Origin of the sequence: Methylobacterium sp. UNC300MFChir4.1, assembly GCF_900110155.1 — a bacterium.
In the GTDB taxonomy this organism is placed as follows: Bacteria; Pseudomonadota; Alphaproteobacteria; order Rhizobiales; family Beijerinckiaceae; genus Methylobacterium.
Genome location: NZ_FOCS01000032.1, coordinates 1 through 47,292 on the forward strand (window position 1 = coordinate 1; position 47,292 = coordinate 47,292).

Consider the following 47,292-nt stretch of genomic DNA (forward strand, 5'->3'; position numbering starts at 1 on the left):
GTCGCGCAGGTCTCGACCGCGGCGGCCGGCCTGCAGGCCACGGCCCGCGGCATGACGGAGACCGCGGCCGAGACCGCGGGGCAGTCGACCACCGTCGCGGCCGCGGCCGAGGAGGCGGCCAGCAACGTCGGCACCGTGGCGGCGGCGGCCGAGGAACTCGGCGCCTCCGTGCAGGAGATCGGCCGGCAGGTCGACGGCTCGGCCGGTCTCGCGCGGGCGGCGGTCGCGGAGGCCGACCGGACCGGCGCGCTGGTCCGGGACCTGAGCGAGGCCGTGGCGCGGATCGGCGACGTGGTCGGGCTGATCTCGACCATCGCGGGCCAGACCAACCTGCTGGCGCTCAACGCCACGATCGAGGCGGCGCGCGCGGGCGCGGCCGGCCGCGGCTTCGCGGTGGTGGCCACGGAGGTGAAGGCGCTGGCCGCGCAGACCGCCCGGGCCACGGAAGAGATCGCGGGCCAGATCGGGCGGGTGCAGGCCTCGACCGGGCAGGCCGTCGCGGCGATCGGGACGATCACGGCCCGGATCCGCGACATCGACGGCGTGGCGACCACGATCGCGGCGGCGGTGGAGCAGCAGGGCGCGGCGACCCGCGAGATCGTCCGCAACGTCGGCCAGGCGGCGCAGGGCGCGGCCGCGGTCACCGGCCACGTCGCCGGCGTCGCTGCGGCCTCCGGCGCGACCGAGGCGGCGGCGGGCGAGGTCCTGGGCGCGGCCGCCGCCCTGTCGGCCCAGGCCGCGCACCTGACCGAAGAGGTCGGCCGCTTCCTCGACGGCGTCCGGGCCGCCTGAGCGCGCCTCCAAGCGCGCGCCCAAGCGCGCCCTGGGGGCACCGCCGGCCGCCTCCCTGGCCTGGACGGGTCCGAGGCGATAGAAGGCCTCCCGACGGCCGGCGCGCACGGCGCCGGCTCCAGGGAGAAACCATGCCTCGCCTGTCCCCCCTCTTCGGAGCCGCGTTGATTGCCATGACCACAGCCGCCAATGCCGAGACCGTGACCACCCCGTCGGGCCTCAAGTATCAGGACGAGGTCGTCGGCACCGGGCCCGAGCCGAAGGCCGGCCAGACGGTCACCGTCCAGTACACCGGCTGGCTCGACGAGGGCGGCAAGAAGGGCAAGAAGTTCGACTCGTCCCGCGACCGCAACCAGCCCTTCAGCTTCCTCCTCGGCGCCGGCCAGGTGATCAAGGGCTGGGACGAGGGCGTCGCCACCATGAAGACCGGCGGCAAGCGCACCCTGATCATCCCGCCGCAGCTCGGCTACGGCGCCCGCGGCGCCGGCGGCGTGATCCCGCCGAACGCCACGCTGATCTTCGACGTCGAGCTCCTCGGCGCGAAGTAAGCGGCACGGCTGCGCGACGGCGGGAATTTCGAGACGATGCTGTTCGCGCAGCTGTCCGACGAGCTGTTCAAGCCGCTGGCCTCGCCGAGCCGCGGCTTCAACGCGGCCCTGCTCCTGCACCTGCACCGGCGCGTCCTCGGGGCCGAGCCGGTGCGCAAGGCCGAGCTCCTGGCCGAGATCGGCGACTTCGCCGCCGGCTGGAGCGACCCCGAGGTCAGCGGCGACGAGCCGATCTCGGCCGACCCGGCCGAGCGCCGCACGGCGCTCTACCGGCGCCTCCTCGACACCGGCTGGCTGATCGAGCGCCGCGAGCGCTACGTCCCGGTCGCGGAGTTCGACCCCGAGGCCCGCCTCCTCCTGGAGGAGCTGTCGCGGCTGGAACGGGGCGAGACCCGCTCCTACGGGGGCGCCGTCCTGGAGGTGCTGGGCGGCCTCGAGAGCGCCCTGTCGGACCCGGCGAACCGCTCCGAGGCGCTGTCCAACGCCGCGCGGGGCGCGGCCGCCTTCCTGTCCCACGTGCGCGGCCTCGCGGCCGGCATGCGCAAGGTCGAGGAGCGCATCCTGCGCGAGCCCGACCGCGCCAAGACCTTCCGGCTGTTCTTCGAGGATTTCGTCGAGCGCCACCTGATCAGCGACTACCGGACGCTGCACACCCGCTTCAACCCGTTCCGCTTCCGGGCCAGCGTGGTGCGCGAGGCCGGCCGGGCGCTGCGCGACGCCCTCACGGTCCGGGCTCTGGCCGAGGGCCTGATCCGCGAGGGGCGGAGCGCCGATCTCGACACGGCGCAGCGGGCCGTCCGGGCGGATCTCGCCCAGATCCTCGCGGTGTTCGAGGGCCTCGACAACCACCTCGACGCCGTCGACGCCGTGGTGGCGCGCCTGGAGCGCCGGATCGCCTCCGCGCTGCACGTGATGGACCGCCCGGACCCGAGCGGCGTCGAGCGCGTCGCCGCGATGCTGCGCGCCGTCGGCGGGTCGGAGATCGCCCCCGAGGTGCCGGGCGACGTCTCGCTGCTGCGGCCGCCGATCGGGCACGCGCATCTCCAGGCGCCGCGCGCCCGCAAGTCGGCCATCGACATGGAGCCGCTGCCCGACATCGAGGACGACCCCGTGGTCGACGCCTTCGCGGCCGCCAAGGCGGAGTTCCGCCGCCGCACCACCGTGACGCCCGAGAGCATGAGCGCCTTCGTGGAGGCCCGGCTCGGCAAGGCGGTGCGGCTGCGCGGGTCGCAGATCGTCATCGCGGGCGTCGACGACTTCATCGTGTTCCAGCGCCTGCGCGAGATCGACGTGCTGTTCGACGCCAAGCTCGGCGCGCGCTACGCCCTGACCCGGCTGCCCGAGCGGGTGGTCAACGGCTGGCTGGACTGCCCGGATTTCCTGCTGGAGCGCCGTCCCCGTGCTTGAGGGTTTCCGCGCGATCATCGACGGCGACGAGCCGCCGCCGCCCGGCGCCCGGGCGCCGGACGCCGAGGAGCTGTGCCGCGCCCTCCAGGTGCTGCTGAAGGGGCAGGTGATCTACGCCGAGACGCAGGGCATCGGCCGCTCCTACGAGCTCGCCCGGCACTACGCGCCGTTCTTCACCGACTACTTCGCCTGCCTCGGCTACGCGCTGACCGTGTCGCACCGCGACCAGATGGTCTCGCTGAGCCCGGCCGCCGACGCCCCGCGCCACGACATCGTCTCGGAGCGCCTGCGCAAGGACGAGACCCTGGTGCTGCTGGCGCTCCGGCTCCTCTACGAGGAGGGCCTGCGCGACCACCGGGCCGGAACGGACGGGATCGTCGACTGCACCACCGACGAGATCGTCGAGAAGATCCGCGCCGTGGCGCGCAACGAGCCCCCCGAGGAGGGCCGGCTCGCCGACATCCTGCGCCTCTACGCCAAGCGCGGCGGCCTGCGCCTCGGCGAGCGCGACCGGGTCGAGCGGGTCACGCCGCTGTCGCTCCTGCCGGGGCTGACGGTGCTGGCCTCCGACGCCTGGATGGAGCGCCTGCGGGCGTGGTCCGAGGCCGGCGAGGCCTGATTCCGCCGTCCGGTCGACCAGTTCGGCGCCGTCTTTGCGAGCGGAGCGAAGCAATCCAGCCGGCGCCACGATTGCCGGCGTCGCGCTGCCCTGGGTCACTTCGCTGCGCTCGCGATGACGGGGTGAGATACGTCAACCGCGACGTGCGGCCGAACCCACGTGACCGCGCTCAGGCCGCCCGGACCGTCGCCAGGAAGTGCTCGACCTCGCTGCCGAGATGGGCCGCCTGGCGGGCCATCTCGGAGGCCGAGGCCAGGACCTGCGCGGCGGCCGCGCCGGTTTCCTCGGCGGCGCCGGCAACGCCGCTGACATTGACGGTCACCGACTCGGTCCCGGTCGCGGCCTCGGCGACGTTGCGGACAATCTCCTGCGTGGCCGCACCCTGCTCCTCCACTGCCGCCGCGATGGAGTTGGCCATGCCGCTGATCTCGCGGATGCGGCCGGCGATGCCGTCGATGGCCTGGACGGCCTGGCCGGTCGAGCCCTGGATCTGCGCGATCTGGGCCGAGATCTCGGCCGTCGCCTTGGCGGTCTGGTCGGCCAGCGCCTTCACCTCGGTGGCGACGACCGCGAAGCCGCGGCCGGCGACGCCGGCCCGGGCCGCCTCGATCGTGGCGTTCAGCGCCAGCAGGTTGGTCTGGCTGGCGATCGCCGAGATCAGGTCGACCACTTCGCCGACCCGGCGCGCGCCGGTGCTCAGGGCCTGGACGAGGTCGGCCGTGGCGGCGGCCTCGCGGACGGCGGCCTGCGCCAGGTCCGCCGAGGAGCCGACCTGGCGGCCGATCTCGTTGACCGAGGAGCCGAGCTCCTCGGCCGCCGCCGCGACCGTGGTGACGTTGGAGGAGGCCTCCTCGGCGGCGGCCGCCGCGCTGGTCGACTGGCCGGCCGTCTGCGTCGCCGTCGCGGTGAGGCTCTGGGCCGTGGACTGGAGCTGCGTCGCCGCCGACGTCACCGATCCGACGATGCCGCCGATCGCGGATTCGAACCGGTCGGCGAGTTCGCGCGTCGCCTGCCGGCGCTGCGCCTCGGCGCCGGCACGGGCCTGCGCGGTCTCGGCCTCGAGGGCGCGGGCGTGCAGCAGGTTCTCCCGGAAGATCGCGACGGTCGCCGACATGGCGCCGATCTCATCCCGCCGCGCCGCGTAGGGGATCTCGGCCTGGGTGTCGCCGTCGGCGAGCCGCCGCATGGACAGCGTCATCCCGGAAAGCGGCCGCGACACGCCCGTGAAGGCGTACAGCATGGCGCCGAGCGCGATGACGAGACTGACGAGCAGGCTCACGACGGTCGTCCGGACCGCGTCGGCCTGGCTGTCGCGGGCCGCGCGTCCGGCCGCCTCGCCGTTCCGGATGTTCAGGTCGGCGAGGGCGCGGGTCGCGCTGGAGGCCGCGAGGTAGTTGGCGTTCATCGGCCCGCGGAAATAGGCGAGCGCCTGATCGTGCTGGTCGGCCGGGAAGGCGCGCAGACGGGTCCAGTCAGCCTGCTGCACCGCCAGCTTGGCGAGCAGGTCGTCGTAGATCCCCTGCTCCTCCTTCGACGCCACCAGGCCGCGGTACGCCTCGGCCTTCGCCTGGCGGTTCCGCATCATCTCGTCGGCGTTCTTCAGGCTGGTCTCGCGCTCGGCTTCGGTATCCGCCGTCACGTAGCGGAACTGCCACAGTCGCGAGCGCATCACGAGCGCGTTGATCGCCTGGGCCTCGTTGATCGACGGCACGGCGTTGTCGATCAGCTCCGCGAGCCGCTGGTCGACAGCCTGCATCTTGTAGAGGGTCACGCCGCCCTGAACGATCGCCGCCAGGAGCAGGAGGGCGAAGAGGCCGCTGAGTTTTGCTTTGAGACTGAGACGCATCGGTCGGTTCCGGTCGTGCAGGCGAGACCCGCAGGACATGAACAGTTTGTGCTAACAGGGTTATAACCTGAGGTAGGATCAGGCTTCACGGGTTCGCGTGTGTCGGCTTGCATACGCGGCCGAGTCCGGCCAACTGGGCCGCTCATTCCTCGCCACCGACCCGACCCACCGACACCGTGTACGTCCTCACCGACATCGCCATCTCGAACTGGTACCTGATCCGCCGCGAGCAGATCCGCCTGCGCGGCGCCGCGGCGCTGGTCGGGCCGACCGGCGCCGGGAAGTCGACGATCTTCGACGCGGTCGGCACGGTGCTGGCCGGCAACAACGCCAGCCGCCTCGCCCTCAACGCCTCGGCCTCCGGCCGCAGCGCCCGCACCGTGCGCGACTACTGCCTGGGCTGGATCAGCGACCCGGCGGAGGGCGGCCGCCCGACGCGGGAATCCTGCGAGACCGTGCTGGTGCTGGTCTTCGAGAACCCCGATTCCGGCCGCGTGGTCTCGGTCGGCCTCGCCCTGGCGGCCCGGGCCGCCGAGCCGAAGGAGACCGTGCTGTCGCGCTTCATCGCGGTCGGGCACCGGTTCGAGGTCTCCGACTACGCCCGCACCGCCCCCGGCGGCACCTACACGGCGCCCTGGAGCGAGATCGCCGCTGAGCTGCGCGCCCGCGCGTCGAGCTTCACCGAGTACCGCACCTCCGGCGAGCGCTTCACGGCCGACGTGCTGGCGACCCTGCGCGAGGGCGCGCCGGCGCCGGAGCCGCGTCACTTCCTGCGCAGCTTCGCCAACGCGGTGGCGTTCAAGCCGATCTTCGACACCAGCGCCTTCGTGCGCGCCTTCGTGCTCGAGCCGGAGCCCCTCGACGTCGAGCGCGTGCGCCACTCCATCGCCAACTGGCGCCGCCTCCGGGAGACAATCGCCGAGCTGGAGACCCGGCTCGGGCGCCTGCGGCGCCTGCGCGACCGCTACGAGGCCTGGGGCGAGGCGGTCCTCGCCGCCGCGACGCACGAGCTGCGGGCGGCCAGCGCCGATCTGCGCCGCCGCAGTCTCGACCTCATCGCCGTCCGGGGCCGCCTCCGCGAGGGCGCCGACACCCTGCGCATCGCCCGCGAGCGCGTCGCGGCGAGCCGCGGCTACGTCCGCGAGATCGACGGCGAGATCGCTGAGAAGAAGGCGCTGGCCGCCGCGGGCGCCGCCGAGGGCCGGCTCGCGGCCTCGACGCTCGGCCTGTCCATGCTGGAGCGCGACCGCAAGGAGCTGATCGGCCGGATCGGCGACCTCGTCGCCCTCGTCGGGCAGATGGCCAAGCTCCAGCCGGTCACCCCGATCCTGCGGCAGAGCTGCCCGCAGGCTGCCCGCCTCGCCGAGGCCTGCGCCCGGGCAGGCCTGCGCCGGGACGCCTCGCCCGAGGAGATCCTGCGCCCCGACGGCCCGCTGGCCGAGCTGGCCGACGGGCTGGCGCGCCTGCCCGACTTCGACGAGGCCCTGGAGCGGGCCGCCGAGGACGCGGCGCTCAAGGCCCGCGCGCAGGAGAGCGAGGCCGAGCGCACGGCCCCGCGCACCGGCGGCGGCCCGGCGGCGCGGCTGTCCTCCGACACGGTGGCGTTCCGCGGCGAGCTGGAGCGGCGCGGCATCGACGCGCTGCCGATCTGCGAATTGGCCGAGATCGTCGACCCGACCTGGGGGCCGGCGCTCGAAGGGCTGCTCGGGCGCGCCCGCGAGGCCCTGGTGGTCGCCCCGGACCGGCTGAGCGAGGCCCTGGGCGTGCTGCAATCGGGCCGCGACCGCTACAGCCGCTGCATCCTGGTCAAGACCACCGACACCGCCAAGCAGCGCGCCCGCCGCTACGACGACGGTCCGCTCACCGTGATCGAGACCAGCGACCCCCACGCCGAGGCGTTCCTCGGCGTGCGGCTCGGCGGCTACGACCTCGCCCGGGACGATGCCGAACTGGCGCGCCTGTCCCGGGCCGTGGCGCCCAGCGGCCGGACCACGGCCGGCATGGCCTACACGGTCACCCGCAGCGTCGACCTGCTGATGACCCGCGGCCATCGCGGGCCGACCGCCGACAGCCGCCGCGCCCACGAGATCGCCGTCGCGGAGGCGCGGCGCCTGCGCGGCGAGGCCGCGGTCCTGCGCGAGGCCGCCCGGACGGCCGCCGCGATCCGGGCCCGCGTCGCCCGGGGCCTCGACGCGGTGGAGGCCCTGCGGGCCGAGCTCGACGGGCTTGAGGGGCGGCGGCGCACGCTCCAGACCGAGCGGGAGGGCATCGAGAAGCGCGACACGGCCGGGCTCACCGCCGAGATCGCCGCGCTGACCACCGAGCGGGTCGGCTACCTGCGGGAATTGTCGGAGGAGCTGGAGCCGAAGCTCGACCGCCTGCTCGCCGACGAGGCGGCCCTGCGCGCCCGGATGGGGCCGGTGCGGGAGGCCGTCCGCGCCGCCCTGTCGGCCCGCCGCGCGGCCCTGCGCCAGCTGAGCGCGGGCGACGCGGCGCGGGTGCGCCTCGCCCGGGCCGAGCCCTTCGACCTCGGCGTGGTCGCCGAGGCGCGGCGGGCGCTCGCCGGCCTCGACGCCAAGGCGGCCGGGGCGCGGGTGAGCGCCGAGCGCGGCCTCGCGCGGGATTCCGCCGAGGCCGCCCGCTCGCACGGGCGCATCGCCGAGCGCGAGCTGGCGGAGGCCTGCGCCGCCTGGCGGGTGGAGAACCCGCTCGCCTCCGGGGACGCGCCGGCGATCGACGGCTTCGCCTGGGTCCGGCGGGAATACGAGGCGGTGGAGGGGCACGAGCTGCGCCGCTACCGGGCGCAGGCCGAGCGGGCCGAGTCCGAGATGCGCCGCCTGATGACCGAGGACCTGCTGACGCGCCTCGCCGACCGGTTCGAGCGGGTCCATGCCCGGCTCGCGGCCCTGAACGAGCGGCTCTCGGCCCGCAGCTTCACCGGCCAGACCTACGCGTTCGAGGCGGCGGTGGACCGCCGCTACGCCGCCGTCCACGCGCTGGCAACCGAGACCGCCCGCTCGCCCGAGGCCGCGCAGGCGCTGCTCGCCGGCGAGGCCGAGGGGCCGATGGCGGCCGCGCTCGAGGAGATCACCGCCCTGATCGCCGGCGCGGAGGACGCGGCGCGGCTCGCCGATTACCGCAACTACTTCGTGTACGAGATCGGCATGCGCGACCGGGCGGGCAACCGCACCACGATGTCGGCCCGGGCGCTGCGCGGCTCCGGCGGCGAGGCGCAGGCGCCGTTCTACGTGGCGATCGCCGCGTCGCTCGCCAGCGCCTACTATCCGGGGGACCGGCCGGGCGACGAGAATCCGGGGCTCGGCCTGTGCCTGCTCGACGAGGCGTTCTCGAAGCTCGACGTGCGCAACAGCCAGGCGCTGGTCGATCTCTACCGCGCCTGGGGGCTGCAGCTCCTGATCGCCGCCCCCGAGGACAAGCGCACGACGCTGACCGAGGTGATGGACACGATCGTGACGGTCTACAAGAGCCCGGATCTCACCTCGGTCCGGATCGAGGCCGAGCACCCGCTCGAGGCGGCCCGGCGGGCGCTGCACGCGATCAACCCCGACCAGGTCGGGATCGAGGGCTTCCGCCAGTCCGACGCGGCGGAGTGAGCCCGCGGGGTACCGGGGCGGGGCTTCGCGCCGCCGTCCCCGGTATCCCCGTTCTCCGGGTGGTCGGCCGTCAGTTCAGGCGACCGTCAGTTCGGGCGATCGTCAGTTCAGGTAGGTGCGGATCCAGTTCGGCGAGAGGATCTCGCCCTCTTCGGTGATGATCCAGGGCTGCTTGGCCGGGTCGGCCAGGGCGCCGGCGGCGGCCGCGATCGCCTCCCGCAGGGTCTGGTAGCGCTCGGGCTGCGCGAGCGGGGTGCTCGCCGGGGCCGTGCGCCAGATCGTCAGATCCGCGGGCCGTTCCAGAGCTTCGGTTTCCATGGGTACTCGTCCTTCCGAACCGTTTTGGACCGTTCAGACCGCCGCCGCCGGGCTCTGCCGAGGGGCTGCGGCGACCGAGTGTCTGAGCGTCAATGCAAGCATCTCTGCGGCAGCTTTGCGATCAATTCGGGCGGTTCTCGAAACCAGCACCCGGTGCCGAGGCACGAGTTCAGGCGGGGTTCGGTGTTTTATGTCCGTATTGAGCGCGACTGAGCTGCCCTGGACTTGTGAGAATTGTGGCTCCTGAATGATGACCATTCCGTTAGCCTGTTTGCGCCGGTCGCCGACGTGCGCCAGAACACGTCAGGGGCCTGTCGGCGGCGGCGCCTCTCTGTGTTGACGCCCCGATCCTGAACGCGCACTTAAGGCTCGGCCCGTCGGGGCCCGCCTACGCGCTTCTCTCGGAGTCACCCGTGCCGGATCGTACCGTGCGCATCGTCCTCGCCGCGGTCCTGGTCCTGCTGGCGCTCTACGTCGCCCAGCCCTACCTGCAGCCGCTGCTCTACGCGGCCGACACGCCCCGGGCGATCACGGCCCGCGGCGATCTGGCGCCGGCCGAGTCCTCGACGGTCGCGCTGTTCGAGCGCGCGAGCCCGTCCGTCGTTCACGTTTTCGCGCAGGGCGCCGCGCAGAACCGCGACCTGCTCGACCTCGACGACCAGGGCGGTGAGCAGGGCGGGACGCAGACCGGCACCGGCTTCGTGTGGGACGGCGCCGGCCACATCGTTACCAACACCCACGTCGTGCAGAACGCCGCGCGGAGTGGCGGCTCGGTCTCGGTCCGGATGAGCGACGGCGAGGTCGTGCCCGCCACCCTCGTCGGGATGGCGCCGTCCTACGACCTCGCGGTCCTGCAATTGGGGCGGGTGCGGACCATGCCGCCGCCGCTGGCGATCGGCACCTCGGCCGATCTCAAGGTCGGGCAGTCGGCCTTCGCCATCGGCAACCCGTTCGGCCTCGACCACACGCTGACCACCGGCGTCATCAGCGCCGTGCGCCGCCGCATGCCGACGAGCGAGGGCCGCGAAGTGTCCGGCGTCATCCAGACGGACGCGGCGATCAACCCGGGCAATTCCGGCGGCCCGCTCCTCGATTCCGCGGGCCGGCTGATCGGCGTCAACACCGCCATCGTGTCACCGTCCGGCGCCAGCGCCGGCATCGGCTTCGCGATCCCCGTCGACGTGGTGAACCGGATCGTGCCGGAACTGATCAAGGCCGGCCGCGTGCGCAATCCCGGCATCGGCATCATCGCCGCCCAGGAGGCGGCCACCGCGCGGCTCGGCATCGACGGCGTGGTCATCGTGCGGGTGCTGCCCGGCTCCCCGGCCGCGCAGGCCGGTCTGCGCGGCGTCGACCCGCAGACCGGCGACCTCGGCGACGTGATCGTCGAGGCCAACGATCGCCCGGTCCACCGCCTCGCGGACCTGACCGCGGCCATCGAGGAGGCCGGCCTCGGCGCCGGCGTGACCCTCAAGGTGGAGCGCGACGGCCGGATCCGGCAGGTCCGCGTCACCACCGCCGAGGTCGCGGAGAACCGGCGATGACGCGCGCGGCCCTCCTCCTGACCCTGATCCTCCTCGCCGCCGCCGCGCGGGCCGGCGAGGCGCCGACGCGCGCGCGCCTCTGCCCGGAGAACCTGCCCGAGGGCGTGCGCCTCCCGCCGCAGCCCGGCTGCGACGCGAGCGTGCGCCCGCCGACGCCGCGCCGGCCGGGCCACTTCGATCTCGGGGATGGGACGAGCATCCAGATCGGCGGGAGCGCGTCCGCCCTCTACGGCGTGCGGCGCTGAGCGATGGTGCTGTTCGCCGGCCTGCTCGCCTGCCTGACCCTGTGGTGGCTGTCGAAGAACTCGGGCGGCCTCGGCCGGAGGCTCCGCGGCGGTCTCCGGGCTGGCCTCGGTGCCGCCCTCGGGCGGGCGCGTCTGCCGACCTTCGGCGCCTTCGCGCTGCTGGCGGCCGGGTTCCTGCTCCTGCGCGGGAACTTCGTCCTCGCGGCACTGCTCGGGCTGAGCGGCGTCTGGATGATCGAGGGCCAGGCCGCCATGACCGCGCGGCTGCGCCGGCTGATCCGGCCGGGATCCGGCGAGCGCCCGCGCGACCCGGAGGACCGCCGCTTCCGCACGGTCCTGATCGACGCCCTCGTGCGCCCGGACGGCAGCCTGCGCACGGGCCGCGTCATCGCGGGGCCGGGCGCCGGCGCGTGGCTCGACAGCATGCCCACCGGGGCCGTGGTCGAGCTGCTGCGGCTCTGCCGGATCCGCGACGCCGCGGGTGCCGCCCTGCTAGAGCCGTATCTCGACCGCCGGGCGCCCGGATGGCGTGTAGACGCTGAGGGCGATCGCGACCCGCGGCCGCGCCGTCCGCCGCATCCAGGGGCGATGACGCAGGAGCAGGCGTACGAGATCCTGGGGCTTCAGCGCGGGGCGACCGCTGAGGAGATCCGGTCGGCCCACCGGTCTCTCATGAAGCGCGCCCACCCCGACCAGGGGGGCAGCGCCGAGGGCGCGGCGCGCGTCAACGCGGCCCGGGACAGGCTTCTGAACCGACATCGCTGAACTCCACGCGCGTTGTCAGAGAGTTACCGATCGTCGGCCGCGGACGAACTCGGTCGCGGCCGTTCCGTATCCGGCGCGCGGGCGCGCCGGTGGCTCGCGAAACGCGGCGCGCGGGCGCGCCGGCGGGTCTCGCGGGTCTCAGCTCCGCGTGGCGAAGCAGCTGAAGCCGCTGCGCTTCAGGGCCGAGCAGGCCTCCTGGGCGGAATCCTGCTCGGCGAAGCCCGAGAAGCGGGCGCGGAACAGCGTGGTGCCGCCGTGCTCGACCTTGACCGTGTAGGGCGCGGCCTTCGACAGGCTGCCGCCGACCTTGGCGCGCGCCTCCGAGAGCATCGTCCGGGCCTTGGACTCGTCGTCCATGGCGCCGAGCTGGATCACCCAGGCGGTCGGGACGACGCGGGCGCCGGAGACCGCCTTCGGCGGCTCGTCGCGCTCGAGGGAGGCCACCCGGGCCGTGGACTTGGACGCGCCCGGGAAGGGCGGCTGGGCGTTGCCGCCGCCGGCATAGGCCTGGGCCGCCTTCGGGATGCCCTGCGGGCCGGGCTTCCAGGTGCCGCCCGGCGTCGTCGTCTTGGCGGGGGACAGGTCGAGGGGCTCGCCGGTGGTGCCGGTCGTCTCGACGTCCTCGTCGTCCGCCGAGGCGACCTGCGTGCGGGTCCGCGAGACCGCGTCGGCGACGACCGCCGGGCGGGCGCGCTCGGCGACCTCGGTGACCGGAGCCGAGATCCGGGCGCCGGCATAGGCGCGCGGCAGGCTGGCGCGGACGAGGTCGGCCATGATCCGGTCACGGCTCGCGCCGGACTTGCCGCCCAGCACGATCGCCACGATCTGGCGCCCCTCGGACTTCGCCGCGGTCATCAGGTTGAAGCCGGAGTCCCGGGTGTAGCCGGTCTTGATCCCGTCGACGCCCTGGACGTTGCCCAGCAGGCGGTTGTGGTTGCCGATCACCCGGCCGCGGAACGCGAAGGACCGGGTCTGGAAGTACCGGTAGTAGTGGGGGAACCGGTCCTGGATCGCCCGCGCCAGCACGGTGAGGTCGCGCGCGGTGGTCAGCTGGTCCGGATCGGGCAGGCCCGAGGCGTTGGCGTAGTGCGTGCGGCTCATGCCGAGGGCGTGGGCCTTCGCGGTCATCATCTGGGCGAAGCGCTCCTCGGAGCCGGCGATGTTCTCGCCGATGGCGCAGGCCACGTCGTTCGCCGACTTCGTCACGATCGCCTTGATGGCGTCCTCGACCGAGATGGTCTGGCCGGGGCGCAGGCCGAGCTTGGACGGCGCCTGGGCGGCGGCGTGGGCCGAGATGGTCAGGTCGGAATCGAGGGCGAACTTGCCCCGCTCCATCTGCTCGAACAGCATGTAGAGCGTCATCACCTTGGTGATCGAGGCCGGGTGCCGCAGGGCGTCCTCGTTCACCGCGTGCAAGGTCTTGCCGCTCTTCACGTCCACGACCATCGCCGCGTAGGGCGGGTTGTAGCCGCCGCCGGCGCGGGCATGGTGGTGGTGCCGACCGCGCCGGGCGTCGGCCGGTGAGGCCATGGCCGTCAGGACGGCGGCGGCCAGGATCGCGGCCGGGAGCGCTGGAATCGTCCGGGAGCGGCCTACTACGCTACGCATCACGCCTGATTGCCTCGCGAGACCGGATCTGGCCGGTCGTATCCCCTGCAGAGCCTTCCGCCGATCACGTGGCCCCGCTGCATCAGTGGAGAGTTAGGCAAGTGCAGTTACAGGCCCGTTAATGCGATCGCGGCGAGTGCCGGATCGTGCCGGTCCGGCATCCGCTTACCGGCCGTTCCCGACCCGCTGTTGCCGGTCGGCCATGCCGTGCCGGTCGCGGCCGGCCGCACTTACAGGCCCGAGCTTGACGCTGGCTGTCGTGCCGCACACTCTCGCGGCGATCCGAAACTGTCGGTCGCGGATGGCGGGCCGGCTCGGCGGCGGACCGGAGATCGGCGATGCAGAGACCCCCTGCCCTCCCCCTGAGCCCGGTCGCCTCCGGCTTCGGGACGCCCCTGCGGCGGTTCGGGATCGCGAGCCGGGCGGCCCAGACCCTCGGCATCGAGTATCTCGACTCGGTCAAGAAGGCCCTCGACGATCTCGGGGCGACCTGGGGGGCGCTGGCGGCGGCCCGCAGCCCGACCGAGATCCTGGCGGTGCAGGCCGCGTACCTGCAGCGGGCCGGGGAGCGCGCCGCGGCCCGCTCGGCCGCCGCCGGCGACGCGATGCTGGGCCTGACCGGCGCGTTCCTGCGGCCGAAGGCGCTGGCGCCGGCCGCGGCCCGTCCCGGCCCGGCGCGCTAGCGGGTCGGCCATCATGCGCCGGGGACGCGCGGTGCAGGGCGGACAAGTGCGCACAGGCGTCTGGCGAAGTCGGCTCACCGTCTGTAGATTAAACGGCGTGGAGCTGAGCGCTGCTCCCGGCAGGCCAGGATCAGGATCGGCCGTGAGGGCCGGCGGCGCCCGCTCCGAGCAAGGGATCGGTTCGACGCACATGAGACAGGTCCCCATGCAGGGCACCGCGAGTTCGACGAGGGAACACCGGCCGGCGCGCATCGCGGTCACGGCATCCGGTTCGCGCGCCCCCGGGGGCGACGACCGCTCCAACACCGCGATCATCACGCGCACCAAGCCGCGGACCAAGCGGCCGAGCCTGTACCGGGTACTCCTTCTGAACGACGATTATACGCCGATGGAGTTCGTGGTCCTGGTGGTCGAGAGGTTCTTCAACAAGAGCCACGAGGACGCCTACCAGATCATGATGCACGTGCATCAGAATGGGGTCGGCGAGTGCGGGGTCTTCACCTACGAGGTGGCGGAGACCAAGGTGACGCAGGTCATGGACTTCGCGCGCAAACACCAACATCCTCTCCAGTGCGTTATGGAAAAGAAATAGGCGCCGCTCGCGGTAGGCACGAAGGACAGAGGCCAGCTTTGCCAAGCTTCTCACGCAGCCTAGAACAAGCCCTCCACCGCGCCCTGGCGCTCGCCGGGGAGCGCCGGCACGAATACGCGACGCTGGAGCATCTCCTGCTCGCCCTGGTGGATGACCAAGATGCGGCCGCGGTCATGCGCGCCTGCAACGTCGAGATCGACACGCTCAAGCGCAGCTTGGTCGACTACGTCGATACCGAGCTCTCCAACCTCACCGGCGATGGCCGGCAGGACGCCAAGCCCACGGCCGGGTTCCAGCGCGTGATCCAGCGCGCGGTGATCCACGTGCAGTCCTCTGGTCGCGAGGAGGTGACCGGCGCCAACGTGCTGGTGGCGATCTTCGCCGAGCGCGAGAGCCACGCCGCCTACTTCCTGCAGGAGCAGGACATGACCCGCTACGACGCGGTCAACTACATCAGCCACGGCATCGCCAAGCGGCCCGGCGCCTCCGAGGCGAAGCCCGTGCGCGGCGCCGACGAGGAGGGCGCGTCCGAGCGTCCGAGCGACGACGGCGATCCGCGCGGCGCCAAGAAGAAGGGCGACGCGCTCGACGCCTACTGCGTCAACCTCAACAAGAAGGCGCGCGACGGCAAGATCGACCCGCTGATCGGCCGCCATTCCGAGGTCGAGCGCACGATCCAGGTGCTCTGCCGCCGCCAGAAGAACAACCCGCTGCTCGTGGGCGATCCCGGCGTCGGCAAGACCGCGATCGCGGAGGGCCTAGCGCGCAAGATCATCCAGCACGAGGTGCCGGAGGTCCTGGCCGACGCGACCGTCTTCTCCCTCGACATGGGCACGCTGCTCGCCGGCACCCGCTACCGGGGCGACTTCGAGGAGCGCCTCAAGCAGGTGATGAAGGAGATCGAGGCGCACCCGAACGCGATCATGTTCATCGACGAGATCCACACGGTGATCGGCGCCGGCGCGACCTCGGGCGGGGCCATGGACGCGTCGAACCTGCTCAAGCCGGCGCTCGCCTCCGGCACGCTGCGCTGCATCGGCTCGACCACCTACAAGGAGTACCGCCAGTACTTCGAGAAGGATCGCGCCCTGGTGCGGCGCTTCCAGAAGATCGACGTCAACGAGCCGTCAATCCCCGACACGATCGAGATCGTGAAGGGCCTGCGGCCGTACTTCGAGGAGTTCCACAAGCTCAAGTACACGACCGAGGCCGTGAAGGCCGCGGTGGAGCTGTCGGCCCGCTACATCAACGACCGCAAGCTGCCCGACAAGGCGATCGACGTGATCGACGAGACCGGCGCCTCGCAGATGCTGGTGCCGGAGGCGCGCCGCAAGCGCACCATCGGCATCAAGGAGATCGAGGCGACCATCGCCACGATGGCCCGGATCCCGCCGAAGACCGTCTCCAAGGACGACGCGGTGGTGCTCCAGCACCTGACCGAGAACCTGAAGCGCGTGGTCTACGGCCAGCCGAACGCCATCGAGGCCCTGACCTCGGCGATCAAGCTGGCCCGGGCCGGCCTGCGCGACCCGGACAAGCCGATCGGCTCGTACCTGTTCGCGGGCCCGACCGGCGTCGGCAAGACCGAGGCCGCCAAGCAGCTCGCCGCCTCGCTCGGCGTCGAGATGCTGCGCTTCGACATGTCGGAGTACATGGAGCGCCACACGGTGAGCCGCCTGATCGGCGCGCCCCCCGGCTACGTGGGCTTCGACCAGGGCGGCCTGCTCACCGACGGGATCGACCAGCACCCGCACTGCGTGCTCCTCCTCGACGAGATCGAGAAGGCGCATCCGGACCTGTTCAATATCCTGCTGCAGGTGATGGACCACGGGAAGCTGACCGACCACAACGGCAAGCAGGTCGATTTCCGCAACGTCATCATCATCATGACGTCGAACGCGGGCGCCTCCGACCTGGCCAAGGCGGCCTACGGCTTCACGCAGTCGAAGCGCTCCGGCGACGACGTCGAGGCGATCAACCGGCTGTTCGCGCCGGAATTCCGCAACCGGCTCGACGCGATCATCTCGTTCGGCCACCTGCCGAAGGACGTGGTGGCGAAGGTGGTGGACAAGTTCGTCCTCCAGCTCGAGGCGCAGCTCGCCGACCGCAACGTCACGATCGAGCTCTCCGACGAGGCCCGGGACTGGCTGGTGGAGCACGGCTACGACGACGCGATGGGCGCGCGCCCGATGGCCCGGCTGATCCAGTCGACCATCAAGACGCCGCTCGCCGACGAGGTGCTGTTCGGCAAGCTCAAGGACGGCGGCGCGGTCCGCGTGGTCGTCCGCAAGCCGGAGGACGGCGAGGCCAAGGCCGGCGCCAAGGACAGCCTGGGCTTCGACTTCCCGGCGGGTCCCGTGACGCCCAAGCCCGAGAAGGACGTGACCAACGCCGCCAAGCGCCACAAGCGCGCCAAGCCCCGCACCGCGGCCCGGAAGAAGACGCCGAAGGACAACAAGGGCGGCGGCGGCAGCTCGGGCGGCGGCGTCCGGACCGTGCCGAAGGTGCCACTCGTGCGCGCCTAATGGTGTGCAGGCCGGCCGGCGGCCTTCCGGACTCGGGGGCCGCCGGTCTATGACCGCCGCGACGCGCATGCGCCGCGGCGAGGAGGCGCCCGATGACTGACAACCTGCACGAGGGACCTCTGTCCCCCGTCGCGCAGCCGGCGCCCCCCAAGAAGCTCACCCGGCGCGAGGAGCGGCGCCGGCGTCGCCAGCGGCGCCGCCGCGGCGAGGAGGTGCTGGCCTGGGTGCTCGTGCCGTTCATCTGCTTCGGGATCTACTGGGGCATCGCCGCCGGCTTCGACTTCTTCGGCACCTCGCCGGGCCAGGTCTGGGACCAGCTGATGCAGGTCAAGGCCATGATGGAGAAGCGTTCGGGTCCCCAGGGCGCGCGCGGCTAGCGCGCCGCCCCTGTCCGGACGCGGGAGGCGACGCCTCCGGAGACGGTTCCGAGCGGGCGCGCCCATGACACCGACCCGTCGATCGCTGCTCGCCGCCCCCCTCCTGGCGATGCCGGCCCTCCGGGCCCGCGCCGGCGGCGGATCCGTGGTCGTCGTCGGCGCCGGGGCCGCGGGGCTCGCGGCCGCCGCCCTCCTGCGGGCGGCCGGGCAGAGTTTCACCCTCGTCGAGGCCCGGGACCGGATCGGCGGCCGCGCCTTCACCGACCGGGCGCTCGGCGCCGCGTGCCGGTTCGACGCCGGCGCCGAGTACATCCACTGGGCCGAGCGCAATCCCTGGGCGCCCATCGCCCGGGCGGCCGGGGCGCACGTCGCCCGCGAGGACGGCTGGGCGCGCCGGCTCGTCGTCGACGGCCGTCCCGCCACCGCCGCCGAGGCGGCGCAGCGGCGCACCGGCTTCTCCGGCCTCGACGCGCTGCTCGCCCCGAAGGGCAGCGACCCGTCCCTGGCGGAGGCGGCCCAGGCCGGCGGTCCGGACGCCGCCCTGGCGGCGGCCGGCCTGAGCCGGCTCTCCCTCGGCGAGGATCCCGAGCGGGTCTCGGCCGTGGACTACGACCGGCTCTGGTCCGGCTCCGACCTCTGGATTGACGGCTACGGCGACCTCGTGGCGCGGCACTTCGCCGACCTGCCGGTCAGCCTCGGCTGCCCGGTGCGGGCGATCGACTGGTCGGGTCGCGGGGTCCGGGTCGAGACGGCGCGGGGCACGATCGCGGCCGCCGCCGCCATCGTCACGGTGCCGGTCGGCGTGCTGAAGGCCGGAGCCGTGGCGTTCGCGCCGGACCTGCCGGACGCCGCCCGGACGGCGCTCGACGGCCTGTCGATGGGCGCCTACACCAAGATCGGCCTGCGCCTCGACCCCGCGCGCCTCGACGGTGCCGACCTCGGCGACGCGGTCTCGGTGGCGACGGGCGGCCCGACGATCTACTTCGAGATGCAGCCCTTCGGCCGGTCCCTGGCGGTGGCCAATCTCGGCGGCGACCTCGCGCGCGACCTGTGCCGGGCCGGTGAGGCGGAGGCGGTGGCGCTCGCCACCGAGCGCCTGGTCGCGGTCCTCGGCGGCGGCGCCCGCAGCGCCGTCCAGGCCGGGCGCCTCGCCGGCTGGTGGACGGACCCGCACGCCCGGGGCTCCTACTCGATCGCCGCCCCCGGCCACGCGGAGGCCCGCGACCGCCTGCGCGCGCCGGTCGGCGGGCGCGTGTTCTTCGCCGGGGAGGCGCTGGCGGGCGGCGGCGCCATGACGGTGGGCGGGGCGACCCTCGACGGCGAGCGCGCGGCCCGGGCGGTGCTGAAGGCGCTCGGCGCCTGAGCTGCCCGTCTCGGCTATCCGTCTTGGCTATCCGTGTTGGCCATCCGTCTTGGCGGCCCGCTCAGGCGGTCGCGGCGCGGCTCGGCAGCGGTCGCGCGGGTGCCGCGACGGCGGCCCGGCGCCGGATCGCCGCCACCGCCAGGGGCTCGGCGCGGCCGCGCAGGGCGTGCGCCCCGAGATCCTCCGCCACGAGGTCGTCCGGCAGCGGGCCGAGCCGGGCGAGGAGGTCGGCCGAGACGAGGACGTCGACCCCCAAGGTCTTCGACAGGGCCTCCAGCCGGGCCGTCGTGTTCACGACGTCGCCGAAATACGCGATCTTGTGCCGCTCCAGCCCGATCTCGGCGGTCACGACCGGGCCGCAATGCAGCGCGGCGCGGAACTGCGGCACCTGCCCGAAGCGATCCCGCCAGCTCTCCGCCTCGGCGGCGAGGCGCTCCTGGAACGCGAAGACGCAGCGCAGGCAGGCGGCGTCGCGCAGGCCCCGCTCCATCGTCCAGGTCACCAGCGCGAGGTCGCCGACGTAGTCGTCGATGGAGCCGCGGGCGCGCGCCACCGGCAGCGCCAGGGCGTTGAACACCTGCCCGAGATAGGCCTGCGCCGCCCGGTCGCCGTGGCGGTCGGCGAAGCGCGTCGATCCGGTCACGTCGAGGAAGAGGAAGATCCGCTCCTCGCTGATCGGCCGGTGATAGCGCCCGATCAGCAGGTTGGCGAAGACGCCGGGGCCGATCAGGTCGCGGACCCGGAACACGAACACCACCAGGGCCGAGATGCCGAGCGCGTAGAGCAGGCCGGACTGCGACATCAGCATCGCGTTCCGCTCGCTGTACATGAAGCGGAACAGCTGGTTCAGCACCGTGCTGGCGACCGCGTTCCCGACCACGATCAGCGCGATGTAGAGCGCCACGGTGGCGAGCAGGAACAGCGGCGTCGCGAGGCCGCGGATGCGGTCGCGCAGGCGCGGCGCCAGCAGCTGGCGCTCGTAGAGCAGGATCGGCGTGCCGATGATCGCGCCGCGGATCGCCGTCCCGGTCAGCGGGGCGATCCCGAAGATCACCCCGTAGAGGAGCCCCGCCAGGGCCCCCAGGGCGGGCGCCACCAGCAGGAACCAGCGCGGGCCGAAGCGCATGGGTTCGCGTGCCCCGCCCGGCCCCGCTCAGTCCAGCCGGAGCGCGTGGACCGAGAACAGCTGGTCCGGGTCGGTCCAGACCGTCAGCCACGTCCAGCCCGCCCGCTCGGTCAGCGCCCGGAACGTGGCCGGCGTGTACTTGTAGCTGCTCTCGGTGTGGATCGTCTCGCCAGCCGCGAACGCGAAGGTGTCGGCGCCGACCCGCACCGCCTGGGCGTCGCGGGCGACGAGATGCATCTCGATCCGCGAGGCGTCGGTGTTGAACACCGCCCGGTGGCTGAACGCGCCGGGCTCGAAGCGGCCGGCGAGTTCCCGGTTGATCCGGGTCAGGAGGTTGAGGTTGAAGGCCGCCGTCACGCCCTGCGCGTCGTCGTAGGCGGTCTCCAGCACCGCCGGGTCCTTCACGAGGTCGACGCCGACGATCATGTGGGCGCCCGGCCCCAGGATCCGCCCGAACCGGCGCAGCAGCGCCTCGGCCTCGTGCGGGTCGAAGTTGCCGATGGTCGAGCCCGGGAAGAACCCGGCGCGCGGCAGGCCGTTCAGGCTGTCCGGCAGGTCGAAGTCGCGGGTGAAGTCGGCCACGACCGGCTCGACCCGCAGGTCCGGGAAGTCGCCCCGCAGGACCTCCGCCTGCCCGCGCAGGAACTCGCCGGAGACGTCCACCGGCACGTAGGCCGCGAGGGTGTCGAGGTGGCGCAGGAGACGGCGCAGCTTCACGGTCGAGCCGCTGCCGAACTCCACCAGCGCCGCGTGGGCCGGCAGCAGGGCGGCGATCTCGGGCCCGCAGGCGTCGAGGATGCCGATCTCGGTCCGGGTCGGGTAGTACTCCGGGAGCCGCGTAATCGCCTCGAACAGCGCGGACCCGGCCTCGTCGTAGAAGTATTTCGGCGACAGGGCCTTCTGGGGCTTGGACAGGCCCGCGCGGACGTCGTCGAGGAAGCTCAGCGGCGGCGCGTCCAGCGTGACCGGCGTCGCGTCGGCGAAGGTGGGCTTGATGGTCAAGGGCGGCTCCGGGGTGCGTCAGGCGGCGTCGGCGAGGCGCAGGCCGGTGAACTGCCAGCGCTGGTGCGGATAGAAGAAGTTGCGGTACGGCAGCCGGGCATGGCCCTCGGGGGTCGCCACCGACGAGCCCCGCAGCACGAACTGGTTGGCCATGAACTTGCCGTTGTACTCGCCGAGAGCCCCCGGGAGCGGCCGGTACCCCGGGTACGGGACGTAGGCGCTGCGGGTCCATTGCCAGACGAGGCCGAAGGCGTCCGGCAGGCCGCCGTCGCGGGCCGCGACCTCCCACTCGAACTCGGTCGGCAGGAAGCGGCCGGCCCAGCGGGCGTAGGCGTCGGCCTCGTAATAGCTGACATGGGTGACGGGCGCGTCGAGATCCACCGGGCGCTCGCCGCCCAGCGTCATGGTCGCCCACCCCTCCCCGTCCCGGCGCCAGTAGCCGGGGGCCTCCCAGCCCTCCGCCGGCCCGGCATACCAGCCGTCGGAGAGCCACAGCTCCGGCTTGGCGTAGCCGCCATCCTGCATGAAGGCGAGCCACTGGCGGTTCGTCACCAGCGCCCGGTCGAGGCGGCCGGCCGGGATGAGCGTCTCGTGCCGGGGCGACTCGTTGTCGAACGAGAACCCCTCGCCCGCATGCCCGATCCACGCGATCGCGCGGTCGAGGGTGACCTGGCCGGCCTGCGCCGCCGCCTTCGGGAAGCGCCAGTCCGGGTCGTAGGCCGGGTTCAGCGGGTTCTGCGCGAAGGCGTGCAGGATGTCGGTGAGGAGGAGCTCCTGGTGCTGCTGCTCGTGGTAGAGGCCGATCTCCAGGATCGGCAGCACTGCCTCGAGCGCGCGCTCGGAGGCCTGGCCCAGCAGAGCCTCGACCGCCCGATCGATATGGGCGCGGTAGGCCGCGACCTCTGCCATGGTCGGGCGGGTGATCATGCCGCGCTGGATGCGCGGCTGACGGGGACCGGCCGCCACGTAGTACGAGTTGAACAGGTAGTGCAGCCGCGCGTCGTAGATCGCGTAGCCCGGCAGGTGCTCCCGCAGCAGGAACTGCTCGAAGAACCACGTGACGTGCGCCCGGTGCCACTTGGTCGGGCTGGCATCGGCCATCGACTGGACCTGCTGGTCTTCCGGCGAGAGCGGCGCGGCGCGGCGCTCGGTCTCGCTCCGGACCTGCCGGTAGGCGGCGATCCAGGCGGCCCGGTCGATCGGCCGGGCCGTGACGTGCGGCGGCGGGAAGGCCGGTGCCGCGGGGTCGCGTCTCTCGTCCGGGCGCAGTGCGGCTGTCGCTGCCATGACGATGATCCCTTTTTTCGGGCCTGACCGAGAACCGTCTTCTCGACCCCGGCCGGCGCGCAGAAGATATGTTCCGGCCGTGTTCCGACAACCTCTGCAAGAGCGGACGCGGCGGCTTCGCGTGCGCTTGGTCGGCGCGCGGTCGCCGCTCGGCCCACCGGGCCTCTTCGCCGCGTCGGCGCGCCGGTTAACGGAACGGGTTGGGGATCACGGGTCTTTCTCTCGCCGCAGTGACACCGCCTTAACCCTCGCTGCCGAGATTTTGGGACGCTCTTCGAGGAGTCCGGGGTTCTCATGCGGATCGATCTGATGGCCGGGGCCAGCCTGTCCGCCGCCGCTCTGCGCTGCGCCGCAGAGCCGACCATCCTGGTGTTCGATTCCGGCCTCGGCGGCCTGACCGTCCTCGACGCGGTGCGGCGCGCCCGCCCGGATGCCCGCTACGTCTATGTCGGCGACGACGCCGCCTTCCCGTACGGCCGGCTCTCGGAGGCGACCCTCGTCGCCCGCGTCCTCGCCGTGATGGAGCGGCTGGTCGCGACCCACCGGCCCGACCTCGTGGTCATCGCCTGCAACACCGCCTCGACGCTGGTGCTCCCGGCGCTGCGCCAGCGCTTCACGACGCCCTTCGTGGGGGTGGTCCCGCCGATCAAGCCCGCCGCCGAGGCGACGCGCTCGCGGCTCGTGACCCTGCTGGCGACGCCCGGCACGGTGGCGCGCTCCTACACCCACGACCTGATCGCGACCTACGCGGGCTCCTGCGCGGTGACGCTGGTCGGCTCGCAGAACCTCGCCGGCTTCGCGGAGACCGAGCTCGCGGGCGCGCCGGTGGACGACGCCACCCTCGCCGCCGAGATCGCCCCCTGCTTCGTCACCGAGGCGGACGGGCGGCGCACCGACGTGGTCTGCCTCGCCTGCACCCACTATCCGCTGCTGCTGCCGCGCCTCCAGGCGCTCGCGCCCTGGCCGGTGACCTGGATCGACCCGGCGCCCGCCATCGCCCGGCGCGTCGTGCAGCTGATCGGCCCCCTCCCCCGCGAGGCGGACCGGCACGGCTCGGCGCTCGGCGCCTTCACGGCCGGCACCTGCCTGACCGACGCCCTGCGCGCGGCCCTCGCCGCCCGGGGCATCGGCGACGTCGCCGTCGAGGCGGTGCCGCTGCCGATGCAGTGAGGCAGTGCGGCGTCTCTCGCCCTGTCATCCCTTGTTCGGGTGATGACCGGTTCAGGCTGACAGGTCTCTCATTCCACCGGTTCGACACGTCATGTTGAAAGCGGGAGAGGCCGATGGCGTCCAGGGCTTCGAGACTGGCGATCCTCGCGCTGCTCGGACTGGGAGCGGTCGCGCCGGCCCAGGCCTGCGGTGACGGTGAGGCTCCGGTATCCTGCGACGATCCGAGCCCGAATGGCTTCGCCTCCTGGATGCTCGGCCGCGTCGATCGGGCCCTGAAAGCCGACCGGACCCGGGCGCTCCAGGACTTCACCGACGGCACGCGCGGGTTCCGCACCGCCGACACCTACGTGTTCTGTATCGATGCGGACGGCGTCATGACCGCCCACCCGAACCCGATCCTGAAGGGGCACGACGTCCGCGACCTGCACGACCGGACCGGCCACCACTTCATCCGCACGATGCTGGACACGGCCAGGCCCGGCCAGATCTCGGTGATCCGCTACCTGTTCCCCAAGCCGGGCAGCACCGTCGAGGAGCCCAAGACCACCTACTACACCCGGGCCGGGGACCAGACCTGCGCGGTCGGCGTGTACGACGCCGACGCCGCGGCCCCGACGGTCGCGACGCCCGAGGGCCGCGTCGCCCTGCTGCGCCAGAAGCTCGACGGCCAGATCCCGAGCAGTGCCCGCGCGGACTGGACCGCCTTCCTGGAGGCCCTGAACGCGCAGGGCGACGAGAAGGCGACGGCGATCGCCGAAGCCCGGCGCGAGCTGAGGGCGGCCGCGAGTGCGCTGGATCAGGCCGGGCTCGGCGCGGCGCGCGGCGGCGCGGCGCGCGGCGAGTAGGCGGGGCGGCCGGGGGCGGCTCGGGCGCCGCGTCGGGGTCGCCTGTCAGGCCGTGCCCGTCACCGCAGGATCTGGGCGCCCGCGATCTGCGCCGTGGCGACCGGGGCCGCGTCGGCCTCGGCGGGCACGACCAGATGGACGAACAGCATGCCGGCCGCGACGATGAGCGCGAGGGCGAGGATGCGCCACAGTTCCAGGATCGGCTCCTGCGCCCGGGCATCCTGGATCGCTCGGTTCGTCTCGCTCGGCATCGCTTCCGCTTTCCCGCCTGTGACCCTCCGGATCGGACACCCGGAGGATGAACGCTTGGTAAAATCCGCCCCGATCGGCCCGGCCCGCCGAGGCGGGCTCGGCGGGAAGCGGGGTCCGGCGTCGGGATCGTCGCCGCCACCGCGAGGCAGAGGGAGCGGGCGCTGGCGATCGCCTCACCGACCGGGGCCGTGTCGCAGCGGAATGGGGCCGCAGCGGGACGGGCCCGGTCCCGCGGCGTGCGGTGCCGCACCCGCTGACGTTGCGGCCGGGGCGCGGTCTCGGTCACGAGGCCGAGCGCGGAGGCCTCACCCCGTCGTCTCGGATCCACCCGCACGTCCCGGAAGCGAGAGGGACGGGCTCGGGTGCGACGTCGATGGCCGGCGCGGATCCGGGCCGGTCCCGGTGCCCGCAGGTCCGGTCGACCTACGCGGCGGCCGGCAGGGCGGCGACCTCGCAGCTGTCGGCGCGCAGGCGCCAGTCGACCACCCGGGCCCCCGCGCAGAGCAGCGCCTTGGCCTGCCAGACGGCCGACACCTCCGACGGCGCCCGGACCAGGATCGCGCGCTGCCGCACCCGGTGCTCGTGGCCGGTATCGTCCGCGACGGTCTTGTAGAAGGTGACGCGATAGAGGCGCATGGTCCGGGCTCCGGTTGGGCGCGGGGATCTTGGGAGACCGGGGCGGCGCGCGCATTGATCCCGCGCAAGGACGGGACGCCCGCCACGAGCGCGGGCGTCGCGGGTGGGCGCAATCAGTTGTCGACAGTTGAATACCGAGCGATACAGGGCGTTGATTACATTCGCGGGAATGGTCTAGCTTCATCAGCAATCGTCCGCAGTCCGGAACGGTCCGCGGCGGGGCTCCAGACCGGGAGTGCCTGATGTTCGAGAGCGTGTTCTGGGGTGCGGTACTCGTCGCGCTGATCGGTTCGGCCGCGCTGGTGGCGATCGGCGCCAGCGTCCAGCCGCGGTTGGGTCGCAAGATGGAGATGGACGCGCGCCTCGCCGATCCGCGCCGCACCTTCGGGCGCAAGCGGCGCTGGGCGCGTCCGCCGCGGACGATGCGGCGACCCGGCCTGCTCCCCATGCGGTGACTAGCGCTGCACCAAAGACGTACATCTCCCGCCGCCGGCGCGCGTGATAGCTACCTGTTCACTGCGGAAATGCAGTGTTCACGCCGGGCTGGAGGGATCGGTACTGATGAGCGTGCGTCAGATTTGTGATCAGGTTCGGATCGCCGAGCAGGCCTTCACCGCCGCGCTCGGCAACATGAAGGCCGCAGGCCTCCGCGAGTCGCTGACCCGCGAGCTCCAGGAGATGGAGAGCGCCGAGATCGACGCCGGGCAGGACGCGGCCGCGGCGCGGTCGGCCTCCTGGAAGCGGGTCAAGATGCTGCACGGGCTCGGCTACCCGGTGGATTTCGGCTGGCTCCACGCCGCCGCCAGCCCGGTCCGCTGAGCGGCGCCGGCCGGCGCCGCCCCGCTGGCAGATTGTTTGCCGGCTCCCGGATCGGGTCGGCGCTCTCGCCCGTTGTGCCTGCCGGGTGCCGTCGCACCCGGCCGCCGCGCCGACCTCTCGATCCGGACACGCCATGCTGGCTTGGTTTCGCGCCCTGATGCCGCGGGAGGACCGGTTCTTCGATCTCTTCGAGCGTCACGCGCGGACGCTCGAGGACGGCGCGGCCGCCCTGCGAGGACTTCTCGACGGGACTCAGGCCGTCCCGGCGGCCTACGCGGCGATCGCGGCCCACGAGGACGCGGCCGACGGGATCACCCGCGAGGCGCTGCTGGCGGTCCGCCGGACCTTCATCACGCCGTTCGACCGCGGCGACATCCAGGCCCTGGTCGGTTCCCTCGACGACGCCATCGACCAGATGCTCAAGACCGCCAAGGCGGTCCAGCTCTTCGAGGTGACCACCTTCGAGCCGGCGATGCGCGAGATGGGCGCGGTCATCCAGGAGGCCGCGCAGGTCACCGCCGAGGCGCTGCCGAAGCTGCGGGCCCTCGGCGAGAACGCCGCCGCGCTGAACAGCCTGACCGAGCGCGTCATCGAGCTGGAGGGGCGGGCCGACGACCTGCACAATGACGGGCTGAAGGCCCTGTTCAAGGCCTCGGGGCGGGATCCCATGGCCTTCCTCGTCGGGTCCGAGCTGTACGGCCACCTGGAGAAGGTCATGGACCGCTTCGAGGACGTGGCGAACCAGATCAGCAGCATCGTCGTCGAACATGTCTGAGCCGCAGGTCGCCGCGTGACGCTCCTAGTCGTCCTCATCGTCCTCGCCCTGGTCTTCGACTTCCTCAACGGGCTGCACGACGCCGCGAACTCCATCGCCACGATCGTGTCGACGCGGGTGCTGGCGCCCCGCTACGCCGTGTTCTGGGCGGCGTTCTTCAACTTCGTGGCCTTCCTGGTCTTCGGCCTGCACGTCGCCGGCACGGTCGGCTCGGGCATCATCGACGTCGCGACGGTGGACGACCGGGTCATCATGGGCGCGCTCGGCGGCGCCATCACGTGGAACCTGGTCACGTGGTACGCCGGCATCCCGTCCTCCAGCTCCCACGCCCTGATCGGGGGCCTGCTCGGCGCCGGCATCGCCAAGGCAGGGGTCGGCGTGATCGTCTGGCCCGGCGTCATCGCCACCAGCGCCGCCATCGTCCTCTCGCCGGCCCTGGGCTTCGCCCTCGGGCTGCTGCTGATGCTGGCGGTCTCGTGGATCTTCGTCCGCTCGACGCCGCACGCGGTGGACCGCCTGTTCCGGGGCCTCCAGTTCGTCTCGGCCTCGCTCTACTCGCTCGGCCACGGCGGCAACGACGCCCAGAAGACCATGGGCATCATCGCGGCCCTGCTCTACGCCCACGGCGAGAGCGGGTCGTTCCACGTGCCCCTCTGGGTGGTGCTGTCCTGCCAGACCGCCATGGCCCTCGGCACCCTGATGGGCGGCTGGCGCATCGTCCACACGATGGGGTCGAAGATCACGCGGCTGTCGCCCATGCAGGGGTTCTGCGCCGAGACCGGCGGCGCCGCGACGCTGTTCGCTGCGACGGCCTTCGGCATCCCGGTCTCGACCACCCACACGATCACGGGCGCCATCGTCGGCGTCGGCGCCGCCCGCCGGGTCTCGGCGGTCCGCTGGAACGTCGCGCAGGGCATCGTGATCGCCTGGGTGATCACGATGCCGGCCGCGGCCCTGGTCGCGGCCCTGACCTACGCGGCCTCCGGCCTGGTCCTGCCGTAGCGGACGGGCGCGGCCGGATCCGCCCCGGGCTCACCAGCGATGGTGCCAGCCGCCGTGGTGCCAGCCACCGTGCCAGCCCCGATGCCAGCCGCCGCGCCATTCCCCATGCCATCCCCCATGCCAGCCGGCATGGCGGAAGCCGCCCCAGCGATAGCCGCCGCCCCACGCGAAGCGTCGGTGCCAGCGGTAGCCGACGCGCGGATAGACCGGGACGTAGACGAACGGCCTGTAGCCCAGATTCGGCCGGCACCAGCCGTAGACGTTGCGGTGGAAGCCGGGCCCGCAGCCGTCGCGCGCCTCGGCGCTCGAGCCGGCCAACAGGACCCCCGCGGCGAGCGCCACGGGCAGGACGAGAGTGCGGATCATGACTCAACTCCGGGAGTGTCTCCACGGGAGTCCGGCCGCGGGGCCGGACGCGGAACGGGGGACGCGATCGAGCGTCCCGGCGTCTCAGTTCGGCCAGCAGCGGCGGCCGTAGGGGCCGATGTGGAAGCCCGCCGGGCACGAGCGGCCGCGGATGTAGCCGCCCCACTGGCCGCCGGTGCGGCAGCCGCCGTACGGGCCGCGATGGCCGTAGGGACCGCAGCCGCCGTAGACCTGGATGATCCGGGCGCCGTCGGCGCCGTCGGAGACGGCGTCCTGCACCAGCGGCAGCGCCGAGGCGGGCACCGCGAGGCTCACGAGGAGGGCGGCGGGAGCGAGAACCTTCAACATCGGTGATCTCCTTCTGCTCGATCGGTCAGCGCGGCCCGGGGCCGGCTGCCGCCGCCGGGACGGAGGATCCGCCGCGGCGTGTGAGCGAAGGTTCGTCCGCGCGCGCTGCCCGGATGTGACCGGGGAGCGCCGTCCTGTAACGATGTGTAACGGCCGGTTGCGGGCCCGTTGCGGGCCGCCGTCAGGACAGGCTCGGCAGGGTCACGACGAGCCGCGCGCCGCCGTCCGCGCCGGCCTCCGCCACCACCGTGCCGCCGTGGGCCTCGGCGATCTGCCGGCTGATGGCGAGGCCCAGGCCTGTCCCGCCGGTCTGCCGGCTGCGCGAGCGCTCGACCCGGTAGTACGGGCTGAACACCGCCGTCCGCTCCGCCTCGGGAATGCCCGGCCCGTCATCCTCGACGACGATCCGGCACACCGTCCCGGCCCGGCTCACCGCCACCGCCACCGAGGAGCGCCCGAACTTGACGGCGTTCCCGATCAGGTTGGCCACGACCCGGCGCAGGGCGACCGCGTCACCGGCCACCGTGGCGTCCCGCACCTCCTCGCCGGTCAGGCTGATCGTGGCGCCCTGGGCTGCGTGCTCGGCTACCTCGACGGCGACGAGATCGGCGAGATCCACCGGTGCCCGGGTCGCCTCGACGGCGGTGCCGCGGGCGAAACCCAGGGACGCCTCGATCAGCTCGGTCATGGCGTCGAGATCTGCCACAAGCTTGTCCCGGAGCATCGGCTCCGCCACCACCTCGGCGCGGAGGCGCAGCCGCGTCAGGTAGGTTTTGAGGTCGTGCGAGATGGCGCCGATCAGCAGCGAGCGCTCGGCCATGAGGCCGGCGATCCGCTCCTGCATGCCCTGCACCGCCTGGGCGAGACGCCGGATCTCGGGCGCCCCCCGGGGCGCGCTCACCCGCTCCGGGGCGCGGCCGTCGAACCGGGAGACCGCGTCGGTCAGGCGGCGCAGCGGCGCGAGTTCGTGGCGCGTGCCGACCAGGACGAGACCGGCCGCCGCGGCGCCGAGCACCGCCACCCAGAGGCTCAGCGGCTGGCCGAACAGCCACGGCATCAACGAGCGGCGATGCTCGGCCGCGCTGATCACCGCGTACCGGCCGTCGGGCAGCCGGTAGGTCGCCAGCGCGAGGCGTCCGATCGGCCCGGCGCGCTCGGCCTGCGCGATGTTGGCCGGATCGACGCCGCGGCGCAGCAGGGCGGCGTCGGTGTAGGCCTGGACGCGGTCGGCCGGCTCGGCCGTCATCCGCCGGATCCGAGTTTCCAGGCGGGGCTCGCGGATCAGGTCGACGGTGTCGGGCGGCGCGTCGACGATCTCGGCCCGCAGCACCTCGCCGCTGACCGCCTTCAGGATGGCCGGCCTCTGGGCGGGATCCGCGTCGCGCAGCAGCGTCATGATGCCGGCGGCCTGGTCGACCCGCGGGAAGCGCGAGCCCGCGGGCAGCCGCTCCTCCCGGCGCTGCCAGTGATCCAGGGCCACGGTGGCGAGGACGAGCAGGGAGAGGGCGCCGAGCAGGAGCAGCATGATGCGCCCGAGGAGCCCGACGCGGCCCATCACGGCGTTCCGGAGCGGACCGGGGCGGCCAGGATGTAGCCGGCATTGCGCACGGTCCTGAGCAGGGACGCGGCCTGACTGCCCGAGGCGTCGAGCTTGTGCCGCAGGCGGCTGACCTGGACGTCGATGGTGCGGTCGAAAGCGTCCGCGGTCCGGCCCCGGGTCCAGTCGAGGAGCTGGTCGCGCGAGAGCACCCGCTGCGGCCGGGTGACGAAGCAGTGGAGCAGGTCGTACTCGGCGCTGGTCAGCGGGATCTCGGCGGCGGGATCGCCGGTGATCACGGTGCGGGCCGCGAGATCGACGACGAGGTCGGCGACACTGAGACGCTCGGAGGCGGCCGCGGCGGGCTGGCCGCCGGCGACGTGGGCCCGTCGCAGGACCGCGCGGATCCGGGCCAGCAGGACCCGCGGGTTGAACGGCTTCGAGACGTAGTCGTCGGCGCCCATCTCCAGGCCGAGGACCCGGTCGATGTCCTCGTCCTTGGCGGTCAGCATCACGACGGGCGGGCCACCGGCGTCGCGGAGCCGGCGGCAGATGGAGAGGCCGTCCTCGCCGGGCAGCATCCAGTCGAGGACGACGAGGTCGGGCGCGGGGCCCGCCGCGATCAGGCGGTCGAGGGCCGCGCCGCCGTCGAGGGCGACGGCGCGGAACCCCTCGCCCTCCAGGTAGCCGGCGAGCAGGGCGCGGATGTCGGGATCGTCCTCGACGATGGCGATGGTGGTGCCCTCGTGCATGGGGCGAGCATAGGGGCGGCCGGCGGCACGGCAACGCGAAACTGCACAGTGTCACAAAACGTTACACGTCCCGATCCGGACACCGAGGCCGCGCCCGCCGTCACGCGCTCGCTTTCTCGTCTCGCCCCCGAAGACACACGAGAAGACACCCATGACGAAGACCTACACCATCGCGGCCATCCCCGCGGACGGCATCGGCGTCGAGGTCATCGCCGCCGGCATCGAGGTGCTCGACGCGCTGGCCGAGAAGACCGGCTCCTTCGCCTTCCAGTTCGACCATTTCGATTGGGGATCGGACTACTACAAGAGGCACGGCGCGATGATGCCGGCCGACGGCCGTGACCAGATCCGGAACCACGACGCGATCTTCTTCGGCGCGGTTGGGGCGCCGGACGTGCCCGACCACATCACCCTCTGGGGCCTGCGGCTCGCGATCTGCCAGCCCTTCGACCAGTACGCCAACGTCCGCCCGACCCGGATCCTGCCGGGCATCACCAGCCCGCTGCGCAACGTTTCGGGTCCGGAGCTCGACTGGGTGATCGTGCGGGAGAACTCGGAGGGCGAGTATGCCGGCGTCGGCGGACGGGTCCACCAGGGCCATCCCAACGAGGTCGCCACCGACGTCTCGATGATGACCCGCTCGGGGGTCGACCGGATCATCCGCTACGCGTTCGAGCTCGCCCGCTCCCGTCCGCGCAAGCTGCTCACCGTGGTCACCAAGTCCAACGCCCAGCGCCACGCCATGGTGATGTGGGACGAGATCGCCGCCGCGGTCGCGAAGGACTTCCCGGACGTGACCTGGGACAAGATGCTGGTCGACGCCATGACGATGCGCATGGTGACGAAGCCCGAGACCCTCGACACGATCGTGGCGACGAACCTGCACGCGGACATCCTGTCGGACCTCGCGGCGGCGCTCGCCGGGTCGCTCGGCATCGCGCCGACCGCCAACATCAACCCGGAGCGGACCTACCCGTCGATGTTCGAGCCGATCCACGGCTCGGCCTTCGACATCGCCGGCAAGGGCATCGCCAACCCGGTCGCGACCTTCTGGACGGCGTGCCAGATGCTGGAGCACCTCGGCGAGAAGCCGGCGGCCGACCGGCTGATGCGCGCGGTCGAGCGGGTCACCGCGGATCCGAACCTGCACACGCCGGACCTCGGCGGCACAGCGACGACCCGTCAGGTCACCGACGCGGTCATCGCGGCGATCCGGGGCGACAACGCCTGAGGCGTGCCCGGGTGCCCGGGCGGCCTCAGGGCGCCTCGCTCGCGAGATCCGGGCTCCGGGTGCCGCAGGCCCGGCAGAAGCGCTCGAAGGTGCTCTTGCGCTGCGCGCAGGACGGGCAGTGCGCGAAGATGCCGAGCCCGCAATGGGGGCAGAAATTCGTGCTCGCGTCGTCGAGGGCGATCGGCCGCTCGCAGCCCGGGCACGCCTTCTTGGCGAGGCGCGCCAGGGCCTGGTCGGTGGCGATCTCGGTCCGCCGCTCGGCGTCCGGGCGCGCCTCCACCACGGCCTGCCGGGCGCGGTAGGCGTGCAGCGCGTTGATCGCCGCCCGGCCCGCGACCAGGGTGACGATCACGCCGACGCCGTACTGCACGTAGCCGCCGTAGCTCGGCATGTAGGGCACGAGCTCGACGAAGAACGCGAAGGCCGCCGCGAAGGCGAAGCCCCACACGAAGGGCCAGTTGCGGGTGCGGCGGCGCTTGAGCAGGAGCCATCCGGCGAGGGCCAGCAGCGGCAGCGTCAGGGCGAGGCGATAGCCGAAGACGCGCAGCTCCTGGCCGCGCTCGGCCGCGTCGAGGCGCGTCTGCGCGGCGGCCCGCAGGTCGGTGTCCACGCGCAGCTGCGCCGCCTCGCGCTCCGACAGGTCGAGCCCCGTCCGCGCCAGGGCCGCGAGCCGCTCCTCGATGGTGCGCTCGGCGGCCTTCAGCGCGTCGAGCTGCTGCGTGCGCGCGATGAGCCCGGGATCCTGGTCGACCCGCTGCGTGGCGTCGCGGGTCTTCAGCCAGTTGGCGAAGGTCTCGCGCGCGCCCTCGGAGGCGGCCTGCGCAGCCTCGAGGGCGAGCTGGTCCTGCTCGACCGTCCGGCGGTTGTCGTCCTGCTCCCGGCGGATCTGCTTGAGGGCCTCGGCCGACGCCGTGCCCTGGTCGGTGTCGAGGAACTGGTCGAGAGTGTAGCGGTGCTCAACCTGCGGCAGATCGCCGACGACCAGCGAGCCGAGCCCGATCAGGAACCACGCGAAGACCAGCGCGACGAGCCAGAGCGCCAGCGTGAACCAGCGCTCGGAGAGCCTTGAACCGGACCGCACGCGAATCGACCTCACTCAAAACCGAAGCGGGTCCTTATACCGCGTGACGCCCCCGGGATATGCCGGCTGATCCGGCGGCGGGACCCGCGGGCGCGATCGCTGGCATCCGCCCGGGTGCGGCGTTGCGCCCGGGAACGTCGCTGACCGCGCCGCCTTTCCCGGCGGTGTGCTCGGCGGAGCGCGCTGCCCCTCCAATCCGGACGTATCGACATGCTGACACTCGCGCGCGGATCGGCGACGCTCCTGGCTCTCTCTGCTGTCCTGGCCGCAGGGCCGGCCTTGGCTCAGGGCAAGCCCCTGCCGCCGCCCGCCACAGACGCGATGCCGCCCGTGGAGCTGACGATCAGCCTGAAGGACGGCAAGCCGGTCTGCGACCCGGCCGAGCTCAAGCTTCCGGCCGACACCAACGTCGCGCTGAAGATCGTGAGCAGCGCCGACGCGCCGGTGACGATCACCGCGCCCGGGCAGTTCGAGAACGGCCTCGTGCTGCACGCCGACGGAGACCTCGTGCATGTCGCCAGCGAGAAGGGCTACACGGTCAAGCAGAACGGCAGGGGCACGCTGCGCCTGCGGACGATGAAGGCCGGGCAGGAGGAGTACGCCTGCACCAGCACGCGCAACGCCGACGCGCCCTTCAAGGGCAAGCTCGTCCTGAGCCCGCCCGCGAACTGAGCCCCTGAGCACCGGCGCGGCCATGGCCGAGGATCGCTCCGACGGGCGGCTCAGCGTCTACTACGACGGCGGCTGCCCACTGTGCCGCGCCGAGATCGACCAGTATCGCCGGTGCGCCGGCGCGGACCGGCTCGCCTTCGTCGATGTCGGCTCCGGAGCGCCCGAGCCGGCGCTCGGCGCGGATCTCGACCGAGCCCGGGCCCTGCGCCGCTTCCATGTCCGGACCGCGGACGGGCAGCTGATCTCCGGCGCCGCCGCGTTCGCGCGCCTCTGGCAGACACTGCCCGGCTGGCGCTGGCTCGGCCGCCTGGTCGACCTGCGCGTCCTCGGTGTCCGGCCGATTCTGCCGGTCGCCGAGCTGGCCTACCGGCTGTCGCTGCCGCTGCGGCCGCGCCTGGCCCGGCTGATGGCCCGCCTCCGGTGAGCCGATGGCGACCCGCTGCGTCCACTATGTCGGCTTCCGGGACGACCGGTACTGGAACGCCTACCGAATCTTCGGCGGCCCGCGCGTGATCCACCGGCGCTGGGATTTCTACGCGACCCGCGACGTCGGACCGGACGACGTGGTGGTGTTCGCCGAGGGTGACGAGACGCAGCCTGTCGCGGACAGGAACGCCACGGACCTCGACGAGCGCTGGCTGTAGCGGTCACGCGGGGCGTGCCCCTGCCGGGAAATGGGCTCCCGCGGATGCCGCCGCGTCTCCGTGCCGGAGGAAACCCCAGCACCTTAAGAGGTATTGCACCCCCACAACAATTCGCGAGAGTAGCGGTGAGCTTCCACTCGCAATCGAGGAGGTCCGCGGTGGTCGAGATCCGTATATCGGAGGACAACGACGGCCGCTGGACGGTCTACGCGCCGGGGCTGGTGGTCACCGATCTGACGCACGAGGAAGCCCAGGCTTTCGCGGCAAGCTACCGGCGCGTCACCGCAGCGTGATCGGGAGAAGCCGGCGCGGCCGTGCCGGCGGGTTTGCGTGGATCCCCGGAGGGACGTCACGCCGCCGCGCGCACGGCGCTGTCGCAGCGCGGGGCACGAAAAAACCGCCACGGCCGGAGCCGGGCGGTTCGAGGTGATCTCGCTGGGGAATGTCGAGACCTCGTCTACGCGCGGGATGGCACCGCGGTTCCGGTCTCCAGGTCGAACGGTGCCCCCTGAGACCCGGACGACCACTCCTACCGCCGTGCCTCCTCGCCGCCCCGTGATCGCATGGCTCGCCACAGCCGAGGAAACGGCGGCACAGCGCCGGGGCTGGTCGGTCGAACGGGGCGACCGATACGCGGACAGTGGGTCGGGCTTTGACGGCCCGAGAGGCGGGACGGGCGCCCGCATCCTCGGTCCGCAGATCCCGCACCCCAGAAACAACAAAGCCCGCCAATACGTTGGCGGGCTGCTGTCAGGCATTTGGTGCCCAGGAAAGGACTCGAACCTTCACCTCTCGCGAGACTGGTACCTGAAACCAGCGCGTCTACCAATTCCGCCACCTGGGCTCGCCGTCGGCCATCGGCCGGCGACGGCTCCGTTTAGGCAACGGAGCCGCCGGCGTCAATCGCGATTTCAGCCCTGCGGCCACTCCCGGATGTCGACGAAGTGTCCGGTGACCGCCGCGGCCGCAGCCATGGCCGGAGAGACGAGGTGCGTGCGTCCGCGGGGACCCTGGCGGCCCTCGAAATTGCGGTTCGACGTCGAGGCGCAGCGCTCGCCCGGACGCAGCTTGTCCGGGTTCATGCCGAGACACATCGAGCAGCCCGGCTCGCGCCAGTCGAAGCCCGCCGCCTTCAGGATCTTGTCGAGACCCTCGGCCTCGGCCTGCGCCTTCACGAGGCCGGAGCCCGGCACGATCATCGCCGAGACGCCCTCGTGCACCTTCCGGTCGCCGACGACCCGCGCGACCTCGCGCAGATCCTCGATGCGGCCGTTGGTGCAGGAGCCGATGAAGATCCGGTCCAGGGTGATGTCGGTGATCCGGGTGCCCGGCGTCAGGCCCATGTAGGCGAGCGCCTTTTCCTTCGACTGCCGCTTGTTCTCGTCGGCGATCTCGGACGGGTCCGGGATGCGGCCCTGGATCGAGATCACGTCCTCGGGGCTCGTGCCCCAGCTGACGATCGGCGGCAGGTTGGCCGCGTCGAGACGCACCTCGCGGTCGAAATGCGCGCCGGCGTCGGTGACGAGGCTCTCCCAGTAGCGGCGGGCTGCGTCGAAGGCCGCGCCCTTCGGCGCCTTCGGGCGGTCCTTCACGTAGGCGAAGGTCGTCGCGTCGGGGGCGACCATGCCGGCGCGGGCACCGCCCTCGATCGACATGTTGCAGATCGTCATCCGGCCCTCCATCGAGAGCGCGCGGATCGCCTCGCCGGCATACTCGATGACGTGGCCGGTGCCGCCGGCGGTCCCGATCTCGCCGATGATCGCCAGGATGATGTCCTTCGCGGTCACGCCGGGCGGCAGCGTGCCATCGACGGAGACGCGCATGTTCCGGGCCTTGCGCTGCACCAGGGTCTGGGTGGCGAGCACGTGCTCGACCTCCGAGGTGCCGATGCCGTGGGCCAGCGCCCCGAAGGCGCCGTGCGTCGAGGTGTGCGAATCGCCGCACACGATCGTCTGGCCGGGCAGCGTGAAGCCCTGCTCCGGGCCGATGATGTGGACGATGCCCTGGCGGCGGTCGAGGGCGTCGTAGAACTCGATGCCGAAGTCGCGCACGTTCTCGGCGAGCGCTTCGAGCTGCGTGCGGCTCTCGGGATCCTCGATGCCCTGCGAGCGGTCCGAGGTCTGGACGTTGTGGTCCACGACGGCCAGCGTCTTCTCCGGATGGCGCACCTTGCGGCCGGCCACGCGAAGACCCTCGAAGGCCTGCGGGCTCGTCACTTCGTGGACGAGGTGCCGGTCGATGTAGAGGAGGCTGGAGCCGTCCGGCTGGACATCGACGACGTGGTCGTCCCAGATCTTGTCGTAGAGGGTGCGCGGGCTGGTCATCGGTCTTCGTCTTCGGCGATTGGGGTCGGTGCAGAACTCTCGCGATGATGCGTGGTCCTTAGTAGGCATCGCGCGCGGTTTTCGAAAGAGGCGAGCCCTGTGCCGGCCGAACGGCCGCCCGGCTGATCCGCGCGGTTGTCACCGCCGGCCACTCCTGCGCGCTGGCGCCCCACCCCGCACAGGCTCTATGCCGGGACGGGGGAGGCGGCCGACACCGACGCGCGGCCGAACGTGGGAGTGAACGATGGCTGAGGCCCCGGTCGAGATCCTGTTGCTCCGGAAGATGCACCCGCTCGTGGAGAAGGCCTTCGCGGGGCGGTACGGGGTCCACCGGCTGGCTGAGGCCGCGGACCCGGAGGCCCTGCTCGCCGAGATCGGCCCGCGGATCCGGGCGCTCTGCGTCGGCGGCGGGGTGGACGGGGCGCTGATGGACCGGCTGCCGAACCTCGAGCTGATCGCGAATTTCGGCGTGGGCTACGACGCCGTCGACGCCGCCGGGGCGCAGCGGCGCGGGATCGTCGTCACCAACACGCCGGACGTCCTCACCGACGAGGTCGCCGACCTCGCCCTCGGCCTCACCCTCGCCACCCTGCGGCGGATCCCCCAGGCCGACCGCTACCTGCGGGACGGCCACTGGCCCAAGGCGCCCTTCCCGCTGACGGCATCGCTGCGCGGGCGGCGGGTCGGCATCCTCGGTCTCGGCCGGATCGGGCGGGCGATCGCCCACCGCCTGGAGAGCTTCGGCGTCGCGATCGACTATCACGGCCGCAGCCGGCAGGCCGACATACCCTACACATATCACGATACGTTGATCGGCCTCGCCCGCGCGGTCCACATCCTGATCGTGGTGGCGCCCGGCGGCGCCGACACGCGCAACCTCGTGGACGCGGCCGTGCTGGAGGCGCTCGGCCCCGAGGGCATCCTGATCAACGTCGCCCGGGGCACCCTGGTCGACGAGGCGACGCTGACCGCGGCGCTGAAGGCGGGCACGATCCTCGGCGCCGGCCTCGACGTGTTCGAGAACGAGCCGCACGTGCCCGCGGACCTCGCCGCCCTCGACAACACGGTGCTGCTGCCGCATGTCGGGTCGGCCTCCGAGCACACCCGCGCGGCGATGGCCCAGCTCGTCGTCGACAACGTCGTCTCGTGGTTCGAGGGACGGGGTCCGCTGACGCCCGTCGCCGAGACACCCTGGAGACCGACCGCGTGAGACAGGCTCGGGCCGCCCTGCTGGCCGCATCGGCGCTGATCGCGACCGCCGCGATCGTCCGGCCGGCCGCCGCCCAGGACGTGCCCGCCGCCACCGAGGAGGCCGCACCGCCGTCCCCTCCTCCGGCCGCGGAGACGCTCGCAGCGCCCCCGGCTCCGACCGCGCCGCCGAGCCTCCCCGAGAAGCTCGGGCAGGTGCCTGGAACCTGGGACCTGTCGCGGGACGGCACCAACCGCCGCTGCGTCATGACGCTGGTGCTCGACAGCGGCGAGGCGGGGCAGCGGCTGCGCTTCCCGGCCGGATGCCGACGGGCCCTGCCGGTCCTGAACAGCGTCGCCGGCTGGCTCTTCGTCGACGGGGCCGTCCGCCTCGTCGACCGCAACGTCCGCCCGGTCCTCGATTTCGCCAAGCGGCCGGACCAGCGCAGCCTCGTCGCCCAGGCCGAGGGCGGCGAGCGCTACAGTCTCGTTCCCCTCGACATCGTCGCGATGCGGCCGGCCGACGCGGCCGCCGCGCCCGAGACCGCGCCGACGGATCCGGCGAGCCCGGCCCTCTCCCCGCTCCAGACCGCGGCCCCGGTGCCGGCCGAGCTGCAGCCGCCGCCGACCGCCTCGACCGCGACCGCCTCGGCGGGGCCGGCGCCGGGCCTCTACGCCCTCGACCGCTTCCAGCAGCGCGACACCTGCCGGATCAACCTCGACGGCACCGGCGGCGGCGTGCGCATCGTCCCCGGCTGCCACGACAGCGGCCTGGAGGTGTTCGACCCGGTGCGCTGGCGCTACGCGAAGGGCCGGATGACGCTGACCGCCAAGCGGGGCCACAGCATCGACCTCGTGCCGAGCGGCGACGGCCGGTGGCGGCGCGATCCCGAGGTCGGCACCACCTTCGTCCTGCGCCGCGTCGATTGAGCGCACCGCGCGGCGACGGCCGCGCGCTCGATGACGGGTGCGTCAGCGCGACGAGCCGCGCCCGTCCTGGACCGGCAGCATCCGCTCCAGCAGACCGTCGCGGCGGATGACCAAGTGCCACGCCGTGCCGGCGATATGCAGCAGGACCAGGGCGTAGACGAGCCACTGGCCGAACACGTGGATCGACTCGAAGATCTTCTGCGTCGCGTCGTCCTTCGGCAGTCCCGGGATCGTGAACAGCCAGAAATACGGCGTGTCGCGCCCGGACAGCGCGCTGAGCAGGTAGCCGCTGATCGGCATGATCAGGAAGATCGCGTAGAGCAGGAAATGGTTGATGCGCCCGATCAGCGTCAGGAGCCGGGGCGCCTGCGGGTCCGGCGGCGCCGGCCGGATCATCCGCCAGAGGATCCGCACGACCACGATTGCCAGGATCGTCAGGCCGACCGACTTGTGCAGCACGAACATGCTGCCCTTGGCGGGTGTCGGCGGCAGGCTGATCGCGACCCAGGCGAGCGGCAGCACCGCCAGGACGAGGGCGGCGTTCAGCCAGTGCAGCGCCTGCGAGACCGGGTGGTAGCGCGGCAGTCCGGATGCCGTGACGTAGGTGGCGGGCAGCGCGGTCGGCGCCTTGCCGGCCGTGAGCGGAGAGCCTGACATGATCCCTCGCGGAAGAGCGTGGTCCCCCTCCGATCTAGGGCCCGCCTCAGGCCGGGGGAGTCTCCCGTCAGCCGGATGCGCCGGACGAGGCCGTCCGCGACACGTCGAGCAGGGCTGCGAGTTCCGCGGCCGCGGCGCGCAGCCGGATCGCCACGGTCTCGTCGACGATGCGGCCGTCCACCAGGTCGTCGGACCCGGCATAGACCGAGGTCGGCGCGACATGGGCCGCGAAGAAGCCGAACAGGGGCCGGAGCCCGTGCTCGACCACCAGGGCGTGGCGCAGGCCCCCGCCCGTCGCGGTCAGCGCCACCGGCATGCCGATCATCCGGGCCGGGTCGACGAAGTCGAAGACGTGCTTGAACAGCCCGGCATAGCCGCCCTGGTAGACAGGCGTCCCGACGATCAGCGCGTCCGCCGCCTCGATCGCCTCGACGAGGCGCGCGGCGGGCGCCGAGAGGTCGTCCCGCTGCGTCGCGCCGAGGCCCGGGCCGGCATCCATCAGGTCGTACACGGCGAGGTCGATCGCGCGCAGGCGACCGAGTTCGGCGCCGAGGGCCTCGACCAGGATGCGGGTGCGCGAGGGTCGCTTGGCGCTGCCCGAGAAGGCGACGACGCGGGCACGGCTAGGCTTCACACTCGACTCGACACTCACCACGAAACCTTCCGCCGCAGCACGCCCTGATCCGGGACTCCGAACACCCTGGCGCATGCGCGGCACGCGACGCGGGTCGATTCGACGGTAACGCATTCCCGTGCCGGATAAAGCCTCGGCGCGGCCGCGCGGGCGGCGGTCCGGCGGGACCGTCTCGGCGGATCCGTCATCCGCGGAGCCGCCAGACGTGGCTGCGCTTGATCTCGGAATCCTCCAGCGCGCGCGAGACCGGAACCTCGTAGGTCGCGAGGCAGTCGAGGCGGTCCCGCGGAAGGTAGGTGCGGCCCGGATCGCCGATCAGCACGGTGACGCCGCGCGCCTGCAGGCGAACGAGCCAGGCGGTCACGGCCTCGGCGAGGTCGCGCTCGTAGAACACGTCGGCCGCCAAGACGAGATCGGCCCGGGGATCCGTGGCGAGGAGATCGTCGGCGATCGCGGCGACGCGGTCGCCGACGCCGTTGGCCGCGGCGTTCAGCCCGATCGCCGCGACGGCGAAGGGGTCGAGGTCGCTGGCGACGACGTGGCGCGCCCCGGCGCGGGCCGCCGCGATCGCGACGAGGCCGGACCCCGAGGCGAAATCCACCGCGCGCGCGCCGTCCGCGACGTCCGGGTTGTCGAGGACGTAGCGGGCGAGCGCCTGGCCGCCCGCCCAGGCGAACGCCCAGAACGGCGGCGGCAGCCCGATCGCCTGCAACTCCTCCTCGGTCCGCTGCCAGAGATCGGTCGCCTCGTCGGCGACGTGCAGGCGGATCTCGGGCGCGTGGGGGACGGGCAGCAGGCGGGTGTTGGCGCGGATGAAGCCGGCGGGATCGTCCGGTGCGCGCACGGTCAGGCCTCCAGCAGGTCGCGCCACACGGCGCGGACCTGGTCGGTCACCGCGGTCTCGGTGAAGCCCCCGGTCTCGATCCGCGCCCGCGCGGCCGCGCTCAGGCCGGCGACGAGACCGGCATCGCCGCTCAGGCGCGCCAGCGCGGCGGCCAGGGCGGGCGCGTCGTCCGGGGGAACGAGCAGGCCCTCGACGCCGTCGCGCACGAGGCTGCGGCAGCCCGGGACGTCGGACGCGACCAGCGCCCGGCCGCAGGCGGCGGCCTCCAGCAGCGTCCGCGGCAGGCCCTCCCCGCCGCGCGAGGGCAGGCAGGCGACGTGGTGGCCGGCCCAGACCCCCGCGACATCGGTCGTCGGCCCGTGCCAGACGATGCCGTCGCGGCTCCAGGCGCGCAGGGTGTCGGCGCCGATCGCCCGCCGGTTCGACGGGTCCGGCGCGCCGTACAGCGCCAGCTCCACCGGCGCGCCCTGGCTCCGGGCGAGGCGGACGGCCTCGACGGCGACGTCGATCCCCTTCGACCACAGCATCCGGGCGACGACGGCCACCCGCAGCGGCGGCATCGGCGGCAGCGGCTGCGGGACGAGGATCGCGGGATCGACGCCGGCGCCCCCCACCACGGTCACCGACCGGTCGAGCGGGTCCAGGCCCAGGGCCAGGGCGTCGTCGGGGTTCTCGAAGAGGAAGCGCGTCCGCGACGAGGCCAGCGGCCCCCGGATCAGCGCCCGCAGGGCGAGGCGCGCCGCCCGGCCGAGGCGGTCGCTCCGGGCGCCGACGAGGCCGAGGCCGGTGAGGGCGAAGACGCGGGACGGGATGCCCGCCATGGCGGCGGCCGTGCCGCCGACCAGGATGCCGCGCAGGGCGATGCAGTGGACGATGTCGGCCTTCAGCGCCTTCAGGATCGCGGCGAGCTGCCCGGCCGCGTAGCCCGCGGCCATCGGGTTGAGGCTCGCCCGCTCGGCCTCCAGGTTGACGACCTGCGCGCCGGTCGCCTCGATGGCGGCCCGGTGGAGGCGGACCCGCGTCACCACCGCGACCGAGAGACCCATGCCGACGGCGGCGCGGGCCATCGGCAGGAAATGCGAGGCGAAGAACCAGTCCTCGGTCACCACGAAGACCAGGCGGCGCATCGGAACGGGCAGATTCCCGGGTTCGGCATCGGACTGCATCCGCCCCCTCTAGCACGGCGGCGGGGCCAGTCCTGCGACGGATGTGCAGGCCCGGAACGGCGATCCCGTGCCGCCGGTTGTCCAAGGCCTTCTCGCCGGGCGAGGCAGCCCGGCGGCGTCGATGGGAGGGGCTGTTCATGGCGTGCGTCGAGACGGCGGAGAGCGGCGGAGACCTCCGCGCCGCGGCCGAGGAGGCCGGACTCGTCTACGTCGATGACGGCCGGCCCGGGCTGACCCGCCGCCGCAGCGGCACCGGCTTCCGCTACTGCGACGCGAAGGGCGCGCCGGTGCGCGACAGGGCCGTGCTGGCCCGCATCCGCGGCCTCGCGATCCCGCCGGCCTACACGGACGTCTGGATCTGCCCGCGCCGGAACGGCCACATCCAGGCGACCGGCCGCGACGCGAAGGGGCGCAAGCAGTACCGCTACCACCCGGACTTCCGGCAGGCGCGGGAGGCCAACAAGTTCTCGCGGATCATGGCCTTCGCGGACGCGCTGCCGGGCATTCGCCGGCGCGTCGACGCCGACATGAAGCGGCCAGGCCTCTCCCGCGACAAGGTGCTGGCCACCGTCGTCCACCTGCTGGAGACCACGCTGATCCGCGTCGGCAACGACGATTACGCGCGGACCAACAAGAGCTACGGCCTGACGACCCTGCGCGATCCCCATGTCCGGATCGAGGGTTCGGCCCTGTCGTTCCGGTTCAAGGGCAAGAGCGGCAAGACCTGGGACGTGTCGCTGAAGGACCGGCGGGTCGCCCGGATCGTCAAGGCCTGCCAGGACCTGCCGGGCCAGGAGCTGTTCCAGTATCTCGACCCGGACGGCACCCAGCGCGACGTCACCTCCTCGGACGTGAACGCGTACCTGCGGGAGATCACCGGCGAGGACTTCACCGCCAAGGATTTTCGGACCTGGGCCGGCACGGTGCTGGCGGCGCTGGCTCTGCGGGAGTTCGAGAGCTTCGACAGCGAGGCCGGAGCCAAGCGCAACATCCGCGCGGCCATCGAGAACGTCGCGGGCCGCCTCGGCAACACGCCGACGATCTGCCGCAAGTGCTACATCCACCCGCAGATCCTCGACTGCTACCTGGAGGGCGGCCTGCTCCTGCAGGTGAAGGACGCGGTCGAATCGGAGCTGAGCGAGGACCTGTCGAGCCTGCGGCCCGAGGAGGCGGCGGTGCTGGGACTCCTGCAGGCGCGCTTCTCCGCCGCCGAGGACGCCGTCAAGGCCGGAGGTCGGGTCAAGCCGGCGGGCGCGCGGAAACGCGGGGCGAAGGTGCCAGAGCGGTCCAAGAGCGGGACGGCGGCCAAGCGCGCGTCCGGAGCCCGGAAGGCGGCCGCGGCCGCTTAGGGGGGCGGTCTCGCCGAGACCGCCCGATCCCCCTCTCAGTGCCGGGACTGGTTGTCGTTGCCCGAGGACCGGTTGTCGGTGCCGCGCCGAACCTGATCGCCGGAATCGACCACCGGGGCTAGGCCGAGCTGGCGGGCCAGCGAGACGAGGTCCTTGAGCCGGCCGGTCTGGGTCTTGCGCCGCAGGTTGAGCCGGTGAGTCTCCACCGTTCGCACGCTGAGCGCCAGCCGCCGCGCGACCTCCTTGTTGCTGAACCCGGAACTCAGGAAGCGCAGCACCTCGGCCTCGCGGGGCGTCAGCCCGAGGCTCTCGCCGGCCTCCGGCGGCATCGCCACCGGCTGCTCCGGCGGGACCAGCACGTCCGAGCCCTCCGCCAGCGCCAGCAGCGCCGCGCCGAGGTCCCGCGGCGACTTGGAGCGCGCCACGAAGGCGTCGGCGCCCGCCGCCAGCAGGGCGCGGAGGTCGTCCGCCGTCAGCGCGCCGAAGGCGACCAACGTGCGCAGCGCCGGCTGGCGCTCCTTCAGGGCGACGATGCGGGCGATCCCGTCGGCCAGCCGGATCTCGTCGAGGAAGACCAGGGCGACGCTGCTGCCGGCGTCGGCGCGATCGAGATCGGCCTCGCCGATGGTGTGGAATTCGGGCATGTGTTCGAGGGTGGCGCGAACCGTCGCGCTCAGGTCCTCCGGCTCATCCAGGATCAGGACGCCAACGGCCGTACTCATGACCTCGCACCTCTCTCTCCCGGCTTGATACAGGCGGCCGGGATCGAAGGCGAAGTTCCAAGATCCGTTCCAGCAACAACTCGCGAATATTAAGCTTTATATTGGCCGAATCGCTCCCCAGAAACGGATACTCGGCGAATCAATGCGCCGATCTGGGACGACGGTGGGACACCGCTCGACGGACTGTGCCGATCCGGGACGGGCGGTCCGGCTCAGCCCGCGACGGCGCGGATACCCTCGCTGTGATCCGGCACCACCCGGTTCCGGCCGCCGCCCTTCGCCGCGTAGAGCGCGACATCGGCCCGCTTGACCAGGGCCTCGACGCTGTCGCCGTCGCGCCACGTGCTGACGCCGAAGCTGCAGCTCAGCGCGATCGGACCCCGCGTCCCGCTGATCCGCAGGGCCTGGACGTCGGCGCGCAGGCGCTCGGCCTGCGCCACGGCCTCCGCGAGCCCGCGGCCGGGCAGGATGACCGCGAATTCCTCGCCGCCGAGGCGTCCCGCGATCCCGGCACCGGCGATCAGCTCGGCCACGGCCTTGATCGCCACGTCGCCGACATCGTGCCCGTGCTCGTCGTTGATGCGCTTGAAGTGATCGATGTCGAGGAGGATCGCCGAGACGGCGCCCGGCCTCGGGTCCCGTGCCGCGGCGGCCCGCGCGCGCTTGAAGAAGGCGCGCCGGTTGTAGGAGCCGGTCAGCGGGTCCGTCTCGGCGAGGCGGATCAGCTCCTCCTGCATGGTGGTCAGGCGCTCGGCCGCGCGCAGGCGCGCGTTCAGCTCCTCGGCGCTCGGCGGCTTCTCGATGAAGTCGTCGGCGCCGCTGTCGAGGGCCTCGGCCAGGCTGCGGACGTTGCGGGCCGACGACATGGTGATGACGTGCAGCGGCCCGCGGGATTCGGCGAGGAGCCGGGCCGACCAGCAGAGTTCGAGCCCGCAGAGCGGCCGCACCTCCAGGCTGGTGATGAGGACCCGGACCGCGGGCGTCGCCGCCAGGAACTCCAGCGCCCGCTCCGAATCCGTGAACGGGTGCACCGCGTGGCCGCGCGGCTCGATCAGGGACGCGATGATCTGCAGCACGACGCGGCTCGAGTCGACGATGACGATCTGCATGGCCTGACCCGCACCCGATATCCGCGGTGTAAGCTGGAAGGCTTAACCGCCCCCCAACGGAGCTGAACCCCGGTATGAGCGTGGCCATTACCACTCCAGATCGGCGCTATATCGTTGTCCGAGCGCGTCTGTGGCGCCGCGCGAAGCCCGACCTGTCGGAAACCTGTCGGGCCGCGCTGGTGCAGCGCCTGATGGCGGCGCGCCGGGGCGTGAAGGAGGCCAAGCGGGCCGAGCGCGCGGGCGAGCCGGGCGCCGCGGAGGCGCTCGCCGCCGCCAGGGCCGAGGTCGATGCGGCGAAGGTCGGACTCGGCGAGCGCGGGCCGGTCTGGTGGACGGACGGCGCGCCCGACCTCAACCGGCACCTCGTCCGCAACACGCCCTACGCGGCGTGGTTCGCGGCGCTCAGCGCCGGGGAACCTGAACCGCGATGACCCGGGCCCCCGCGACCGGGTCGGCCCCGACGGCGCGCGCGCCGCGGCGGCCGTAGGGGGCAGCGTTGATCACCGTCAGGGTCGGCTCGGCCGCCGGAGCGGCCTGGATGCCGGTCACCGTCGGGACGCCGTAGGTGCCGTAGCTCCAGGGCGTGGGCACGATCTGGGTCGGGCGCGGCACGCGGGTCAGCGGGGCGCCGATATAGGTGCCCCGCACGAACTCGCCGGCAAAGCCCGGATCGGCGGCGTAACCGGGCGCGTAGGCGACCGGAGCGTAGGGATCGGTGCTCCGGAAGGTCTGCGCCGACGCGGGCGCCGCCGCCGCCAGAGCGAGCAGGGTCACGATCGTCCGGTTGGCCATGGGTCCGGCTCCGAGGGGTGTCGGCGGGCGCGGTGCGCGCCGGGTGCGGGGCCAACAGACCGGATCACCGGCCGTTCCGCGTCTCCTGTCGCGCAGAGTGCGTAAAGGTCCCGTGATGCCCAGCCGATCGGCCCCCGGGTGCGCACCGGTCAGCGGCAGGTGGTGATCCGCCGGACCACCCAGCCCTCGCCCTCGATCCACAGACGGCGGCGCGCCCGGCTGCAGGTGACGTCGTCCTCCCGCTCCGCCGAGACGGGATGGACCTGCGGGTTGGCCTCGGCGACCTTGGTCTCGGCCGGGCCGTTGGCGGCCTGGGCCGCGAGCGGAACGGCGAGCATGACGGTGCCGGCTGCGGCGGCAGCGATCGTACGGAATTTCATCGGGGAGAAGCGCCCTGCGGCCATGCTGGGAGGTTTGGTCCAGGAATGCGCGGGCCGGCGGTTCGGTTGCATCCCGGTTGCGTCGATCGCGACGGCCCGTGCGCTCGCTCACATCGCCGGTGGCGCCACACGGGCTGACGCCCGGCCACGACGCCCGGCCACGACACCTGGCCACGACACCTGGCCACGACACCTGGCCACCTTGCCCGGCCGCGGCGCTTAGACTTCCCGGCTTTCACGGGTAAGGAAGAACAAAACCGGACGCGCCGGTGCCCAGCCGTCCTGCGAGACCGCCCATCGCGGGCCGCGGCACGGTCCACGAAGCAGGGTTCATGAGCAAGTCGAAGCCTCCGACCAACGCGCTCCTGACACCGGAGAAGCGCACCGAGGACGTCGATCAGACGATCCGCCCCCTGAGCCTGTCCGAGTTCATCGGTCAGCGCGCGGCGCGGGCGAACATGCAGGTGTTCATCGAGGCGGCGAGGAAGACCGGGCAGGCGCTCGACCACGTGCTGTTCGTCGGGCCGCCGGGCCTGGGCAAGACCACGCTCGCTCAGATCGTGGCGCGCGAACTCGGCGTGAACTTCCGCTCGACCTCCGGGCCGGTGATCGCCAAGGCCGGGGATCTGGCCGCCCAGCTCACCAACCTGGAAGAGCGCGACGTCCTGTTCATCGACGAGATCCACCGGCTCAACCCGGCGGTCGAGGAGATCCTCTACCCGGCCATGGAGGATTACCAGCTCGACCTGATCATCGGCGAGGGCCCGGCGGCGCGCTCGGTCAAGATCGAGCTGCCGAAGTTCACG

Annotated in this window: 51 protein-coding genes and 1 tRNA gene; 29 read left to right on the forward strand and 23 right to left on the reverse strand. The window is 72.9% G+C overall.

Annotation, left to right across the window (positions count from 1 at the left end):
• From BMY19_RS26935 to BMY19_RS26950, 4 genes are all read left to right on the forward strand, one after another.
• Nucleotides 1–792: methyl-accepting chemotaxis protein (locus BMY19_RS26935; protein ID WP_244535031.1), on the forward strand; the 792-nt coding region annotated here is incomplete at its 5' end.
• 131 nt (nucleotides 793–923) lie between these two features.
• Nucleotides 924–1,340, forward strand: coding sequence for an FKBP-type peptidyl-prolyl cis-trans isomerase (locus BMY19_RS26940; RefSeq protein ID WP_100253519.1), 417 nt, complete (start codon nucleotides 924–926; stop codon nucleotides 1,338–1,340).
• Between the two features lie 36 nt (nucleotides 1,341–1,376).
• The gene (locus BMY19_RS26945) at nucleotides 1,377–2,747 is read left to right on the forward strand and encodes a Wadjet anti-phage system protein JetA family protein (protein WP_091679805.1); all 1,371 of its coding nucleotides are present in this window, start codon (nucleotides 1,377–1,379) and stop codon (nucleotides 2,745–2,747) included.
• On the forward strand, nucleotides 2,740–3,366 hold the full coding sequence (locus BMY19_RS26950) for a DUF4194 domain-containing protein (RefSeq protein ID WP_020095807.1): 627 nt from the start codon (nucleotides 2,740–2,742) through the stop codon (nucleotides 3,364–3,366). Before BMY19_RS26945 ends, BMY19_RS26950 begins: the two co-directional genes overlap by 8 nt.
• A 169-nt stretch (nucleotides 3,367–3,535) precedes the next feature.
• Here the strand turns inward: BMY19_RS26950 and BMY19_RS26955 are convergent, their stop codons facing one another.
• Complete coding sequence (locus BMY19_RS26955) at nucleotides 3,536–5,212, reverse strand: methyl-accepting chemotaxis protein (RefSeq protein WP_100253520.1); 1,677 nt, start codon at nucleotides 5,210–5,212, stop codon at nucleotides 3,536–3,538.
• 176 nt (nucleotides 5,213–5,388) lie between these two features.
• On the opposite strand from BMY19_RS26955, the gene BMY19_RS26960 reads away from it, so the two are divergent.
• Complete coding sequence (locus BMY19_RS26960; protein WP_100253521.1) at nucleotides 5,389–8,826, forward strand: SbcC/MukB-like Walker B domain-containing protein; 3,438 nt, start codon at nucleotides 5,389–5,391, stop codon at nucleotides 8,824–8,826.
• Between the two features lie 102 nt (nucleotides 8,827–8,928).
• Here the strand turns inward: BMY19_RS26960 and BMY19_RS26965 are convergent, their stop codons facing one another.
• Nucleotides 8,929–9,144 (reverse strand): hypothetical protein, encoded by a 216-nt coding sequence (locus BMY19_RS26965; protein ID WP_010685854.1) that lies wholly within the window; start codon nucleotides 9,142–9,144, stop codon nucleotides 8,929–8,931.
• A gap of 413 nt (nucleotides 9,145–9,557) precedes the next feature.
• On the opposite strand from BMY19_RS26965, the gene BMY19_RS26970 reads away from it, so the two are divergent.
• Genes BMY19_RS26970 through BMY19_RS26980 form a run of 3 tightly spaced genes read left to right on the forward strand, consistent with a single transcriptional unit; the run spans nucleotide 9,558 to nucleotide 11,698 of the window.
• Complete coding sequence (locus tag BMY19_RS26970) at nucleotides 9,558–10,688, forward strand: S1C family serine protease (protein ID WP_026605342.1); 1,131 nt, start codon at nucleotides 9,558–9,560, stop codon at nucleotides 10,686–10,688.
• Nucleotides 10,685–10,933, forward strand: a complete 249-nt coding sequence (locus tag BMY19_RS26975) for a hypothetical protein (protein WP_020095812.1) — start codon at nucleotides 10,685–10,687, stop codon at nucleotides 10,931–10,933. The genes BMY19_RS26970 and BMY19_RS26975 overlap by 4 nt, the downstream gene beginning before the upstream one ends.
• Before the next feature lie 3 nt (nucleotides 10,934–10,936).
• Nucleotides 10,937–11,698, forward strand: coding sequence for a J domain-containing protein (locus BMY19_RS26980; protein ID WP_091924947.1), 762 nt, complete (start codon nucleotides 10,937–10,939; stop codon nucleotides 11,696–11,698).
• 138 nt (nucleotides 11,699–11,836) lie between these two features.
• Here BMY19_RS26980 and BMY19_RS26985 read toward each other — a convergent pair whose 3' ends face one another.
• On the reverse strand, nucleotides 11,837–13,306 hold the full coding sequence (locus BMY19_RS26985; RefSeq protein ID WP_091924950.1) for a D-alanyl-D-alanine carboxypeptidase: 1,470 nt from the start codon (nucleotides 13,304–13,306) through the stop codon (nucleotides 11,837–11,839).
• A gap of 338 nt (nucleotides 13,307–13,644) precedes the next feature.
• Between BMY19_RS26985 and BMY19_RS26990 the strand changes: the two genes are divergently transcribed.
• The 5 genes from BMY19_RS26990 (at nucleotide 13,645) to BMY19_RS27010 (ending at nucleotide 18,846) form a co-directional block, all read left to right on the forward strand.
• Nucleotides 13,645–13,989, forward strand: a complete 345-nt coding sequence (locus BMY19_RS26990) for a phasin family protein (protein WP_042674013.1) — start codon at nucleotides 13,645–13,647, stop codon at nucleotides 13,987–13,989.
• A 205-nt stretch (nucleotides 13,990–14,194) separates the two neighbouring features.
• The gene (gene clpS / locus BMY19_RS26995; protein ID WP_100253538.1) at nucleotides 14,195–14,581 is read left to right on the forward strand and encodes an ATP-dependent Clp protease adapter ClpS; all 387 of its coding nucleotides are present in this window, start codon (nucleotides 14,195–14,197) and stop codon (nucleotides 14,579–14,581) included.
• 38 nt (nucleotides 14,582–14,619) lie between these two features.
• Nucleotides 14,620–17,106, forward strand: a complete 2,487-nt coding sequence (clpA, locus tag BMY19_RS27000) for an ATP-dependent Clp protease ATP-binding subunit ClpA (RefSeq protein WP_100253522.1) — start codon at nucleotides 14,620–14,622, stop codon at nucleotides 17,104–17,106.
• 92 nt (nucleotides 17,107–17,198) lie between these two features.
• Nucleotides 17,199–17,483, forward strand: a complete 285-nt coding sequence (locus BMY19_RS27005; protein WP_020095819.1) for a hypothetical protein — start codon at nucleotides 17,199–17,201, stop codon at nucleotides 17,481–17,483.
• 64 nt (nucleotides 17,484–17,547) lie between these two features.
• A complete protein-coding gene (locus BMY19_RS27010; RefSeq protein WP_100253523.1) occupies nucleotides 17,548–18,846 on the forward strand; it encodes a flavin monoamine oxidase family protein in 1,299 nt (432 codons plus the stop codon).
• A 61-nt stretch (nucleotides 18,847–18,907) separates the two neighbouring features.
• Here the strand turns inward: BMY19_RS27010 and BMY19_RS27015 are convergent, their stop codons facing one another.
• From BMY19_RS27015 to egtB, 3 genes are read right to left on the reverse strand one after another with little or no spacing between them, the layout of a single operon-like run.
• The gene (locus BMY19_RS27015) at nucleotides 18,908–19,972 is read right to left on the reverse strand and encodes an adenylate/guanylate cyclase domain-containing protein (RefSeq protein ID WP_056525392.1); all 1,065 of its coding nucleotides are present in this window, start codon (nucleotides 19,970–19,972) and stop codon (nucleotides 18,908–18,910) included.
• Between the two features lie 27 nt (nucleotides 19,973–19,999).
• Nucleotides 20,000–20,974, reverse strand: a complete 975-nt coding sequence (egtD, locus tag BMY19_RS27020) for an L-histidine N(alpha)-methyltransferase (RefSeq protein ID WP_100253524.1) — start codon at nucleotides 20,972–20,974, stop codon at nucleotides 20,000–20,002.
• Nucleotides 20,975–20,992: 18 nt separating this feature from the next.
• On the reverse strand, nucleotides 20,993–22,261 hold the full coding sequence (egtB, locus tag BMY19_RS27025) for an ergothioneine biosynthesis protein EgtB (protein ID WP_100253525.1): 1,269 nt from the start codon (nucleotides 22,259–22,261) through the stop codon (nucleotides 20,993–20,995).
• A 294-nt stretch (nucleotides 22,262–22,555) separates the two neighbouring features.
• On the opposite strand from egtB, the gene murI reads away from it, so the two are divergent.
• Together murI and BMY19_RS27035 are read left to right on the forward strand one after the other, a co-directional pair.
• Nucleotides 22,556–23,431 (forward strand): glutamate racemase, encoded by an 876-nt coding sequence (gene murI / locus BMY19_RS27030; RefSeq protein ID WP_091976926.1) that lies wholly within the window; start codon nucleotides 22,556–22,558, stop codon nucleotides 23,429–23,431.
• A 113-nt stretch (nucleotides 23,432–23,544) separates the two neighbouring features.
• On the forward strand, nucleotides 23,545–24,276 hold the full coding sequence (locus tag BMY19_RS27035; RefSeq protein WP_100253526.1) for a cache domain-containing protein: 732 nt from the start codon (nucleotides 23,545–23,547) through the stop codon (nucleotides 24,274–24,276).
• Between the two features lie 59 nt (nucleotides 24,277–24,335).
• On the opposite strand, the gene BMY19_RS27040 is transcribed toward BMY19_RS27035, so the two are convergent.
• Together BMY19_RS27040 and BMY19_RS27045 are read right to left on the reverse strand one after the other, a co-directional pair.
• Nucleotides 24,336–24,527 carry a hypothetical protein gene (locus tag BMY19_RS27040; RefSeq protein WP_100253527.1) on the reverse strand — a complete coding sequence of 64 codons (192 nt, stop codon included), beginning with the start codon at nucleotides 24,525–24,527 and terminating at the stop codon, nucleotides 24,336–24,338.
• A 424-nt stretch (nucleotides 24,528–24,951) separates the two neighbouring features.
• Complete coding sequence (locus BMY19_RS27045; protein ID WP_020095827.1) at nucleotides 24,952–25,164, reverse strand: hypothetical protein; 213 nt, start codon at nucleotides 25,162–25,164, stop codon at nucleotides 24,952–24,954.
• A gap of 242 nt (nucleotides 25,165–25,406) precedes the next feature.
• Here BMY19_RS27045 and BMY19_RS27050 point away from each other — a divergent pair, with 242 nt between their 5' ends.
• The 4 genes from BMY19_RS27050 (at nucleotide 25,407) to BMY19_RS27065 (ending at nucleotide 27,760) form a co-directional block, all read left to right on the forward strand.
• Nucleotides 25,407–25,619 carry a hypothetical protein gene (locus tag BMY19_RS27050; protein ID WP_020095828.1) on the forward strand — a complete coding sequence of 71 codons (213 nt, stop codon included), beginning with the start codon at nucleotides 25,407–25,409 and terminating at the stop codon, nucleotides 25,617–25,619.
• 106 nt (nucleotides 25,620–25,725) lie between these two features.
• Nucleotides 25,726–25,983 (forward strand): hypothetical protein, encoded by a 258-nt coding sequence (locus tag BMY19_RS27055; protein ID WP_042673854.1) that lies wholly within the window; start codon nucleotides 25,726–25,728, stop codon nucleotides 25,981–25,983.
• Nucleotides 25,984–26,116: 133 nt separating this feature from the next.
• On the forward strand, nucleotides 26,117–26,758 hold the full coding sequence (locus tag BMY19_RS27060; protein ID WP_042673855.1) for a DUF47 domain-containing protein: 642 nt from the start codon (nucleotides 26,117–26,119) through the stop codon (nucleotides 26,756–26,758).
• A 15-nt stretch (nucleotides 26,759–26,773) separates the two neighbouring features.
• On the forward strand, nucleotides 26,774–27,760 hold the full coding sequence (locus BMY19_RS27065; protein ID WP_100253528.1) for an inorganic phosphate transporter: 987 nt from the start codon (nucleotides 26,774–26,776) through the stop codon (nucleotides 27,758–27,760).
• Nucleotides 27,761–27,790: 30 nt separating this feature from the next.
• On the opposite strand, the gene BMY19_RS27070 is transcribed toward BMY19_RS27065, so the two are convergent.
• The 4 genes from BMY19_RS27070 to BMY19_RS27085 form a co-directional block, all read right to left on the reverse strand.
• Nucleotides 27,791–28,126, reverse strand: coding sequence for a GCG_CRPN prefix-to-repeats domain-containing protein (locus BMY19_RS27070; protein WP_100253529.1), 336 nt, complete (start codon nucleotides 28,124–28,126; stop codon nucleotides 27,791–27,793).
• Nucleotides 28,127–28,210: 84 nt separating this feature from the next.
• On the reverse strand, nucleotides 28,211–28,474 hold the full coding sequence (locus BMY19_RS27075; RefSeq protein ID WP_042673859.1) for a GCG_CRPN prefix-to-repeats domain-containing protein: 264 nt from the start codon (nucleotides 28,472–28,474) through the stop codon (nucleotides 28,211–28,213).
• Nucleotides 28,475–28,655: 181 nt separating this feature from the next.
• A complete protein-coding gene (locus tag BMY19_RS27080; RefSeq protein ID WP_100253530.1) occupies nucleotides 28,656–30,029 on the reverse strand; it encodes a sensor histidine kinase in 1,374 nt (457 codons plus the stop codon).
• Nucleotides 30,029–30,763, reverse strand: a complete 735-nt coding sequence (locus tag BMY19_RS27085; protein ID WP_091976936.1) for a response regulator — start codon at nucleotides 30,761–30,763, stop codon at nucleotides 30,029–30,031. The genes BMY19_RS27080 and BMY19_RS27085 overlap by 1 nt, the downstream gene beginning before the upstream one ends.
• Nucleotides 30,764–30,914: 151 nt before the next feature.
• Here BMY19_RS27085 and BMY19_RS27090 point away from each other — a divergent pair, with 151 nt between their 5' ends.
• Nucleotides 30,915–31,994 carry a tartrate dehydrogenase gene (locus BMY19_RS27090; protein WP_056525363.1) on the forward strand — a complete coding sequence of 360 codons (1,080 nt, stop codon included), beginning with the start codon at nucleotides 30,915–30,917 and terminating at the stop codon, nucleotides 31,992–31,994.
• 25 nt (nucleotides 31,995–32,019) lie between these two features.
• Here the strand turns inward: BMY19_RS27090 and BMY19_RS27095 are convergent, their stop codons facing one another.
• Complete coding sequence (locus BMY19_RS27095; protein WP_056525360.1) at nucleotides 32,020–33,075, reverse strand: zinc ribbon domain-containing protein; 1,056 nt, start codon at nucleotides 33,073–33,075, stop codon at nucleotides 32,020–32,022.
• A 210-nt stretch (nucleotides 33,076–33,285) separates the two neighbouring features.
• Here BMY19_RS27095 and BMY19_RS27100 point away from each other — a divergent pair, with 210 nt between their 5' ends.
• The 4 genes from BMY19_RS27100 to BMY19_RS31685 all read left to right on the forward strand — a co-directional run bounded on the left by BMY19_RS27100 (nucleotide 33,286) and on the right by BMY19_RS31685 (nucleotide 34,684).
• The gene (locus BMY19_RS27100) at nucleotides 33,286–33,747 is read left to right on the forward strand and encodes a cupredoxin domain-containing protein (protein WP_100253531.1); all 462 of its coding nucleotides are present in this window, start codon (nucleotides 33,286–33,288) and stop codon (nucleotides 33,745–33,747) included.
• Between the two features lie 22 nt (nucleotides 33,748–33,769).
• Entirely contained in the window at nucleotides 33,770–34,171 is a 402-nt protein-coding gene (locus BMY19_RS27105) for a thiol-disulfide oxidoreductase DCC family protein (protein ID WP_100253532.1), read from the forward strand.
• Nucleotides 34,172–34,175: 4 nt separating this feature from the next.
• Nucleotides 34,176–34,391: a hypothetical protein gene (locus BMY19_RS27110; RefSeq protein ID WP_012317770.1), complete on the forward strand. Its 216-nt coding sequence runs from the start codon at nucleotides 34,176–34,178 to the stop codon at nucleotides 34,389–34,391.
• 158 nt (nucleotides 34,392–34,549) lie between these two features.
• Nucleotides 34,550–34,684: a hypothetical protein gene (locus BMY19_RS31685; protein WP_267965754.1), complete on the forward strand. Its 135-nt coding sequence runs from the start codon at nucleotides 34,550–34,552 to the stop codon at nucleotides 34,682–34,684.
• A gap of 466 nt (nucleotides 34,685–35,150) precedes the next feature.
• Here the strand turns inward: BMY19_RS31685 and BMY19_RS27115 are convergent.
• Together BMY19_RS27115 and leuC are read right to left on the reverse strand one after the other, a co-directional pair.
• Nucleotides 35,151–35,235, reverse strand: a tRNA-Leu gene (locus BMY19_RS27115).
• A 67-nt stretch (nucleotides 35,236–35,302) separates the two neighbouring features.
• Nucleotides 35,303–36,715 carry a 3-isopropylmalate dehydratase large subunit gene (gene leuC / locus BMY19_RS27120; protein WP_020095841.1) on the reverse strand — a complete coding sequence of 471 codons (1,413 nt, stop codon included), beginning with the start codon at nucleotides 36,713–36,715 and terminating at the stop codon, nucleotides 35,303–35,305.
• A 244-nt stretch (nucleotides 36,716–36,959) separates the two neighbouring features.
• Here leuC and BMY19_RS27125 point away from each other — a divergent pair, with 244 nt between their 5' ends.
• Complete coding sequence (locus tag BMY19_RS27125) at nucleotides 36,960–37,925, forward strand: 2-hydroxyacid dehydrogenase (protein ID WP_091976941.1); 966 nt, start codon at nucleotides 36,960–36,962, stop codon at nucleotides 37,923–37,925.
• The gene (locus BMY19_RS27130) at nucleotides 37,922–38,833 is read left to right on the forward strand and encodes an AprI/Inh family metalloprotease inhibitor (protein WP_100253533.1); all 912 of its coding nucleotides are present in this window, start codon (nucleotides 37,922–37,924) and stop codon (nucleotides 38,831–38,833) included. The genes BMY19_RS27125 and BMY19_RS27130 overlap by 4 nt, the downstream gene beginning before the upstream one ends.
• Nucleotides 38,834–38,875: 42 nt before the next feature.
• Here BMY19_RS27130 and BMY19_RS27135 read toward each other — a convergent pair whose 3' ends face one another.
• The 4 genes from BMY19_RS27135 to BMY19_RS27150 form a co-directional block, all read right to left on the reverse strand.
• Entirely contained in the window at nucleotides 38,876–39,490 is a 615-nt protein-coding gene (locus BMY19_RS27135) for a cytochrome b (protein WP_091976944.1), read from the reverse strand.
• Between the two features lie 67 nt (nucleotides 39,491–39,557).
• Complete coding sequence (locus BMY19_RS27140; protein ID WP_244535033.1) at nucleotides 39,558–40,124, reverse strand: NAD(P)H-dependent oxidoreductase; 567 nt, start codon at nucleotides 40,122–40,124, stop codon at nucleotides 39,558–39,560.
• A gap of 184 nt (nucleotides 40,125–40,308) precedes the next feature.
• A complete protein-coding gene (locus BMY19_RS27145; RefSeq protein ID WP_020095846.1) occupies nucleotides 40,309–40,968 on the reverse strand; it encodes a class I SAM-dependent methyltransferase in 660 nt (219 codons plus the stop codon).
• A 2-nt stretch (nucleotides 40,969–40,970) separates the two neighbouring features.
• Nucleotides 40,971–42,134 carry a glycosyltransferase gene (locus BMY19_RS27150; RefSeq protein ID WP_100253535.1) on the reverse strand — a complete coding sequence of 388 codons (1,164 nt, stop codon included), beginning with the start codon at nucleotides 42,132–42,134 and terminating at the stop codon, nucleotides 40,971–40,973.
• Nucleotides 42,135–42,271: 137 nt separating this feature from the next.
• Between BMY19_RS27150 and BMY19_RS27155 the strand changes: the two genes are divergently transcribed.
• Nucleotides 42,272–43,483 carry a DNA topoisomerase IB gene (locus BMY19_RS27155; RefSeq protein WP_100253536.1) on the forward strand — a complete coding sequence of 404 codons (1,212 nt, stop codon included), beginning with the start codon at nucleotides 42,272–42,274 and terminating at the stop codon, nucleotides 43,481–43,483.
• Nucleotides 43,484–43,518: 35 nt separating this feature from the next.
• Here BMY19_RS27155 and BMY19_RS27160 read toward each other — a convergent pair whose 3' ends face one another.
• Both BMY19_RS27160 and BMY19_RS27165 read right to left on the reverse strand, forming a co-directional pair.
• A complete protein-coding gene (locus BMY19_RS27160) occupies nucleotides 43,519–44,205 on the reverse strand; it encodes a LuxR C-terminal-related transcriptional regulator (RefSeq protein WP_091679872.1) in 687 nt (228 codons plus the stop codon).
• A 212-nt stretch (nucleotides 44,206–44,417) separates the two neighbouring features.
• Complete coding sequence (locus BMY19_RS27165; RefSeq protein WP_020095850.1) at nucleotides 44,418–45,314, reverse strand: GGDEF domain-containing protein; 897 nt, start codon at nucleotides 45,312–45,314, stop codon at nucleotides 44,418–44,420.
• Between the two features lie 74 nt (nucleotides 45,315–45,388).
• On the opposite strand from BMY19_RS27165, the gene BMY19_RS27170 reads away from it, so the two are divergent.
• Nucleotides 45,389–45,745, forward strand: a complete 357-nt coding sequence (locus tag BMY19_RS27170; protein ID WP_100253537.1) for a hypothetical protein — start codon at nucleotides 45,389–45,391, stop codon at nucleotides 45,743–45,745.
• On the opposite strand, the gene BMY19_RS27175 is transcribed toward BMY19_RS27170, so the two are convergent.
• Together BMY19_RS27175 and BMY19_RS27180 are read right to left on the reverse strand one after the other, a co-directional pair.
• Nucleotides 45,717–46,106, reverse strand: coding sequence for a hypothetical protein (locus tag BMY19_RS27175; protein WP_091976952.1), 390 nt, complete (start codon nucleotides 46,104–46,106; stop codon nucleotides 45,717–45,719). The genes BMY19_RS27170 and BMY19_RS27175 overlap by 29 nt on opposite strands.
• A gap of 149 nt (nucleotides 46,107–46,255) precedes the next feature.
• Nucleotides 46,256–46,486: a hypothetical protein gene (locus BMY19_RS27180; protein WP_100253539.1), complete on the reverse strand. Its 231-nt coding sequence runs from the start codon at nucleotides 46,484–46,486 to the stop codon at nucleotides 46,256–46,258.
• A gap of 332 nt (nucleotides 46,487–46,818) precedes the next feature.
• Here BMY19_RS27180 and BMY19_RS27185 point away from each other — a divergent pair.
• Nucleotides 46,819–47,292 (forward strand): AAA family ATPase (locus BMY19_RS27185; RefSeq protein WP_139215715.1); only part of this gene is annotated, 474 nt, incomplete at its 3' end.

Coding starts and splice junctions, on each gene's coding strand:
- BMY19_RS26940 (WP_100253519.1), top strand. CDS start 924: ATGCCTCGCCTGTCCCCCCTCTTCGGAGCCGCGTTGATTGCCATGACC.
- BMY19_RS26945 (WP_091679805.1), top strand. CDS start 1,377: ATGCTGTTCGCGCAGCTGTCCGACGAGCTGTTCAAGCCGCTGGCCTCG.
- BMY19_RS26955 (WP_100253520.1), bottom strand. CDS start 5,212: ATGCGTCTCAGTCTCAAAGCAAAACTCAGCGGCCTCTTCGCCCTCCTG.
- BMY19_RS26965 (WP_010685854.1), bottom strand. CDS start 9,144: ATGGAAACCGAAGCTCTGGAACGGCCCGCGGATCTGACGATCTGGCGC.
- BMY19_RS26975 (WP_020095812.1), top strand. CDS start 10,685: ATGACGCGCGCGGCCCTCCTCCTGACCCTGATCCTCCTCGCCGCCGCC.
- BMY19_RS26980 (WP_091924947.1), top strand. CDS start 10,937: ATGGTGCTGTTCGCCGGCCTGCTCGCCTGCCTGACCCTGTGGTGGCTG.
- BMY19_RS26985 (WP_091924950.1), bottom strand. CDS start 13,306: ATGCGTAGCGTAGTAGGCCGCTCCCGGACGATTCCAGCGCTCCCGGCC.
- BMY19_RS26990 (WP_042674013.1), top strand. CDS start 13,645: ATGCAGAGACCCCCTGCCCTCCCCCTGAGCCCGGTCGCCTCCGGCTTC.
- clpS (WP_100253538.1), top strand. CDS start 14,195: ATGCAGGGCACCGCGAGTTCGACGAGGGAACACCGGCCGGCGCGCATC.
- BMY19_RS27005 (WP_020095819.1), top strand. CDS start 17,199: ATGACTGACAACCTGCACGAGGGACCTCTGTCCCCCGTCGCGCAGCCG.
- BMY19_RS27010 (WP_100253523.1), top strand. CDS start 17,548: ATGACACCGACCCGTCGATCGCTGCTCGCCGCCCCCCTCCTGGCGATG.
- BMY19_RS27015 (WP_056525392.1), bottom strand. CDS start 19,972: ATGCGCTTCGGCCCGCGCTGGTTCCTGCTGGTGGCGCCCGCCCTGGGG.
- egtB (WP_100253525.1), bottom strand. CDS start 22,261: ATGGCAGCGACAGCCGCACTGCGCCCGGACGAGAGACGCGACCCCGCG.
- murI (WP_091976926.1), top strand. CDS start 22,556: ATGCGGATCGATCTGATGGCCGGGGCCAGCCTGTCCGCCGCCGCTCTG.
- BMY19_RS27035 (WP_100253526.1), top strand. CDS start 23,545: ATGGCGTCCAGGGCTTCGAGACTGGCGATCCTCGCGCTGCTCGGACTG.
- BMY19_RS27040 (WP_100253527.1), bottom strand. CDS start 24,527: ATGCCGAGCGAGACGAACCGAGCGATCCAGGATGCCCGGGCGCAGGAG.
- BMY19_RS27045 (WP_020095827.1), bottom strand. CDS start 25,164: ATGCGCCTCTATCGCGTCACCTTCTACAAGACCGTCGCGGACGATACC.
- BMY19_RS27050 (WP_020095828.1), top strand. CDS start 25,407: ATGTTCGAGAGCGTGTTCTGGGGTGCGGTACTCGTCGCGCTGATCGGT.
- BMY19_RS27055 (WP_042673854.1), top strand. CDS start 25,726: ATGAGCGTGCGTCAGATTTGTGATCAGGTTCGGATCGCCGAGCAGGCC.
- BMY19_RS27060 (WP_042673855.1), top strand. CDS start 26,117: ATGCTGGCTTGGTTTCGCGCCCTGATGCCGCGGGAGGACCGGTTCTTC.
- BMY19_RS27070 (WP_100253529.1), bottom strand. CDS start 28,126: ATGATCCGCACTCTCGTCCTGCCCGTGGCGCTCGCCGCGGGGGTCCTG.
- BMY19_RS27075 (WP_042673859.1), bottom strand. CDS start 28,474: ATGTTGAAGGTTCTCGCTCCCGCCGCCCTCCTCGTGAGCCTCGCGGTG.
- BMY19_RS27080 (WP_100253530.1), bottom strand. CDS start 30,029: ATGGGCCGCGTCGGGCTCCTCGGGCGCATCATGCTGCTCCTGCTCGGC.
- BMY19_RS27085 (WP_091976936.1), bottom strand. CDS start 30,763: ATGCACGAGGGCACCACCATCGCCATCGTCGAGGACGATCCCGACATC.
- BMY19_RS27090 (WP_056525363.1), top strand. CDS start 30,915: ATGACGAAGACCTACACCATCGCGGCCATCCCCGCGGACGGCATCGGC.
- BMY19_RS27100 (WP_100253531.1), top strand. CDS start 33,286: ATGCTGACACTCGCGCGCGGATCGGCGACGCTCCTGGCTCTCTCTGCT.
- BMY19_RS27105 (WP_100253532.1), top strand. CDS start 33,770: ATGGCCGAGGATCGCTCCGACGGGCGGCTCAGCGTCTACTACGACGGC.
- BMY19_RS27110 (WP_012317770.1), top strand. CDS start 34,176: ATGGCGACCCGCTGCGTCCACTATGTCGGCTTCCGGGACGACCGGTAC.
- leuC (WP_020095841.1), bottom strand. CDS start 36,715: ATGACCAGCCCGCGCACCCTCTACGACAAGATCTGGGACGACCACGTC.
- BMY19_RS27125 (WP_091976941.1), top strand. CDS start 36,960: ATGGCTGAGGCCCCGGTCGAGATCCTGTTGCTCCGGAAGATGCACCCG.
- BMY19_RS27135 (WP_091976944.1), bottom strand. CDS start 39,490: ATGTCAGGCTCTCCGCTCACGGCCGGCAAGGCGCCGACCGCGCTGCCC.
- BMY19_RS27150 (WP_100253535.1), bottom strand. CDS start 42,134: ATGCAGTCCGATGCCGAACCCGGGAATCTGCCCGTTCCGATGCGCCGC.
- BMY19_RS27155 (WP_100253536.1), top strand. CDS start 42,272: ATGGCGTGCGTCGAGACGGCGGAGAGCGGCGGAGACCTCCGCGCCGCG.
- BMY19_RS27160 (WP_091679872.1), bottom strand. CDS start 44,205: ATGAGTACGGCCGTTGGCGTCCTGATCCTGGATGAGCCGGAGGACCTG.
- BMY19_RS27165 (WP_020095850.1), bottom strand. CDS start 45,314: ATGCAGATCGTCATCGTCGACTCGAGCCGCGTCGTGCTGCAGATCATC.
- BMY19_RS27170 (WP_100253537.1), top strand. CDS start 45,389: ATGAGCGTGGCCATTACCACTCCAGATCGGCGCTATATCGTTGTCCGA.
- BMY19_RS27175 (WP_091976952.1), bottom strand. CDS start 46,106: ATGGCCAACCGGACGATCGTGACCCTGCTCGCTCTGGCGGCGGCGGCG.
- BMY19_RS27180 (WP_100253539.1), bottom strand. CDS start 46,486: ATGAAATTCCGTACGATCGCTGCCGCCGCAGCCGGCACCGTCATGCTC.